The sequence below is a fragment of the Mesorhizobium sp. 113-3-9 genome, assembly GCF_016756515.1.
Lineage (GTDB): Bacteria > Pseudomonadota > Alphaproteobacteria > Rhizobiales > Rhizobiaceae > Mesorhizobium.
In genome coordinates, this window is sequence record NZ_AP023246.1 from 3,981,984 (window position 1) to 4,037,974 (window position 55,991).

Annotated in this window: 54 protein-coding genes (2 of these 54 cut by a window edge); 25 read left to right on the forward strand and 29 right to left on the reverse strand. The window is 63.2% G+C overall.

Features of this window, described 5'->3' with window-relative positions:
• On the reverse strand, positions 1-428 hold the beginning of the coding sequence (locus MesoLj_RS19275; RefSeq protein ID WP_202321818.1) for an alpha/beta hydrolase. The gene continues 526 nt to the left of window position 1, outside the view; only the first 428 of its 954 coding nucleotides appear in the window; the start codon lies at positions 426-428; its stop codon lies beyond the left edge, outside the window.
• Positions 429-660: 232 nt separating this feature from the next.
• Complete coding sequence (locus MesoLj_RS19280) at positions 661-846, reverse strand: hypothetical protein (RefSeq protein ID WP_056573465.1); 186 nt, start codon at positions 844-846, stop codon at positions 661-663.
• A gap of 296 nt (positions 847-1,142) precedes the next feature.
• Here MesoLj_RS19280 and MesoLj_RS19285 point away from each other — a divergent pair, with 296 nt between their 5' ends.
• Positions 1,143-2,168, forward strand: coding sequence for an acyltransferase family protein (locus MesoLj_RS19285; RefSeq protein WP_244735103.1), 1,026 nt, complete (start codon positions 1,143-1,145; stop codon positions 2,166-2,168).
• A gap of 29 nt (positions 2,169-2,197) precedes the next feature.
• Here MesoLj_RS19285 and MesoLj_RS19290 read toward each other — a convergent pair whose 3' ends face one another.
• Entirely contained in the window at positions 2,198-4,267 is a 2,070-nt protein-coding gene (locus MesoLj_RS19290; RefSeq protein WP_202321820.1) for an ASKHA domain-containing protein, read from the reverse strand.
• Positions 4,268-4,338: 71 nt separating this feature from the next.
• Between MesoLj_RS19290 and MesoLj_RS19295 the strand changes: the two genes are divergently transcribed.
• Positions 4,339-4,533, forward strand: a complete 195-nt coding sequence (locus MesoLj_RS19295) for a hypothetical protein (RefSeq protein ID WP_202321822.1) — start codon at positions 4,339-4,341, stop codon at positions 4,531-4,533.
• A gap of 79 nt (positions 4,534-4,612) precedes the next feature.
• Here MesoLj_RS19295 and MesoLj_RS19300 read toward each other — a convergent pair whose 3' ends face one another.
• The 6 genes from MesoLj_RS19300 to MesoLj_RS19325 form a co-directional block, all read right to left on the reverse strand.
• Positions 4,613-5,587 (reverse strand): methyltetrahydrofolate cobalamin methyltransferase, encoded by a 975-nt coding sequence (locus tag MesoLj_RS19300; RefSeq protein WP_056572581.1) that lies wholly within the window; start codon positions 5,585-5,587, stop codon positions 4,613-4,615.
• 82 nt (positions 5,588-5,669) lie between these two features.
• Positions 5,670-6,761 (reverse strand): methylenetetrahydrofolate reductase, encoded by a 1,092-nt coding sequence (locus MesoLj_RS19305; protein WP_140772967.1) that lies wholly within the window; start codon positions 6,759-6,761, stop codon positions 5,670-5,672.
• Positions 6,758-7,354: a methylenetetrahydrofolate reductase C-terminal domain-containing protein gene (locus tag MesoLj_RS19310; RefSeq protein ID WP_140772969.1), complete on the reverse strand. Its 597-nt coding sequence runs from the start codon at positions 7,352-7,354 to the stop codon at positions 6,758-6,760. The genes MesoLj_RS19305 and MesoLj_RS19310 overlap by 4 nt, the downstream gene beginning before the upstream one ends.
• The gene (locus MesoLj_RS19315) at positions 7,347-7,649 is read right to left on the reverse strand and encodes a virulence factor (protein ID WP_056572575.1); all 303 of its coding nucleotides are present in this window, start codon (positions 7,647-7,649) and stop codon (positions 7,347-7,349) included. Before MesoLj_RS19315 ends, MesoLj_RS19310 begins: the two co-directional genes overlap by 8 nt.
• Before the next feature lie 204 nt (positions 7,650-7,853).
• Positions 7,854-8,636, reverse strand: coding sequence for a formyl transferase (locus MesoLj_RS19320; protein ID WP_202321824.1), 783 nt, complete (start codon positions 8,634-8,636; stop codon positions 7,854-7,856).
• Between the two features lie 86 nt (positions 8,637-8,722).
• On the reverse strand, positions 8,723-9,298 hold the full coding sequence (locus MesoLj_RS19325) for a DUF4893 domain-containing protein (RefSeq protein ID WP_202321826.1): 576 nt from the start codon (positions 9,296-9,298) through the stop codon (positions 8,723-8,725).
• Between the two features lie 151 nt (positions 9,299-9,449).
• Here MesoLj_RS19325 and MesoLj_RS19330 point away from each other — a divergent pair, with 151 nt between their 5' ends.
• Positions 9,450-10,373 (forward strand): NAD-dependent epimerase/dehydratase family protein, encoded by a 924-nt coding sequence (locus MesoLj_RS19330; protein WP_202321828.1) that lies wholly within the window; start codon positions 9,450-9,452, stop codon positions 10,371-10,373.
• Here MesoLj_RS19330 and MesoLj_RS19335 read toward each other — a convergent pair.
• Positions 10,370-11,008: a DUF1638 domain-containing protein gene (locus MesoLj_RS19335; protein ID WP_202321830.1), complete on the reverse strand. Its 639-nt coding sequence runs from the start codon at positions 11,006-11,008 to the stop codon at positions 10,370-10,372. The genes MesoLj_RS19330 and MesoLj_RS19335 overlap by 4 nt on opposite strands.
• A 54-nt stretch (positions 11,009-11,062) precedes the next feature.
• On the opposite strand from MesoLj_RS19335, the gene MesoLj_RS19340 reads away from it, so the two are divergent.
• Complete coding sequence (locus tag MesoLj_RS19340) at positions 11,063-11,200, forward strand: entericidin A/B family lipoprotein (protein ID WP_019858698.1); 138 nt, start codon at positions 11,063-11,065, stop codon at positions 11,198-11,200.
• 85 nt (positions 11,201-11,285) lie between these two features.
• Here the strand turns inward: MesoLj_RS19340 and MesoLj_RS19345 are convergent, their stop codons facing one another.
• Positions 11,286-11,984: a corrinoid protein gene (locus MesoLj_RS19345; protein WP_027046950.1), complete on the reverse strand. Its 699-nt coding sequence runs from the start codon at positions 11,982-11,984 to the stop codon at positions 11,286-11,288.
• A 284-nt stretch (positions 11,985-12,268) separates the two neighbouring features.
• On the opposite strand from MesoLj_RS19345, the gene MesoLj_RS19350 reads away from it, so the two are divergent.
• From MesoLj_RS19350 to MesoLj_RS19370, 5 genes are all read left to right on the forward strand, one after another.
• On the forward strand, positions 12,269-13,843 hold the full coding sequence (locus tag MesoLj_RS19350) for a trimethylamine methyltransferase family protein (RefSeq protein ID WP_140772979.1): 1,575 nt from the start codon (positions 12,269-12,271) through the stop codon (positions 13,841-13,843).
• Between the two features lie 97 nt (positions 13,844-13,940).
• On the forward strand, positions 13,941-14,624 hold the full coding sequence (locus MesoLj_RS19355) for a 4Fe-4S dicluster domain-containing protein (protein WP_202321831.1): 684 nt from the start codon (positions 13,941-13,943) through the stop codon (positions 14,622-14,624).
• Between the two features lie 102 nt (positions 14,625-14,726).
• Entirely contained in the window at positions 14,727-15,404 is a 678-nt protein-coding gene (locus MesoLj_RS19360; RefSeq protein WP_202321832.1) for a FadR/GntR family transcriptional regulator, read from the forward strand.
• Positions 15,401-16,708 carry a CynX/NimT family MFS transporter gene (locus MesoLj_RS19365; protein WP_202321833.1) on the forward strand — a complete coding sequence of 436 codons (1,308 nt, stop codon included), beginning with the start codon at positions 15,401-15,403 and terminating at the stop codon, positions 16,706-16,708. The genes MesoLj_RS19360 and MesoLj_RS19365 overlap by 4 nt, the downstream gene beginning before the upstream one ends.
• Before the next feature lie 144 nt (positions 16,709-16,852).
• On the forward strand, positions 16,853-17,590 hold the full coding sequence (locus MesoLj_RS19370) for a dienelactone hydrolase family protein (RefSeq protein ID WP_202321834.1): 738 nt from the start codon (positions 16,853-16,855) through the stop codon (positions 17,588-17,590).
• Between the two features lie 17 nt (positions 17,591-17,607).
• Here the strand turns inward: MesoLj_RS19370 and MesoLj_RS19375 are convergent, their stop codons facing one another.
• Positions 17,608-18,159 carry a chromate transporter gene (locus MesoLj_RS19375; protein WP_202321835.1) on the reverse strand — a complete coding sequence of 184 codons (552 nt, stop codon included), beginning with the start codon at positions 18,157-18,159 and terminating at the stop codon, positions 17,608-17,610.
• Entirely contained in the window at positions 18,159-18,713 is a 555-nt protein-coding gene (locus MesoLj_RS19380; RefSeq protein ID WP_202321836.1) for a chromate transporter, read from the reverse strand. The genes MesoLj_RS19375 and MesoLj_RS19380 overlap by 1 nt, the downstream gene beginning before the upstream one ends.
• A 222-nt stretch (positions 18,714-18,935) precedes the next feature.
• On the opposite strand from MesoLj_RS19380, the gene MesoLj_RS19385 reads away from it, so the two are divergent.
• The 4 genes from MesoLj_RS19385 (at position 18,936) to MesoLj_RS19400 (ending at position 22,875) form a co-directional block, all read left to right on the forward strand.
• A complete protein-coding gene (locus MesoLj_RS19385) occupies positions 18,936-19,496 on the forward strand; it encodes an RNA polymerase sigma factor (protein ID WP_140772991.1) in 561 nt (186 codons plus the stop codon).
• A gap of 2 nt (positions 19,497-19,498) precedes the next feature.
• Positions 19,499-21,616 carry a vWA domain-containing protein gene (locus MesoLj_RS19390; protein ID WP_202321837.1) on the forward strand — a complete coding sequence of 706 codons (2,118 nt, stop codon included), beginning with the start codon at positions 19,499-19,501 and terminating at the stop codon, positions 21,614-21,616.
• Positions 21,617-21,776: 160 nt separating this feature from the next.
• Positions 21,777-22,472, forward strand: coding sequence for a glutamine amidotransferase-related protein (locus MesoLj_RS19395; protein ID WP_202321838.1), 696 nt, complete (start codon positions 21,777-21,779; stop codon positions 22,470-22,472).
• 133 nt (positions 22,473-22,605) lie between these two features.
• Positions 22,606-22,875: a hypothetical protein gene (locus MesoLj_RS19400; protein WP_202321840.1), complete on the forward strand. Its 270-nt coding sequence runs from the start codon at positions 22,606-22,608 to the stop codon at positions 22,873-22,875.
• A 15-nt stretch (positions 22,876-22,890) separates the two neighbouring features.
• Here MesoLj_RS19400 and bmt read toward each other — a convergent pair whose 3' ends face one another.
• Complete coding sequence (bmt, locus tag MesoLj_RS19405; protein ID WP_181179976.1) at positions 22,891-23,913, reverse strand: betaine--homocysteine S-methyltransferase; 1,023 nt, start codon at positions 23,911-23,913, stop codon at positions 22,891-22,893.
• Positions 23,914-24,021: 108 nt separating this feature from the next.
• Positions 24,022-24,879, reverse strand: a complete 858-nt coding sequence (locus MesoLj_RS19410) for a helix-turn-helix domain-containing protein (RefSeq protein ID WP_202321842.1) — start codon at positions 24,877-24,879, stop codon at positions 24,022-24,024.
• A gap of 229 nt (positions 24,880-25,108) precedes the next feature.
• Between MesoLj_RS19410 and MesoLj_RS19415 the strand changes: the two genes are divergently transcribed.
• Together MesoLj_RS19415 and MesoLj_RS19420 are read left to right on the forward strand one after the other, a co-directional pair.
• Positions 25,109-26,119: a fatty acid desaturase gene (locus MesoLj_RS19415; protein ID WP_202321844.1), complete on the forward strand. Its 1,011-nt coding sequence runs from the start codon at positions 25,109-25,111 to the stop codon at positions 26,117-26,119.
• A gap of 90 nt (positions 26,120-26,209) precedes the next feature.
• Positions 26,210-27,037 carry a phosphate/phosphite/phosphonate ABC transporter substrate-binding protein gene (locus MesoLj_RS19420; protein WP_140772999.1) on the forward strand — a complete coding sequence of 276 codons (828 nt, stop codon included), beginning with the start codon at positions 26,210-26,212 and terminating at the stop codon, positions 27,035-27,037.
• Here the strand turns inward: MesoLj_RS19420 and MesoLj_RS19425 are convergent.
• From MesoLj_RS19425 to MesoLj_RS19435, 3 genes are all read right to left on the reverse strand, one after another.
• Positions 27,002-28,357, reverse strand: a complete 1,356-nt coding sequence (locus tag MesoLj_RS19425; protein WP_202321846.1) for a M24 family metallopeptidase — start codon at positions 28,355-28,357, stop codon at positions 27,002-27,004. The two genes, MesoLj_RS19420 and MesoLj_RS19425, sit on opposite strands and share 36 nt — an antisense overlap.
• Positions 28,358-28,366: 9 nt before the next feature.
• On the reverse strand, positions 28,367-30,937 hold the full coding sequence (locus tag MesoLj_RS19430; RefSeq protein ID WP_140773003.1) for a GcvT family protein: 2,571 nt from the start codon (positions 30,935-30,937) through the stop codon (positions 28,367-28,369).
• Positions 30,938-31,011: 74 nt separating this feature from the next.
• Positions 31,012-32,589, reverse strand: coding sequence for a trimethylamine methyltransferase family protein (locus MesoLj_RS19435; RefSeq protein WP_140773005.1), 1,578 nt, complete (start codon positions 32,587-32,589; stop codon positions 31,012-31,014).
• Between the two features lie 263 nt (positions 32,590-32,852).
• Between MesoLj_RS19435 and MesoLj_RS19440 the strand changes: the two genes are divergently transcribed.
• From MesoLj_RS19440 to MesoLj_RS19470, 7 genes are all read left to right on the forward strand, one after another.
• Positions 32,853-34,784 carry a phospholipase D-like domain-containing protein gene (locus MesoLj_RS19440; protein ID WP_202321848.1) on the forward strand — a complete coding sequence of 644 codons (1,932 nt, stop codon included), beginning with the start codon at positions 32,853-32,855 and terminating at the stop codon, positions 34,782-34,784.
• 170 nt (positions 34,785-34,954) lie between these two features.
• Positions 34,955-36,136, forward strand: a complete 1,182-nt coding sequence (locus MesoLj_RS19445) for an MFS transporter (RefSeq protein ID WP_140773008.1) — start codon at positions 34,955-34,957, stop codon at positions 36,134-36,136.
• Positions 36,133-37,308, forward strand: a complete 1,176-nt coding sequence (locus tag MesoLj_RS19450; RefSeq protein ID WP_202321850.1) for an MFS transporter — start codon at positions 36,133-36,135, stop codon at positions 37,306-37,308. Before MesoLj_RS19445 ends, MesoLj_RS19450 begins: the two co-directional genes overlap by 4 nt.
• 73 nt (positions 37,309-37,381) lie before the next feature.
• Positions 37,382-39,439 carry a prolyl oligopeptidase family serine peptidase gene (locus tag MesoLj_RS19455; protein WP_202321851.1) on the forward strand — a complete coding sequence of 686 codons (2,058 nt, stop codon included), beginning with the start codon at positions 37,382-37,384 and terminating at the stop codon, positions 39,437-39,439.
• A 257-nt stretch (positions 39,440-39,696) separates the two neighbouring features.
• Positions 39,697-41,076 carry an aspartate aminotransferase family protein gene (locus tag MesoLj_RS19460; RefSeq protein WP_202321852.1) on the forward strand — a complete coding sequence of 460 codons (1,380 nt, stop codon included), beginning with the start codon at positions 39,697-39,699 and terminating at the stop codon, positions 41,074-41,076.
• Positions 41,077-41,214: 138 nt separating this feature from the next.
• Positions 41,215-41,580 (forward strand): hypothetical protein, encoded by a 366-nt coding sequence (locus MesoLj_RS19465; protein WP_202321853.1) that lies wholly within the window; start codon positions 41,215-41,217, stop codon positions 41,578-41,580.
• A gap of 150 nt (positions 41,581-41,730) precedes the next feature.
• Positions 41,731-42,375: a cytochrome c oxidase assembly factor Coa1 family protein gene (locus tag MesoLj_RS19470; RefSeq protein WP_202321854.1), complete on the forward strand. Its 645-nt coding sequence runs from the start codon at positions 41,731-41,733 to the stop codon at positions 42,373-42,375.
• Between the two features lie 281 nt (positions 42,376-42,656).
• Here the strand turns inward: MesoLj_RS19470 and mmsB are convergent, their stop codons facing one another.
• Both mmsB and MesoLj_RS19480 read right to left on the reverse strand, forming a co-directional pair.
• The gene (gene mmsB, locus MesoLj_RS19475; RefSeq protein ID WP_202321856.1) at positions 42,657-43,541 is read right to left on the reverse strand and encodes a 3-hydroxyisobutyrate dehydrogenase; all 885 of its coding nucleotides are present in this window, start codon (positions 43,539-43,541) and stop codon (positions 42,657-42,659) included.
• 26 nt (positions 43,542-43,567) lie between these two features.
• A complete protein-coding gene (locus MesoLj_RS19480; RefSeq protein ID WP_140773024.1) occupies positions 43,568-44,734 on the reverse strand; it encodes an isobutyryl-CoA dehydrogenase in 1,167 nt (388 codons plus the stop codon).
• Between the two features lie 144 nt (positions 44,735-44,878).
• On the opposite strand from MesoLj_RS19480, the gene MesoLj_RS19485 reads away from it, so the two are divergent.
• Both MesoLj_RS19485 and MesoLj_RS19490 read left to right on the forward strand, forming a co-directional pair.
• The gene (locus MesoLj_RS19485) at positions 44,879-45,493 is read left to right on the forward strand and encodes a dimethylsulfonioproprionate lyase family protein (protein WP_202321857.1); all 615 of its coding nucleotides are present in this window, start codon (positions 44,879-44,881) and stop codon (positions 45,491-45,493) included.
• On the forward strand, positions 45,493-46,968 hold the full coding sequence (locus MesoLj_RS19490; protein ID WP_202321858.1) for a cobyric acid synthase: 1,476 nt from the start codon (positions 45,493-45,495) through the stop codon (positions 46,966-46,968). The genes MesoLj_RS19485 and MesoLj_RS19490 overlap by 1 nt, the downstream gene beginning before the upstream one ends.
• A gap of 277 nt (positions 46,969-47,245) precedes the next feature.
• Here MesoLj_RS19490 and MesoLj_RS19495 read toward each other — a convergent pair whose 3' ends face one another.
• The 4 genes from MesoLj_RS19495 to MesoLj_RS19510 form a co-directional block, all read right to left on the reverse strand.
• A complete protein-coding gene (locus MesoLj_RS19495; RefSeq protein ID WP_202321859.1) occupies positions 47,246-47,665 on the reverse strand; it encodes a VOC family protein in 420 nt (139 codons plus the stop codon).
• Between the two features lie 71 nt (positions 47,666-47,736).
• Positions 47,737-48,564 (reverse strand): helix-turn-helix domain-containing protein, encoded by an 828-nt coding sequence (locus tag MesoLj_RS19500; RefSeq protein WP_202321860.1) that lies wholly within the window; start codon positions 48,562-48,564, stop codon positions 47,737-47,739.
• Positions 48,565-48,665: 101 nt separating this feature from the next.
• The gene (locus tag MesoLj_RS19505; RefSeq protein WP_080511798.1) at positions 48,666-48,836 is read right to left on the reverse strand and encodes a hypothetical protein; all 171 of its coding nucleotides are present in this window, start codon (positions 48,834-48,836) and stop codon (positions 48,666-48,668) included.
• Positions 48,837-48,888: 52 nt separating this feature from the next.
• Positions 48,889-49,674 carry a TSUP family transporter gene (locus MesoLj_RS19510; RefSeq protein WP_202327356.1) on the reverse strand — a complete coding sequence of 262 codons (786 nt, stop codon included), beginning with the start codon at positions 49,672-49,674 and terminating at the stop codon, positions 48,889-48,891.
• Between the two features lie 120 nt (positions 49,675-49,794).
• Here MesoLj_RS19510 and MesoLj_RS19515 point away from each other — a divergent pair, with 120 nt between their 5' ends.
• Positions 49,795-50,226: a TerB family tellurite resistance protein gene (locus MesoLj_RS19515; RefSeq protein WP_202321861.1), complete on the forward strand. Its 432-nt coding sequence runs from the start codon at positions 49,795-49,797 to the stop codon at positions 50,224-50,226.
• A gap of 15 nt (positions 50,227-50,241) precedes the next feature.
• Here the strand turns inward: MesoLj_RS19515 and MesoLj_RS19520 are convergent, their stop codons facing one another.
• From MesoLj_RS19520 to MesoLj_RS19540, 5 genes are all read right to left on the reverse strand, one after another.
• The gene (locus tag MesoLj_RS19520) at positions 50,242-51,864 is read right to left on the reverse strand and encodes an ABC transporter ATP-binding protein (protein WP_202321862.1); all 1,623 of its coding nucleotides are present in this window, start codon (positions 51,862-51,864) and stop codon (positions 50,242-50,244) included.
• Positions 51,861-52,730, reverse strand: coding sequence for an ABC transporter permease (locus MesoLj_RS19525; RefSeq protein ID WP_202321863.1), 870 nt, complete (start codon positions 52,728-52,730; stop codon positions 51,861-51,863). The genes MesoLj_RS19520 and MesoLj_RS19525 overlap by 4 nt, the downstream gene beginning before the upstream one ends.
• Positions 52,727-53,674, reverse strand: coding sequence for an ABC transporter permease (locus tag MesoLj_RS19530; RefSeq protein ID WP_140773038.1), 948 nt, complete (start codon positions 53,672-53,674; stop codon positions 52,727-52,729). Before MesoLj_RS19530 ends, MesoLj_RS19525 begins: the two co-directional genes overlap by 4 nt.
• Positions 53,675-53,934: 260 nt before the next feature.
• A complete protein-coding gene (locus MesoLj_RS19535) occupies positions 53,935-55,413 on the reverse strand; it encodes an ABC transporter substrate-binding protein (RefSeq protein WP_202321864.1) in 1,479 nt (492 codons plus the stop codon).
• A 227-nt stretch (positions 55,414-55,640) separates the two neighbouring features.
• Positions 55,641-55,991 carry the final stretch of an acetylornithine deacetylase/succinyl-diaminopimelate desuccinylase family protein gene (locus MesoLj_RS19540; RefSeq protein WP_202321865.1) on the reverse strand. 927 nt of this gene lie beyond the right edge of the window, so only the last 351 of its 1,278 coding nucleotides appear in the window; its start codon lies beyond the right edge, outside the window; the stop codon is at positions 55,641-55,643.

The following is a 55,991-nucleotide window of genomic DNA, read 5'->3' on the forward strand; positions in this document are numbered from 1 at the left end:
ATGATGTCCTCCGGTTCCGTCTCGTCGAGCATCTGGCGATAGACATCGCCGACCATGCCGAACATGGCGTGGAAATCGTGTTCCGGGGCGATGGGATAGATCGGCACGGTGATGCCGTAACCCAGCCGGTCGGCCATCTCGGCGATCAGATGCCAGTGGTAGGGTGTGATTTCAAAGACGTAAGCACCGCCATGCAGGTAGAGAATCCGCCTATGCTCTCCGGCCCTAGGGGCAATTTCGTAGACCGGAAAGCCGTCGACGGTGCGTGTCTCGATGTCGAAACGCTGGTGTAGCGAGGCCGGCGGATGGTGATCTTCGGTCTTGCGCGCGGCCGCGATCCAGCGCTGCAGGTTTTCAGGGCTGGAAAACGCCTTCTTGCGGCTGTGCCTGAGCACGAAGGAAACGACGTGGCTTTTCAAACTTGGCATGCGGATACACGAACTTCGGCTGCAGCCGACTAAGAGAATTCCCCATCTCTTGCGAAGATCGTGCGTTGGCCAAAAATGTCAAGATTTACGCCGTGTCCACACGTCGGTGTGATGCGCGCTCCGTGTCAGCGGCGCGGCAAAAGCGCCACGCGCAGTCGGTTGCTGGTTCGGGCCGGGGATCTGCGAGATCCCCGGCGCCTGCCGAGCAGTTTGCATTTGTCGGCGAAGGTCATCAGCGCGGCGTGCCCAGAAGCAGCGAGGTGAGCGCGGCCTGCGGATCGCTCGGCGGCGAGGCCGGCCAGCCGATGTCTTTCTGGACATGCGCCGGCAGGCTGTTCAGCGCGCGGATCGCCTTGTTCCTGGCATGGGTCTGCCTGATGGTCACACCGAACCGGCCAAGATTTTCGAACATCGACATTTTCATCTCCCTTGAAGGACGACGGCGGCCGAGGATCGTCCCTGGCCGCCGTTCGATGTCCGCTAAATGCGCTCGTTATGTATCGGATGGATTTCGTGAAAACAGCGTTTTGGTTTCCGGATCCGGCGATCCGGAAACATTTGCATGCAAATGAAATCAGTGCGCGTGCCCGGATAGGCAGGCATGCCGGCCCGGCCTCGACTCATGCATGCCCCCGAAATCGGAGAGTTGACACCGGTCGAGGAATGCCTGTTATTGTGCAGTGCAGCATGGGGATGCTAACAGGGGTATGGGGCGTGGGCGAGATTCACAGCATTCAGTATCTTCGCGCGTTCGCTGCCGTCGCGGTCGTCTGTTTCCACGTCAGCGAACAGTTCAACGGGCCGTTCGCTGTTGGAGCGGCAGGCGTCGACATCTTCTTCGTCATAAGCGGTTTCATCATGTGGGTGACGACGGCGCGCCGCCCCACCGACCCGCGGCAATTCATGTGGCGGCGCATAGTTCGCATCGTACCGCTTTACTGGATCGTCACATTGGTGACCGCGGCCGGTATATTCCTCAAGCCGCAGTTTTTTTACGGGCATGAGCTCAGCTGGGATAATCTTATCGGGTCTCTGTTTTTCCTGCCCGTCCTGCAGAATGGTTCGCTGCATCCGGTGGTCATCCAAGGCTGGACGCTCTGCTACGAGATGATGTTCTACATCATCTTCGCGCTGGCGCTGCTGCTTGATGAGAAGCGGCGTCTCGCTGCAACGGTCGGCGCATTGCTGGCTATTGTCGTTTTGCACCTGTTCTGGCTGAGGGGATACGCCAGCGCTTTCACGTCGCCCATCGTGCTTGAGTTCGGAGCCGGCGTCGTCATCGGAAGATTGTGGATGAAGGACATCAGGCTTCAGCTGATCCTGGCCCTGTCATTGATTGGTGGCGGGGTAATCCTGCTTGGGCTCGCCCAGGCGCTTGATCCGGAAATGCCGCGCGTGCTGCGCTGGGGCGTCCCGGCGACGTTGATTCTGGGCGGAGCGGTTTTTGCGGAGCGTGCCCGGCCTTCAAAGCCCTGGGCCTGGCTCCAGTTCGTCGGCGAAGCCTCGTATTCGATCTATTTGTGGCATGTGCTGGTGGCAATCATCATGACAGGCGTTTTGCTGCGGCTGGGCGTTCCGTCCGGCTGGCGACCTGTGTTGCTGGTCATGCTCAGCCTGGCTGCCTCCGCATTGCTCTACCTGGCAATCGAAAAACCCCTGATCCGGCTGTTCAATCGGGCACGCCGCAAAGAACCCGCGATCAGACATGCCGCGGTTCAGCTTGGCGCCGCGGTCGAGTAGCAATTTCGAATGACAGTCCCGCGCGAACGCTATTCGCGGCCGCGTCGTGCCGCGTGGCCTTCGCGCGAGCGCCGGCGCGGGGTGGCGTCGCCGGCGACACCATCCTCGCTGACCGTCTTGCGTGGCGGCAGTTTCACCGCCGCCGACAATTTCGGGAACGGATCGACCTTGTTGGGCAGCGCCATGGCGTAGACGAAATGCTCCTGGAATTTCGGCTCCAGGGCAGTCTCGATCTTCTCGATCTGGCTCACCGTCTCCTCGATCTCGCGGCGATAGCCGCGGTTCAAGAGCGCCATGCGCGCACCGGCGCCGGCGGCGTTGCCGACGGCCGAGACCTTGTCGAGGTCGCAATCGGGGATCAGACCCAGCACCATGGCGTATTTCGGATCGATGAAGGAGCCGAAAGCGCCGGCGAAGTGGATGCGGTCGACATGTTCGGTGTTCTGCTTTTCCATCAGCAGCTTGGTGCCGGCGTAAAGGGCGGCCTTGGCGAGCTGGATGGCGCGCACGTCGGTCTGGGTGATGGTGATCTTTGGTTCGCCTTCCTTCAGCACGTAGGAGAAGGTTCGGCCGTTGGCGACGACCCGGGGCGAGCGCAAGCTGAGCGATCCGTCGACGACGCCATCCTCGGAAATAATGCCGGCGAGATACATCTCCGCCACGATCTCGATGATGCCGGAACCGCAGATGCCGGTAACGCCCGTTGCCTGCACGCTGTCGAGGAAGCCTGGCTCGTCGGACCACAGTTCGGAGCCGATGACGCGGTATTTGGGCTCCAGCGTCTCGGGGTCGATGCGCACGCGCTCGATGGCGCCGGGCGCGGCACGCTGGCCGCCGGAGATTTCGGCGCCTTCGAAAGCGGGGCCGGTGGGAGATGAAGCAGCCACGACCCGCGCACGATTGCCAAGCACGATCTCGGCGTTGGTGCCGACGTCGACGATCAGCATCATCTCGTCCTGGCGATGCGGGCCTTCCGACAGCGTGACCGCCGCGGCATCGGCGCCGACATGGCCGGCGATGCAAGGCAGCATGTAGAGGCGAGCGCCCTGGTTGAGCTTGAGGCCGATATCGGAGGCCTTGATGCGCACCGCGCCCGAGACGGCGAGCGCGAAGGGGGCGCCGCCGAGTTCGGTCGGATCGATGCCGAGGAACAGATGGTGCATGATCGGATTGCCGACGAAGACGGAATCCAGGATGTCGTTGCGCTGGACATTGCCTTCCGCGCAGACCTTGTCGACGAGGCTGGAGATCGCCTCGCGCACAGCCACCGTCATGCCTTCGCGGCCATCCGGGTTCATCATCACATAGGAGACCCGGCTCATCAGATCCTCGCCGAAGCGGATCTGCGGGTTCGACGTGCCGGACGAAGCGGCGACACGGCCCGAGAGCAGCGACACCAGATGCATGGCGATGGTGGTCGAGCCGATGTCGCAGGCCAGGCCATAGGCCTCGTTCTTGAGGCCCGGCCACAGCGCGATGACGCGTGCGATGTCGCTGTCGGCATCCTTGTGGATGGCGGCGGTGGCGGTCCAGTTGCCCTTGCGCAATATGCCCTGCACCTGCGGCAGCAGGTAGAAATCGAATTCGAGGCTTTTAAAGCCCCAATCCTTCATCAACGCGATCTTCAGCCGGTCGAGGTCGCCGAGCGGCTTGTGCATGTCGGGCTCTTCGATCTCGACATAGCACATGCGGATCGCCGTATCGCGGGCGATCACCCTGGTATCGGCATCCTTGCGGATGGTCTGCGCATTGATGACGGTATCCTGCGGCACGTCGATGACGAGGTCGCCGAGGATCTGCGCCGAGCAGGACAGGCGGCGCCGTTCGGGCAAGCCGCGCACGCGCTCATAGCGCTCTTCCTTGGGTCCCTTGGCCGAAATGTGATCGTTGGAGGAGACGATCTTGTGCTTGGCGAAATTGCCTTCCTGTACCTCGATCTGGCAGCGCCCGCACGTGGCGCGGCCGCCGCAGACGCTCTCGACATAGACGCCAAGCTGGCGCGCGGCATCCAGCACCGGCGTGCCGACGGGAAACCGGCCGCGCTTGCCCGACGGCATGAACAGCACGAGCGGATCGGTGATGTTGGCGGGAGAATTCATGCTTGCACGTGTCTCGGTAAGAATTGTCGATACCGTTTAACGGATCGTCTCAGGATTGGGCGGAATGTCTGATGGTCCAGAGACCGATCATGTCCGATCTCCTGCTTTCCGGCATATTCACCGCCTTCACCATGGTGCGGCTGCTCAAAGGCCCATGGCTGCGCAATTCGCAACGCCTGGCCACCGGAATCGCAGGCGGCGCGACCGGTATATTCGGATCGTGGACGGGAGTGGCGTTGTTCGACGCCATACAAGGCATCGCCTGAACGCAAAGCAGACGCGTCCGACCGCATCAATGATGCGATCGGTTCAGCGTGGTTTGCGGTTCGGTTCACGATTGCGCGCTTATCCCCTGGCCATCCGGGCTTCACGGCCGCCGCGCCGGCGTCCGCCATTGCCGCCGCCTTCGCCGGGAGCATTGACCTGCGTCGGCGCCGCAACCGCCTGGCCGCCTTCGGCAGGCTTGTAGTCCTTGTAGGTCCTGATCCAGTTGGTGCAGTTCTCGTCGGTGCCGTTCAGCACATTGGCGCCGCGCACGGCTTCCATTTCCTGCGGCCGAACCGGGTTCATGATCGCCGAGGTCATGCCGGCGCCGATCACCATCGGGATGAAGGCGGCGTTGATGCCATGGCGATGCGGCAGGCCGAAGGAGATGTTGGACAGGCCGCAGGTGGTGTTGACCTTGAGTTCCTCGCGCAGGCGGCGCAGCAGCGCGAACACCTGGCGGCCGGCGTCGCCCAGCGCGCCGATCGGCATGACCAGCGGGTCGACGACGACGTCGTGCGCCGGAATGCCGAAATCGGCGCAGCGCTGCACGATCTTCTTGGCGACGGCGAAGCGCACGTCCGGATCCATCGAAATGCCGGTCTCGTCATTGGAGATGGCGACGACCGGGACGTTGTATTTCTTGATCAGCGGCAGGATGGCCTCGAGCTTTTCCTCCTCGCCGGTGACGGAGTTGACCAGCGGGCGGCCCTTGGCGACCTTGAGTGCCGCCTCGATCGCGGCGGTGACCGAGCTGTCGATCGACAGCGGCAGGTCGACGAGACCCTGCACGATCTCCAGCGTCTGTACCAGCAGCGCCGGCTCGGTCGCATTGGGGTCGACCGCGGTGACGCCGGCATTGACGTCGAGCATGGTGGCGCCGCAGGCTGCCTGTTCCAGCGCGTCCTTGATGACGGTCTCGAAATTGCCGGCCACCATCTCGGCGGCGAGCTTCTTGCGGCCGGTCGGGTTGATGCGCTCGCCAATCACGCAGAAGGGCTGGTCGAAGCCGATGATGATTTCTCGTGTCGCCGAGGCAACGATGGTCCGGGTCATGAAATCTCTCCGTCGTGATATAAAGAGTTCTTTATATCGTTATCTCTTTTCGATCAAGCAAATGCTGATGCTCCGTGCGGGATCAGTGCGCGGTCTTCACCATATCCACCTGGGTTTCGGTAATCTCGTCATGCAGGATGTGGTCCAGCCGATCGGCAACCATCTGGTCGTCGCGCCGGATTTCGCGCTTCCACGGCTGGCGGCCCTTGAGCACGCCCGATTCATCGACGATCTCGGCGACATATTCCTCCTGGCGGTAGGCCATCACATGGATGCCCGAAATGCCGGGGATTTCCTTCACCTCGTTGATGATGTCGATGCAGAGCTGCTTGCCTTCCTTCTTCTGGTCCTGGGCACCCTCCAGCCGCTTGATGACGGCGTCCGGGATATGGATACCCGGCACGTTGGAGCGGATCCACTTGGCGGTCTTGGCCGAGGCGAGGGGGCCGACGCCGCACAGGACGAACACTTTCTCGGTATGGCCGAGGTCGCGGGCCTTCTGCATGAAGGTCTTGAACATCGGCACGTCGAAACAATACTGCGTCTGCACGAACTGCGCGCCGGCGGCTATCTTCTTGCCAAGATGGATCGGGCGGAAATCGAAGGGCGGCGCGAACGGGTTGACGGCAGCACCCAGGAAGACCTGCGGCGGCGTCGTCAGCTTGCGGCCGGACAGGAACTTGCCGTTGTCGCGCATGATGCGGACGGTTTCGAGCAGCGACATGGAATCGAGGTCGAACACCGGCTTGGCGCCGGGCTGGTCGCCGGCCTGCACGCCGTCGCCGGTCAGGCACAGCATGTTGGCGACACCCATGGCGGCGCCGCCCAGCACATCGCCCTGGATGGCGATGCGGTTCTTGTCGCGGCAGGCGATCTGCATGATCGGGGCATAGCCCATGCGGGTCAGAAGCGCGCAGATGCCGACCGAGGACATGTGGCAGTTGGCGCCCGAGGCATCGACGGCATTGATGGCGTCGACCCAGCCATCGAAGATCTTCGCCCTGTTGTAGACGTCCTCGGGATCGGCGCTGTCTGGGGGATTGAGCTCGGTCGTCACCGCGAATTCACCGCGCCGCAGCACGCGCTCCAGCCGACCGCGGGAAGAGTGGCCGGGCAGGGGATCGAGCGGCAGGTGAATGCCGGCCGGGTTTTCGTCGCGCTGGCGAGCGGTCATGCGGCGGCTCCGGTCTTTGGCGCGGCAGCGGCTTCACGGGTCGCCGCCGCCTGCGCGGTGACCCGCAGCCAGGCTGACGTTTCGCGCAACGACTGGTCGACCGGCTTCTGCACGGCCAGGATCTTGTCGCTATTGACCATGTTCTGCGAACCTTCCCAGGCCTTGACCCAGACGCAGGGCATATCGGGCTCCACCTCGCAATTGCCGTTGGCGCGCACACCGCCGCAGGGACCGTTGCGCAACTGCTTGGGGCAATTCATCGGGCATGACATGCCGGTCGAGGACAGGATGCACTGGCCGCACATGCGGCAGTCGAACATGAAGCCCTTGACGCGCTTCTCGACGAATTTCACCGGGGCCTCGACGCGACCGTAGCCGATGCCCTTCCACAAGGGGTGCAGCAGCAGAAACATGTCGGCGAAGCGGGCGTAAAACCATTCGAGCAGGCGAGAATGCCGGATCGACCACAGCCTGACCGCGAAAGAACGCTGCACGCGCCGCTGCGGCGACACGTCGGCCGGCTTGTAGTCGGATTTCGGCGCTGCCTTCTTGACCAGGGTGGCCTGGGTAACCGCCGGGTTCGTCTCAGACATTTTCTTTCCCGCCCGCCTTGACCAGAGCGACCAGCCGCTCGCGGTCGTATTTCGCATCGAGCTCCTGAAAAGCCTTTTCGACCTCGGCTTCGAGGTCGTCGCCAACCGGGACCGGATCGGCCTTGCGCCATTCGGCCAGATAGTCGTCGGTGCCGCCGGCGCCGGTGCGCATGGCGCACATGTCGATGGCCTCGGTGAAGCGCAGCGGCAGCTCACGCTTGGCGTTCTGCCGGCCCTTCTTGACGATGACCTGGGCAGGGATGTCGCGCCAGTAGACGACGATAAGATCGGCCATGAATTCTCGCTCCTCGAACTATCGAGCATTGCCGCATGCGCAATGGGGCCGCTTGTTATGGGACGACGCGCGCGCATTCAAAAGCGACGCATTTCAATGTCGTAAAATGAAAGGTGTCTTTATTCGTTTGCGACGTGCATCTGCGGCAGGTTCGGCATGCCGAAAAAGCCATCCTGCCTTATGCGGTGCCGGGCTGAAAAGAGCCTACCAGATTCCGGTTCTGAGGCCGGTCCAGAGGTAGAACCAGATCGTCGGGTGATACCATTGTTTCGAAGCCAGGCCCGGGTCGATCGTCGTGAGTTTTCCGGCCAGTGCATCGCGCACGGCCTCGACGCAGATGTCGCGTGAGAACGCCGCCTGGCGCAGCGCGTGAGTTGAGATGGTGTCGCCTTTTTTCGGTCTGCCGCGGGCCTGCTTCAGCACGCCGCCAGTGTCGACGCCAGCGTCGACGAGATGGACAGTCGTGCCGAAATTCTGCGCGTCGCCTGATACCAGAGCCCAGTAGCCACCATTCATGCCGCGATATTTCGGCGTGATGCCCGCATGGTAGTTGAGCACCGGGCAAGGCATCTTGCTCAGCATCCCGGCCGAAATCAGCCGGCAACCGTTGAGCAGCACGACGCCTGGCTGGATCTTCTGGATCGCCTGCAGGCACTCAGGCCCATTGGCCGAGGCCACCTGGATGATCTCCTGGCCCGGTCGCGGCTCGACCTCAAGTTTCTCCTCCGCGATCAATCGCGCGCCATGGCTGGCCAGAAGCCGCTTGCCCAACCTGCTCAGCACCATCGTGCCAAGCTGGCCCATGGCCGAGACCCAGCCCTGGCGGCGAGCCCGGCCACGCAGCAATTGCTTTTTGGATTCAGGGATTTCGAGGATGACGCTGACAGGGCCAACGCGATCGGCGATTGCGTTGATCATGGCCCAGACATGCTGGCCGCCGCCGGTCACGACGACGATCGGCGCGCTGGTTGCTCCCGGTGAGGACATTGCCACTTCCCTGCCTTGCATGCGGCCGGCTGCCGCGTGCTGGCCGGATTTTGTGCCGGAAGGGGGTTAAATCTTGATGACCACGCTCAGCGCTTGAACTCGATGATGTCTAGCTTCGATTCGTAATAGGGCGCGGGAAGTTCGATGCGCCATTCCTTGACGCCGGTGCGGAAGGCATAGCCGACCTGGTCGGTCTGCGGGCCGCTGCCATAGGGCTTTGCCTTGTCATCGTTGACGGAGCCGGAGCCGAGATAGATGGCGCGCTTCTCGTTGTCGTCGAAGAAGCGGCCTTGGGTTCGCTGCGACCCGCTGATCTTTTCCAGCCGCCACCCGGAGCCGTCGTCGGTCACCTTGCACTTGAACCAGCCATAGATGACGAGTGGGCTCAACCCGCCCGCCTTGATGGTGCGACACTTCCAATTGCCGGTCAGGTCCTTGTCGGAGAACGACACCAGCGGCTTCGCCAGCAAGGCATCGAGCTGTTTGACATCGGCCGGATTGCCCGCCTTCGCCTCGGCAAGCGCTGCCTTGCGCGTCTCGCCATACTTGTCGAGACGGGCCTTGTCGGCAGGCGTGATCAGCTTCTGCACCTGGCCGTCGGCAAGCGTGGGCAAGGTGCAGCAGAGCAGGCCGATGGCCGCGAGCAGTGGGCGAAGGATCATCTGGAACTCCCCGAGTCTCTAAAATGGCAGTCGAAAATGGCAGTTAATGTCCGGAGCGGCGCTTCTGCCGGCTGATGGCTGACTTTACCGGGTCGCTCGCGCCTGTCATCCGTGCTTAACAGCGTCACCGTCAAAAATCATGGTGGGGCGCATGCGAATCTTGCTCACGGGATCGTCGGGTTGGCTGGGCAGCGCGCTGGCGCCGCGCTTGCGCGCGCTTGGCCACGAGGTGATTGGCCTCGACCCTGTTCCATCTGTTGAAACGCAGATGATCGGCTCGATCGCCGATCGTGACCTGGTTATGCGGGCGGTCGGGGATAATGGCATCGAAGCCGTCATCCACAGCGGCGCGCTACACAAGCCCAATATAGAGAGCCGCGCCAACAGTGATTTCGTCGCCACCAATGTGCAGGGCACGCTGAACCTGCTCGACGCGGCGGTGGCGACCGGCGTCGAACGCTTCGTCTTCACCTCGACAACCTCGCTGATGATCTCGCAAGCGATACGCCACGGGTTCAAGGGCGGTGCCCGCAAGGCCGCCTGGCTGACGGAGGCGATGTCGCCCGAGCCGCGCAACATCTATGGCGTGACCAAGCTCTCGGCCGAACATCTCTGCCGCCTCTATCATCTTCAGCACGGCCTGCCGGTGGTCGTCCTGCGCACGGCCCGCTTCTTTCCCGAAGCCGATGACATGGCGCATGCGATCGAACAATCGGATGCCAACACCAAGGCGAACGAATTGCTGTTCCGGCGGCTGACGGTGGAAGATGCGGCCGAGGCTCATGTCGCCGCGCTGGAGAAGGCGCCACTGCTTGGCTTCGACACGTTCATCATCTGTGCGCCGACGCCGTTCCAGCCTGACGACTGCGATGCGCTGATCAGGGATGCGCCGTCGGTTGTCGGGCGCTATTTCGCGGACTTCGCGGCGCTCTACGCGCGCAAGGGCTGGACGATGTTTTCCTCCATCGACCGGGTCTATGACGCGTCGCGGGCGAGGGACAGGCTGGGTTTTGTCTGCAGGACGAGCTTTGCCGATGTGCTGGCGGCGCTAAGCGCGGAGAACGGGCCGGGCTAGATCAATTCACCCGTTTTTGCCGCTTGCGCCATCCCCGCGGTCAGGTCGCCATAGCCGGTCGCGCGCCGCTCATAGGCGAGGCCGAGCAGGACGGCGGCCTTTTCCGCGACCTTGTCGAGTTCGGGATCGTCGGTCTGGGCGAGATAGATCAGCTTCTCGTAGTTGCCGAAATAGTCCTTGATCAGCTCCGGATGCTTGTCGAGGCCGAGCGGCTTCATGAAGAAGGCATCGAACTGGCGGCACAGGAAATCCGTCATGTAGAAGGACATCATGTCGTCGTCGGCAACCTTGGCGTAGGCTTCCATGCCTTGATAGAAGGCGAAGCAATGCGGGCCAGCCATGCGCTCGACGCCATGTTTCTCGATGACGCGGTCGAGCAGGCCACCGGTGCCGCAATCGGCATAGCCGACGAAGATGTGCTCGTAGCCCTCCGCCTTGGCCTTCCCGATCGCCTTGTCCATGGCGGGCGCGATGCGGTCGGGATAGAAGTGAAACTCGGCCGGCAGGCAGGTCAGGTCAAGGTGATCCAGCCCGAGCTGTTCCTTGACGGCCAATACCTCGCGCGCAATCATCCCGCAGGCGATGACGAGCAGCCTGTCTGTCTGATTCGGTTTCGTTTTTTGCGTCTTGACCAAGTCGAGCCGGCTTTCGCTGCGGGGCTAATCTATCTGTCGAGGGAGACACCGTCCATGAAACTGCTGCGCATCGCGCCAATTGCCATTCTTGCCTGTGCCTTGGCCCTTACAGCCTGCGCCAACACCATTCGGGGCGTCGGCAAGGATGTCAAATCGACGGCAAGGGCTGTCAAAGACACTGTCGCCAACTGATCGGCGGCCTCATCCATCATCTGGGAACAAAAAAGCCGCGCTGCAAGGCGCGGCTTTTTCTGTCTGTCCATCCTGATGCCTTGGATCAGGCGGAAGCGCGCACGTTATGCTTGCGCTTCATGAAGTCCTTGGCGGTCTCGACCGCCACCGCGGCATCGCGGCAATAAGCGTCGGCGCCGACGGCCTTGCCGAATTCCTCGTTGAGCGGGGCGCCGCCAACCAGCACGACATAGTCGTCGCGGATGCCCTTTTCCTTCATCGTGTCGATGACGACCTTCATGTAGGGCATGGTCGTGGTCAAAAGCGCCGACATCCCGATGATGTCGGGCTGATGCTGCTCGATCGCATCGAGATATTTCTCGACCGCGTTGTTGATGCCGAGATCGATGACGTCGAAGCCGGCGCCCTCCATCATCATGCCGACCAGGTTCTTGCCGATGTCGTGGATGTCGCCCTTGACGGTGCCGATCACCATCTTGCCCTGCTTCGGCGCGCCGGTGGCGGCAAGCAGCGGGCGCAGGATGAACATGCCGGCCTTCATCGCGTTGGCGGACAGCAGCACTTCGGGAACGAACAGGATGCCGTCGCGGAAATCCTCGCCGACGATGCGCATGCCTTCGACAAGCGCCTCGGTCAGCACCTTGTAGGGCACCCAGCCGCGCTCCAGCAGGATGCGCGTGCCTTCCTCGATCTCTTCCTTCAACCCGTCATAGAGGTCGTCGTGCATCTGCTGCACCAACTCGTCGTCGGAAAGTTCAGAAAGGATGATCTCGTCGTCGGACATTTTAATCCAGCTCCTCACGGCATCGCGACTGTGTCGCAAGGCACAAAATATTGGCGTTCATACCTAACCCGCAACGGGCGGGTATCCATAGCTGATTTGCGACTTCCCGCAAAAGGAAAGCGACTGGAAAATCTATTGGTTTTCTTGTCGATTTTGCGACAGGCGTTGGCGCGGACGGGCCGTTTCGAATAGGGTGCATGGCTACGATCCGGCGAAAGCCGCGCCATGCGGCCGCAACGGTTACGGACCGGCCCATATTAGGGCCCAGCCAGGGAAGAGCGATCATGAGCGAACACGCGGCAGTCGACCAGGAAGCGTCAAACGCGCGGCGTGGGCGCGGCGCGAGCGGCGGAGCCGCGGCTAGGCGCGCGGCGCGCTCCGGCGGCGGGCCCGGCACCCAGCTCACCTATATCAAGCGCAAGATCAACGTCTATGAGGTGCTCGACGAGGAAGGGCTGGCGCTGATCGAGAAGAACACCGACACGGTGCTCGAGGAAATCGGCATCATCTTCCGCGACGACGCCGAAGCGCTGCAGCTGTGGAAAGAGGCCGGCGCCGACGTCAAGGGCGAGCGCGTGCATTTCCCGAAGGGGCTTTGCCGTTCGCTGCTGAAGACCGCGCCGTCCGTCTATACACAGCATGCTCGCAATTCAGAACGCTCGGTGCAGATCGGCGGCAATGCCACGGTGTTCGCACCGGTCTACGGTCCGCCCTTCGTGCGCGACCTCGATGGTGTCAGGCGCTATGCGACGATCGAGGATTTCCGGAATTTCGTGAAGCTCGCCTATATGGCACCGTCGATCCATCATTCGGGCGGCACGGTGTGCGAGCCGGTCGACGTGCCGGTCAACAAGCGCCACCTCGACATGATCTATTCGCACATAAAGTACTCGGACAAGCCGTTCATGGGTTCGGTGACCGCGCCGGAGCGCGCCGAGGACACCGTCGCCATGGCCAAGCTCGTCTTCGGCGACGACTTCGTCGAGAACAACACGGTGCTGACCAGCCTGATCAACGCCAACTCGCCGATGGTGTTCGACGAGACGATGCTCGGCGCGCTGAAGGTCTATTCGCGGCACAACCAGGCCTGCATCGTCACGCCGTTCATCCTTGCCGGCGCGATGAGCCCGGTGACGGTCGCCGGCACGCTGACGCAGGTCCTGGCCGAAGTGCTGGCCGGCGCATCGTTCACCCAGCTGATCCGGCCGGGCGCGCCGGTGTTGTTCGGCACCTTCGCCTCGTCGATCTCGATGCAGTCGGGCGCTCCGACCTTCGGCACGCCGGAGCCGTCGCTGGTCTCCTACGGCGCGGCGCAGCTCGCACGCCGTCTCGGCCTGCCGTTCCGCACCGGCGGTTCGCTCTGCGCGTCCAAGGTTCCGGATGCGCAGGCCGCCTATGAAAGCGCCAACACGCTGAACTCGACCATCCTTGCCGGCACCAACTTTGTCCTTCACTCGGCCGGCTGGCTCGAGGGCGGGCTGGCGTCCTGCTACGAAAAATTCATGATGGACGTCGACCAGCTCGGCATGCAGCAGAAGTTCGCCGAGGGCGTCGATCTGTCGGAGAACGGCCAGGCGATGGATGCCATCCGCCAGGTCGGGCCGGGCAGCCATTATCTCGGCTGCGACCATACCCAGGCCAATTTCCAGACCGCCTTCTACCGCTCCAACATCGCCGACAACAATTCCTATGAGCAGTGGCTGGCCGAAGGCGAGAAGACCGCGCCGCAGCGCGCCAACGATCTTGCCCGCCGCTGGCTGGAGAGCTACGAGGCGCCGCATCTCGACCCGAGCATCGACGAAGCCCTGAAGGACTTCATCGCCAGGAAGAAGGGGTCGATGCCCGACGCCTTCACCTGAAAGGAGCCCGAGTCAGGCGGGGCTAAAGTCGCCAACATCATCCACAAGGAAGTCTGGCGGAGCGCCTTCTCCGATCCGGACAAGAAGGGATGACTTCGTGCGCGGCATGATCGAAGGGATCACGGCCGCGCTTGACGCCAACGGCCTCGTCCTGCGTGGCGGCTTTGCTTTTTCCGATAGCGATGCCCCTCATGGCGCTTCGGGTGCACCGGCAAGGTCCATTCTGCTGGTGGGGCAGGCGGGTGCCGCACCCTGGCGGCATTTCCTGCGCTGGCGAGAGCAACAACCCCAGGCAATCGCCAATCCGCTCGACGCATGGTCACGCGAAATAATCGGCGCGATCGCGGAAAAATTTGGCGCCCGCGCCGTTTCGCCCTCGGACAAGCCCTATCTGCCGTTCCAGCAATGGGCGATGCGTGCGGAGGGGCTAAAACCGTCGCCGCTCGGTATTCTCATGAATCCGCAATACGGGCTCTGGCATGCCTATCGCGGCGCGTTGCTGTTCGAAGACGAGATCGCGCTTCCGGAGCGGGCTGATGCAGTCCACCTTTGCGACAGCTGTATCGAGAAACCTTGCCTGAAATCCTGTCCGGTCGATGCCTATTCCAGGGAAGGCTTCGCCTACCAGGCCTGCCTGGCGCATGTGCGTGGCGGGAATGGCGAACCGTGCCGGAGCGGCGGCTGCCTCGACCGCAATGCCTGTCCCTATGGCACCGCCTATCGTTATCCGCCGGAAGTTCAGGCCTTCCATATGGCGAGCTTCGCACGGGCCGGGAGCTGATCGTCGCCATTGCGTGGCGCTTGGACTTGCTGATGTGAACCTTGACGGCAGGCAAAAGCAAGCCTATTCATCAAGTCATCTGATGACTTGATGAATAGGCCGATGCAACCTGCCATCCGAACGAATCTTACCGACAGCGCAACCGGGAGTCTGCGCGCCGAAATCGTCGGCGGCCGCTGGGGCGTGGGCGAGCGCATTCCCAATGAGGCGGCTCTCAGCGACCTTCTCTCGGTTAGCCGCGGCACGGTGCGCGAGGCGGTGAGGGTGCTGGTCTCGCAAGGATTGCTGGATACGCGCCAGGGCTCTGGCACCTATGTGCGTTCGACCGTCGATTCATCGGCCGCGCTCGACCGCGTCAAGCGAACCGGCTTGCGCGACCAATGGGAGGCGCGGGCGGCGCTGGACCTGGAGGCCGCGCGGCTTGCCGCCTTGCGCCGCACACCCGCCGATCTCGTCCGGATGCGCCTGCTGCTTGCCGAGCGCGGCTCCGCCGCCAATGGCGGGAGCGACGCCTTCATCCGGCGCGATCTCGCCTTCCACAAGTCGGTCGTCGCGGCGTCCGGCAACAAGGCGATGATGGAGCTCTACGACTTCTTCACCGCGGCCATCACCGAAACCATCCACGCCACCATCGACGGCGAACTGCCCGAGCCGGACCAGCAGGCGCACGCGGCGATCGTCGACGCCATAGCCGCGGGTGACCCCGACCGTGCGGTTTCCGCCGTCCGTGCTTTCATGGCGCCGGTGCTTGTCCAACTTGAAAGACTGCTTTCCCAATGAACCAGACGTTTCGTCAGCCCGCTCCGACGGTGCAATCCAAGGCCGTCGAGGGGCTGGATCTCATCGATGCCGAAGCCGATAGCTTGCCGAAGCCGCAGCCACCCGAACTGCGCAGCCGTGCCGCGCGCATCGTGCTTGGCGCAAGCCTTGTGCTGATCGCCTTCAACCTGCGGCCGCTATTTTCCAGCCTGTCGGTGCTGCTGCCCGAGGTGATGCAGGCGACCGGTCTTTCGACGACCGGCGCCAGCCTGCTGACCACGCTGCCGGTCTTGTGCCTCGGTCTGTTCGCCCCCTTTGCTCCCAGGCTTGCCCAGCGCTACGGGGCTGAACGCACCTTGCTTGGCGCGCTTGCGCTGCTGGCGCTGGGAACCGGGCTGCGCTGGTTCGGCTCGGTGCCGCTGCTGTTTGTCGCCACCTTCCTTGCCGGCGGCGCCATCGCCATCGGCAACGTGCTTTTGCCGGGGCTGGTCAAGCGCGATTTTGCCGGCAGTGCCGCCCTCATGACCGGGCTCTACACGATGGCCCTGTGCGCCGGTTCAGCCGCTGCCGCCGGCCTCACCCTGCCGATCGAGCATTTTGTCACGGGCTCATGGTCGGGCGCGCTCGCCGCATGGGCCGTGCCGACATTGGTCGTGCTGCTGATCTGGATCCCGCAGGCTCTGGGCAGCCGGCGACAGGTCAGCCATCGCGGCTTTCGCGTCGTCGGCCTGTGGCGCGATCGCCTGGCCTGGCAGGTGACACTGTTCATGGGACTGCAGTCGGCGCTTGCCTATTGCATCTTCGGATGGCTGGCGCCGATCCTGCGCGAGCGCGGCTTCGACGCGGCCACCGCCGGCGCCATCGCTTCGGTGTCTGTCATGGCGCAGGTCATCACCTGCCTTGCCGTGCCTTCCATCGCGGTACGGCTCAAGGACCAGCGCGGCATCAACGTGGTGCTTGTTGGCATAGCGGTGGTCGCGCTGCTCGGCATTCTCTTTGCGCCGACTTCGACCGTGCTTTTCTGGGCAATCCTGCAAGGCATCGGGCAAGGTGGCCTGATCGCTGCCGCCATGACCCTAATCGTTCTGCGTTCGCCGGATTCGCATGTCGCCGCGCATCTTTCGGGCATGGCGCAAGGCGTGGGCTATGTGCTTGCGGCAACGGGACCGCTGTTGGTCGGCCTGATCCGCGGCTGGACCGGCAGTTTCTCGGAATCCGCCTTCCTGTTCGTCGCGCTTGGACTGGGTGCCGCCATCATGGGGTTCGGCGCCGGACGTGCGCTGCATGTCGGCGCCACGACCATGCGCATCGAGGGGGAAGGCTGATACAAGCCTTCCTCGACGCGGCCTAAGGAACCCGCCAACGCGTCACGCGATCCTGCACGAAATGTTGACCAAGGGGCTCAGGGAACGCCTTGCCGTGGCGGTTTGCGCGGATATGTATCGCTGATCTGATCAACGGAGCAGGCAATGACGAAGCAGGACCTTCAGATCAAGACCCGTGACGGTGTGGCGAAGGCGGGCCTGTTCCGCTCGGCCGGGAACTCTCCAGCCAGGGCCGGCGTCATTGTCTACCAGGATGCGTTCGGTCCACGACCGGCGCTTGACGGCATGGCCGAGCGACTGGCGGGTGAGGGCTATGCGGTGCTGGTGCCCGATCTCTTCCACCGCAACGCGCCTTACGGGCCGTTCGATGCCAAGACAGCCTTCGTCGAGGAAAGGACCAAGGCGGCGCTGATGGCGCTGGTCACCGGCACGACACAGGAGATGACGATCAGCGACAGCGCGGCCTTTCTCGATGCGCTCGCCGGCGAAGGCGTCACCGGGCCTATCGGCACGGTCGGCTATTGCATGGGTGGTGCGCGGGCGCTGAACGCTGCCGCGTCCTATCCAGAAAAGATCAAGGCCGCCGCCAGTTTCCATGGCGGCAATCTCGCCAGCGACGCCGCCGACAGCCCGCACCGCAAGGCCGCGTCGATCAAGGCACGCGTCTATGTCGGCATGGCCGGCGTCGACAGGAGTTTCCCGCCGGAACAGTCGACCCGGCTGGAGGAGGCACTGCGGAACGCGGAGGTCGACCACACGATCGAGAACTATGTCGGCATGGCGCATGGCTGGTGCGTGCCGGATCACGGCGTCTACAACGAAGCCGGCGCCGAGCGGCACTGGCAAAGGCTGATTACGCTGTTTGCCGAAACACTGATCTGAGCCGTCGGGCGGATCGCCTAAACCAGGCCGATCGCATGAAGTCCGATGAAAATAGCCACGCCTGCGCCGATCAAAAGCAGCGGATTGACCTTGGTCAGGAGAAGCGCGGCGGTTGATGCCAATGCGATGGCGCGGGCGACCCAGCCGCCATCTATCGCCTGCAGCAACACGTAGGTCGCCGCGAGGATCATTCCGGCGGCGACTGGCCGGAGCCCTGTCTCCAGCGCTCGCTTCCAGCGCGCGCCGCCGTTGCGGGACCACAGATGAGCGACCGCATAGATCAGAAAGGTGGTTGGGCCGAAAATTGCCAGCGTTGAAACGACGGCGCCCCAAAAACCCGCGACTTGCCAGCCGATCAGCGTAACCAGCAGCGATCCCGGCCCCGGGGCCATGCGCGAGATGGCGAAGGCGTCGACGAATTGTGCCTGGCTCAGCCACTGATGGACGTCGACGACCTGACGGTTGATATCGGCGATGGCGCTCTGCCCGCCGCCGATGGTGACGAGGGAGAGCGGAGCAAAGACTGCCAGCAAGCTCAGCAACAACGATGTCTGTGGGGTCTCGCTCATCAACCTGCCCTGGCATAGGTGTAGGCGACGCTCACTGTCCCAGCCGCGAGAACGACCCAGAAAAGCGGCCAGTGCAGAAGTGCGACGGCAATGAATGTGCCGGCCATGATCGTCATGGGAACAACGTTTCGAGGCACCGCTCGCGCGGCCGTGATGCCCATCGAGAGCGACAGGCCGACGGCCGCTGCCGCGGCTCCGGTTAGCGCAACATGTGTCAGCGCATAGCGCGACAGTGAAGAGAATACCGTTCCCAGCAGGACTATGACGATCGCGGGCGGGACGATAATGCCGACAAAGCCAATAACGGCACCACGCCAGCCAAGCAGCCTGTAGCCGATCCAGACAGCCATGTTCTTGACGTTCACACCCGGGAGCGCCTGGGAAATCGACAGGCCGTTGAGAAATTCCTCCTGTGTCATCCACTTGCGGCTCTGAACAAATTCCCGCAGCAGCCAGCCGCTCAATCCACCGCCGAAACTGGTCAAGGCGATGCGTGTGAAAATCCAGAACAGCTGCGAGCAGCTGGGGGTGGACGGTGTTTCCGGTTCGGACATGTTCGACGTTCTGACCGTGGCCATCTACTTGCTGGACAAAAGAACCAGAGACCCGAGTCCATATGGAATTGCCAGCACCATGCTTGATGCCAGCGGGTCACTCTTTCTTGCGCCGGATGTGAAGCCGTCCCGGCGGGTGATTGAGCGCTAAAGCGCTGGGCGGAAAAAAATCTTTGCATCACCCCAAGGATCAGCCATTAGCCTTCGTCCAACAGGCAAATGATGGCGATGATGCTGGATGAGAGCGAAGCCTCCGACGCCGAACTGATCGGGCGGGCGAAGGGCGGAGACAGGGGGGCCTTCGGCAAATTGCTGGAGCGCCACTACGACTTCGTCTATCGCGCCGCCTATCGCTGGTGCGGCAAGAAGGCGGATGCCGAAGACATCGCCCAGGAAGTCTGCGTCCGGCTCGGCAAGGCTATCCGCGACTATCGCGGTGGCGGCGCCTTCACGACATGGCTCTACACCATGACGATGAACGCGGCGCGCGACATGATGCGCAAGACCGCCCGCGAGACGGTCAAGACCGAGGCTTATGGCGTCCATGCGCTGATTTCGGGCGAGGCCCCGGCCGAGAGCGAGGATCCGGCCGAGGCGCTGTGGGCAGCGGTGCGGCAGCTTCCGGACAAGCAGCGGGATGCGGTGCTGCTTGTCTATGGCGAGGGCCTGAGCCACGCGGCCGCCGCCGAGGCGATGGCGATCTCGGAGACGACGGTTTCCTGGCACATCCATGAAGCGAAGAAACGGCTGAAGACGCTGATGCGCTCGGCCGGGGAAGTGTGACCATGGTCGACGACAACGAACTCAAGAGACTGCGCGATATCGCAGCACCGGCGCCGGGCGAGAGCGCGAAGGCGCGCGCCTTCGAGGCCGCCATGCGCGCCTATGATCAGGAAAATATTTCTGCCGTCACCCAAGGATCGGTCGGCGGTCTTCGTCTCACAGAGCGAGCACAGAAGCTCTGGAGCGAGATCATGCAAAAGAAACTCATCGCCACGCCGGCCCTTGCCGGGCTCGTCGCCCTGCCGATCGCCGGATACGCCACTTTCCACCTGCTGAGGGAACAGCCGCCTAAATTCGGCGGCGACGAAAAGATCACCGAGACGCTGGCTAACAAGCCGGCGACCGTGAAGCCGATCGCGGCAGAGCCGAAGCAGGCTCCGGCCGAACTGGCGAAGGACAAGAAGGCCGATGCCGATGTGGAAAGCCGCGACGCTGCCGATGCGCTTGTCGCGCCGACCGCTCCGCCGAAGCCCGAATCCGCCCTGGCCGGTGGCTCAGCTCAGCAGACTGCCGCGGAGCGCGGGGTGGTGGCCGAGCCGGCACCGCCGGTGCCGACGGGTGAGTTCGCATTGAACGGAACTGTAAGCGCGCCCAGCACATCGCGGGTCGCCCGCATGCCCGCGGCCGAGTCCAAGCTGATGGCGCCGCAGCCGGCCATGGCGCCAGCCGATCAGATCGCGCCGCAGGAGGAGAACCGCAATCGCGTCCAGGATTTCAAGACCAATCCGGTGCATGCCGCACTGGAAGACCCGGTCTCGACCTTCTCGATCGATGTCGACACCGCTTCCTATTCCTTCGTGCGCCGTTCGCTGAAGGAAGGCTCCGTGCCGCAGGCCGACACGGTGCGTGTCGAGGAGATGATCAACTACTTCCCCTATGACTGGAAGGGGCCGGACTCGGCGTCGACGCCGTTCAACTCGACCGTCAGCGTCATGCCGACGCCGTGGAACGGGCACACCAAGCTGATGCATGTCGCCATCAAGGGCTTCGACATCAAGCCGACCGAGCAGCCGAAGGCCAATCTGGTGTTCCTGATCGATGTGTCGGGTTCGATGGACGAACCCGACAAGCTGCCGCTGCTCAAGTCGGCATTCCGGCTGCTGGTCAGCAAGCTGAAGGCCGACGACATGATCTCCATCGTCACCTATGCCGGCGAGGCCGGCACCGTGCTGATGCCGACCAAGGCTGCCGAGAAGGACAAGATCCTCAATGCCATCGATAATCTGCAGCCGGGTGGCTCGACCGCCGGCGAGGCCGGCATCAAGGAGGCCTACAAGCTTGCCCAGCAATCCTTCGTCAAGGACGGCGTCAACCGGGTGATGCTGGCCACCGATGGCGACTTCAATGTCGGCCAGAGCGACGATGATGATCTCAAGCGCCTGATCGAGCAGGAGCGCAAGAGCGGTGTCTTCCTGTCGGTGTTCGGCTTTGGCCACGACAATCTGAACGACCAGATGATGCAGACCATCGCCCAGAATGGTAATGGCACCGCCGCCTATATCGATACCCTGGCCGAGGCGGAAAAGGTGCTGGTCGAGGATGCCTCCTCGACGCTTTTCCCCATCGCCAAGGACGTGAAGATCCAGGTCGAGTTCAACCCGAACAAGGTCTCCGAATACCGCCTGATCGGCTATGAGACCCGGGCGCTGAACCGCGAGGATTTCAACAACGACCGCGTCGATGCCGGCGATATCGGCTCGGGCCATTCGGTCACCGCGATCTACGAGATCACGCCGAAGGGCAGCGGCGGCGAGCAGATCGACCCGCTGCGCTATGGCCAGGCCACGGTCAACAATGGCGGTGTCGCCAACGCGGATGAATATGCCTTCGTCAAGATCCGCTACAAGCTGCCCAACGAGGACGTCTCGAAGCTGATCACCACGCCGGTGACGTCGGCCAACGAGCTGGCGTCCTTCGACCAGGCCAGCACCGACCAGCGTTTCTCCGTCGCGGTCGCGGCTTTTGGCCAGAAGCTGCGCGACGAGGATGCGACCGCGAAGTTCGGTTACGACAAGATCATGGAGATCGCCACCGCCGCTCGAGGAGCCGACCCGTTTGGGTACAGGTCCGAGTTCCTCTCGCTTGTGCGCCTTGCCTCGGCGCTGGGCGGCAACCGGTAGTGGTGATACGGCCGGTTTCTTTCAGATGGGGTCGTTCTGATACGGGAAACCGGCCTACGGGCGGGTGAGGCAGGCCGGCGAGGGGTCATTCCCTTGCCGGCCTTTTTTTGTTGCGCTGCTGTCTTTCGCCACCCATGCTCGCAAGATGAAAGGCGAAGCCATGAAGAAACGCATTGTCCTTGTGCGGCACAGCGACGAGCCCGCAGACGACCGTGTGTTCGCCTATCTCCAACGGAACGGCTACGAGCCTGTGTTGCGTCGAGCCTATGCAGGAGAGACGTTGGATGCCGATGATGGTGTCGCAGGCGGCGTCATCTACGGCGGCATGTACAATGTCTATGATACATCACTGCATCCGTTCTTGCTGGATGAATACCGATTTATCGACTTCTGCATGAATGCCGGCATCCCGTTGCTCGGTATTTGCCAGGGCGCCCAGCAAATTGCCTGGCTTCACGGCGCTCATGTCGGTCCGCCGGCGAGCGGTGTGCATGAGTTTGGCTATTATCCCCTATATCCGACCGAGGGAGCGGAAGATTTCCTTTCCTCGCCGATCCATGTGACGCAGTCACACTGGCATGGCTTCGAACTGCCGGAAGGCGCCCAGCACCTTGCCTCGAGCGCCCTGTTTCCCAATCAGGCTTTTCGCATCGGCGACAAGGTCTACGGCCTGCAGTTCCATGCGGAAGTAACGCCAACAGGCTTTCAGCGTGTGCAGAACCGCCCGACAGCGAATTATGACAAGCCGGGCGCACAGACGCGCGAGGAGCAGGATCGCCTCATGCTTCTGCACGATGCGGCGCAAGCCGCCTGGTTCAATGGGTTCCTGCGGAAGCTTTTTCCGCCGTTGATTTAGCTGGCCCGACGACAGCGACATTGCAGGTTTGTGGCGATCTGCGGGGATCGTTAAATTGCGCGGCATTTCCAGTACCGGATCGCAACTCCCTCTTGTTACACCGCACAGGTCTACAGGCTTGAGGGAGCCGGAATTGCAGATCAGGACTATCGCCAACTCGCCGCCGCCGGTGCGAGACGCTTCGCCGGTTTCATCAGCCCCGTCAGCCGAAACCAGACGCATCAGCGACGATGTCGCGCAGGCGCGTGACACCGCAATGTCGGCGCTGACCAACGACCGCTTCCGCTTGATGCTGGAACAGATCACCGACCCGGGTTCATCCGGTGCTCTGATGACGATGCGCGGCGACAACGTGGTCGATTTCAAGTCGGCGCAGTCAAGCTACGCCGACAATAGCGATTAACCCAAAGATATTGCTTCAGGCCCGGCTGCGGCGGCGCTCGCGGCGTGCTTCGCTGGTCTCGGCGGTGTTTTCCGTCGCTACCTTGTTGCGCATCGGACCGATGCGCTCGACGATCGTTTCGACCGTCGGGCGGCTGGCTTTGGTATGGGCGTCGAGCGCCTTGCGCATGGCGGCAAGGTGCTGGAACGAGGTGCCGCAGCAGCCGCCGACGATTTTCGCGCCGGCATCGACAGCGAGACGGACATAGTCAGCCATCAATTCAGGCGTGCCGGAATAATGGATCTCGGTGCCGCGGAATTCGGGAATGCCGCAGTTGCCCTTGACGATCACCGTCGCCTGCGGCTTCGCCTCGGTCATGTCGAGCAGCGAGGCCAGGATATCGGAGGCACCGACACCGCAATTGGCGCCAACGCCGAGCGGGGCCTGCGACAGCCCGTCGGCCACGCCATGGATGTCTTTCGGCAACAGGCCCATCATGGTGCGGCCGGCTGTGTCGAAGGAGCCGGTATAGGTGTAGGGCAGGCCGACGCGGATGGCGGCTTGCGCCGCGGCGCGGATTTCGTCGGGCGCCGACATGGTCTCGATCCAGGCCACTTCGGCGCCGCCTTCCTTGAGACCTTCGATCTGCTCGGCAAAGGCGTCGACCGCCTCGTCATAGGTCATGGCGCCGAGCGGCACCAGCAATTCACCGGTCGGGCCGACGGAGCCGGCAACGATCACCTTGCGGCCGGCCTTGTCGGCAACGGCCCGCGCAATCTCGGCGGCGCGCTTGTTCAGCGCATGCACGCGGTCCTGCGCATGGTGGAGCTTCAACCGATGGCGGGTGCCGCCGAAGGAGTTGGTCAGGATGATGTCGGCGCCGGCATCGACGAAATTCTGGTGCAGGCTGGTGATGGTGTCGGGCGCGGTCTCGTTGAGCAGTTCCGGCGCCTCGCCGGCCTCCAGACCCATGGCGAACAAATTGGTGCCCGTGGCGCCATCGGCCAGCAGCACGCCCTTTTCAGCCAGCAGGGCATCGATCGGATTGGTCGTCGTCATCGGATTGGCTTTCATATTTCGAATTCGAATAAGGATATAAAGAAGTCTTTATGTCTAGTCAATGATTTTGCAGGCGACGGGCTGCTCGATTACCGCGATGGCCGTCGATCAGGCAGAGCCTGATGGGAACGTCATTCCGGCCAGATTGCGCGCGAAGGCGGCGGCCTCGTGCGGGTTGACGTCGGCGGCCCGGATCAGGTTGTCGAAGTGCTGGGTCAGTGCCTGAACCGGCTGGGTGGCGTTCAGCACGACATACATGTCACCGACATAGATGGCGGCGCGATAGGGCCCGAAGATGGTGAGCGGGATCGAATAGCGCATGCGGCCGTCATAGAGGAACAGCCGGAAGGTCGGGTAGAGATCGTCAAGCAGCGTCGCCATATGGGCGAGCTGCTGCTGGCGATCGGCCTCCGGAAAACGGTCCCAGACGCCGAGGCCGCGGGCAAAAATCTCCAGCGTGTGGCGCGGCATGCAGACTTCCATGTCGGTTTCCGGGCGCCGGTTGTATTCGATGCGGTATTGAGTCTCGCTGGCCTGCGCCAGGCGGCTCCTGTTGGTGATGTTGGCCTCATAGTCAACCAGCGCGCGGGTCCGCAGCAGATCGGGGATGCCGGCCGGCACGTAGCGGATCTTGGTGCCCGCGGCCTCGGCGAACCATTTGGCGAGCAGCGTGCGGTCGAAACCGTCGGGCGCTTCCTCGATCTCCAGGCTTTCACGGATTTCGCCGGTGACGCCTTCGTCCTGACTGAGGCCGAGCAGCCAGTCGAGCGATACCTTGAATTCAGCGGCGATGTTGAGCAGCGTTTCGGCCCTCGGCAGGCGCGTCGAAGCGCCCGACATCAGCTGCGACAGTGCCGACCGGTCGATGCCGACCGCTGAAGCGAAGGCAGACTGGTTGAGATCCGATCGTGTCACGAGCAGCCTCAGACGCTCCCGGAAGATTGCTGACAGGTCGCGTTTGTCCATCGTCCGGTTCTCCGAATCTTGAGGAAAAATTTGCGCCGAAGCGGCCCGGGGTCCGTCTCAGGCGTAAATGAATCCCTAAGGTTGTTTACAATGTGTAACATGTGCGGTCAAAAATGCGCAATCGCAACATTTTGTATACTTTGTCGCGTTGAGTGGAATCGTTTCTCCTGACACTATGCTGTCAGGAGCCATTGGGGGTTCCGGCGACTGAGGGGCAGTGGTCGATAGCATGACAGGCAAGAGCATCAAGCGACGCAACGCACCGGCCATCGAGTGGCCAACCACGGTTCTCGCTTTCTTCTGTTACGGAACGTGGCTTGCCATCGGTTTCCTGCTCTGGCCTTCCTACCCCATCTTGGCGCTCTTTCTCCTCGGCTTTGTCCTGGCACTGCAGTCGTCGATCATGCACGAAGTGCTGCATGGCCATCCGACGCGCAACGCGTTGATCAACGAAGCCTTCGTCTTCCTGCCGATCGGTCTTGTCTGGCCGTTCCGGCGCTTCAAGACGCTGCACTTGCGCCACCATGCCGACGAGCGGCTGACCGATCCACTGGACGATCCGGAAAGCTACTATCAGGCGCTGTGGCAGCACGACGAATTGCCGCCGACGATGAAATTCCTGCTCAAGGTCAACAACACCATGGCCGGACGGTTCTTCCTCGGCCCCTGGCTGTCCTGCATCGGCTTCTTCATCGACGACGCCAAACAGATCATGGCCGGCGACAAGGCGATCCGCAAAGCATGGCTGTTGCATGCGATTGGCCTCGCCATCGTGGCGCCTATCGTGCAGTTCGGCTTCGACATTCCGCTTTGGCTCTACATTCTGGCACCGGTCTGGCTCGGTCAGTCGCTGATCGCGATCCGCACCTTTGCCGAGCATCAATGGTCCGAGCATCCGGAGGGCCGCACGGTGATCATCGAGCGCTCGCCGCTGTCGTTCCTGTTCCTGAACAACAATCTGCACTTCGTCCACCACAAGACCCCGACAGTCGCCTGGTACAAGCTGCCCAAGCTGTTTCGCGAGCGCCGCGACGAGTGGCTGCGGATGAACAATGGCTATGCCTATCCGAACTATTTCGCGCTGATCAAAGCCTATGCCTTCAAGGCAAAGGAGCCGATCGTGCACCCGGTGCTGCGTCGTGCGCCTGAGCACGGCCGGGCGTTCAAGCCACGCATCCGGGCCCGCAACATCAATGGGCTCGGCAGCGCGCCGGTGCCCGCCGAGCCGCCAAAGGAATAGTCCGGGCATCCCGGGATACGTGTCGGCCAATTCTGATTGGACGCCGCGTTTTTGCGATCCTTTCTCCAAACATGATGATTTGATATCGGCATGAGTGAATCGATTGCGGCCCTGCCAATGTATGACTGGCCCGAGGCGCGCGGCGAGGTAGACGCGCAATGGGCGCTGTTGCGGGACGCCTTCCGTCAAAAGGGCATCGATGCGCCGCAAACCATCGTGCGCCGCAATGGCGACCTGCCGCCCGTGCCGGGCGGCATCCGCGATGCCCAGGGAGCCTTGATCGCTCCGGATCCGGTGACATTGCCGCCGGATGAACTCGATTTTCACAAGCTCTGGCTGCACCCGGCGCTGCTGTTCGCGCAGACCTGCTGGGGACCGATGGAACTCGGCCTGTCGAACCATGTGCAGGTGGTTGGCCAGCCAAACTATGACGCTTATGAAGGCGGGCAGGGCGAGCTCTATTCGAGCGCGCTGGTGATGCGGACCGGCGAGGGGCCGGAAGTCCGCTCGCCCGCGGACGGCAAGGCCTCGCTGCCGCTCGACCTGATCCGTGGCAAGCGCTTCACCTTCAACAGCCTCGATTCGATGTCGGGCATTATTGGGCTGACGCGCGACCTGCAGGCGGCCGGCGAAAGCCTCGATATCTTTTCCTCGCGCAGCGAAAGCGGTGGCCATCGCGGCTCGATCGTCACCGTTGCCGAGGGCAAGGCTGACATAGCCGCGATTGACTGCGAGAGCTGGGCGCTGGCGCAACGTTTCGAGCCGGAGGCGCGCAAGGTCGTGATCGTCGGCTGGACGGCACGGCGCAAGGGCCTGCCGTTCATTACCGCCCGGACGACGCCGGAAAAGACAATCAAGGCAATGCGCGAAGCCCTTGCAGGGTTAGCCGAGCAGCCTCGCATCCAACGGGTAGGTTGAAAGCTGCTCGTTGCCGGTCTCGGTGATCAGGATCTGCTCCTCGATCTTGACGCCCTCGCGCCCGCCCAGCCGGCCGATATAGCTTTCCACGCACAACACCATGCCCGGTTCGAGTACGCCGTCGGGCGTGTCCGGCGTCCAGTCGCTGGCATGCGGCAGCGTGGGGTATTCGTCGGCCAGCCCGACGCCGTGGTAGAGGACGCCGTAGCGCGTCGGGAAGCAGTCTCCCGGTGGCACCGCCGAGCGCTCGACAAGATCGCGGAACGAAATGCCGGGCTGCATCAATTGCGTGTTGTGTTCGATCTGGTCGGCGGCGATGCGGAACAGGTCGCGCTGCTCGTTGGTCGGGTTTGCGTCGCCGCAAAGCCAGGTGCGCGACAGGTCGGCGCAGAAGCCGTAGGGGCCGATCAGGTCTGTGTCGAAGGCCACGAGGTCGCCCGCTTCGATCACGCGCGACGAGCATTCCTGGAACCAGGGATTGGTGCGCGGGCCCGACGCCAGCAGACGCGTTTCGATCCATTCGCCGCCGCGCGCAATGTTGCCGCGGTGCAGTTCGGCCCAGAGTTCGTTCTCGGAAATGCCGGGCTTCAATGCCTGTTCCATCTCACCCATTGCCGCCTCGCAGGCGATGATGGCACGGCGCATGGCGAGGATTTCATCAGGCGATTTGATCAGCCTGGCGTTTTCCATCACCGCTTCGCCATTGCCGATGGAGACACCTAGGCGCGCCAACTCCTCGACGCCTTCCGGATTGAGGTGGTCGACCGCGATACGGCTGTTGCCGCCGCCATGTTCCTTCACCAGATCCGCGATGCCGGCGGCCCAGCGGCGGACCTTTTGGTCTGTCAGTTCGCCGCCATAGAGATACATCCACGATACGGCCGGACGCACCTCGTCGACGACGCCGGAATGATCGGACAGATGTTCGCAGGAGAAATAGTCGAACAGCACCACCGGGCCCTCGGTGGCGACGAAACAATGCCGCGTCGGGTTGTGCGCCACCCATAGCTGCATGTTGGTGCTGTCGGTCACATAGCGGATATTGACGGGGTCGTAGAGCAGGGCACCGGCATAGCCGCGCCGCTTCAGCTCGGCGCGGATGCGCTCCAGCCGGTATTTGCGCATCGCCGGAAGATCGGGGGCGGCAATGCCCGCCGCCGCCCATTCCGCTTCAGCCTGCGCGCCATAGCCCAGCACATGCTGGTTGAGCGAAGCCGCCTTCTGGCGGGAGCCTTCGCGCAATTCCTCGATCGAGCCAGGCTCGAACGGCATGATCTTGCGATGGCGGCCGAAGCTGCCCTTTGGCGCCGCGCTGTCCATGGTCGAACCTCAGGTTCGCATCTTCTCGCCGCTCGGATCGAACGGCGCCTCGACATTGATGCGGGCCGGACGCCGATGTCCGAGGATCTCGATCTCGAACAGCCCGGCGCTTTCATCCTCGGCCAGTGCTGCCGGAACGTAACCCTGCGCCATCGACTTCTGGACATAATGGGCATAGCCGCCCGACGTCACCCAGCCGACCACGCGCCAGTCGCCGTCGATGATGCCGCGCACGGCGGACGCGCCCTCGGCGGCCTTGGAGCCACGCACTTCCTTGCCCTTGTCGTCGAATCGCGGCGCGCCATAGCCATGCGGCTTTTCCACCGTGCCAAAATCCTTGCTCACCTTGGCCCAGATCGGTTCGTCTCCCATGACGTCGGCATCTGCAGCGTCGACGATGAAGGAGACACGGCGCAGTTTTGGTCCTTCCGCCTGTTCCTTGGCGGCGGCTTCGCGGCCGATGAAATCGTTCTTCTCGAGCTTGATGAAGCGGTCCATCGAACCTTCAAACGGGCCGTAGATCGGCCGCAACTCGCGGAACCAGGTCGGGAAGTTCTTTTCCAGGCGCATCGACAGCAGCGCGCGCATGCCGAAATCGACCAGGCCGAATTCTTCACCGGCATCCTTGATCGCCTTGTAGACCAGGCGCTGATAGGCCGGCGCCATCCAGATTTCGTAGCCGAGATCGCCGGTGTAGGTGATGCGGTTGACTAGGCAGGGCGCGCCGCCGACCGCCATCTCGCGGAAATCCATGAAGCGGAAGGCTTTGGTCGAGATGTCGACGTCGACCAGCTTCTGCAAGAGGTCACGTGACTTCGGCCCAGCAATCGAGAGGCCGACCAGCGTCTGGTCGAAGCGATGGATGCGCACCGAACCATCCTTCGGCAGGTGTTTTTCGAACCAGCGCATGTGGTATTTCTGCGCGGCCGACGAGCCCCAGATCATGAAGCGGTCTTCGCCGGCTTTAGCGATGGTGAAGTCGCCGATCAGCTTGCCGAATTCGTTGATCATCGGGGTGAGCACGATGCGGCCGGTCTTCGGCATGCGGTTGGTCATCAGCCGGTTGAGGAACTCTTCCGCGCCCGGTCCCGACACCTCGTATTTGGCGAAATTGGCGATCTCGGTCACGCCGACGCGTTCGCGCGTGGCGCGCACTTCCTCGCCGATCGGGCCGAAATCGTTGGAGCGGTGGAAGGAGACGATGTCCTTCGGCTCCTTGCCCTTCGGCGCGAACCACAGCGGGGTCTCCAGGCCCCAGCTATCGCCCATGACGGCGTTGTTGGCGAGCATTGTGTCGTAGAGCGGTGTCGTCTGCGCCGGACGCGCTGCCGGCAGCTCTTCATTGGGGAAGCGGATGGAGAAACGGCGCGAATAGTTTTCGCGCACCTTGGCGTTGGTGTAGCGCAGGCCGGCCCATTCGCCGAAGCGGGCGACATCCATGCCCCAGACGTCGAAGCCGGGATCGCCATGCACCATCCAGTTGGACAGAGCGAGGCCGACGCCGCCGCCCTGGCTGAAGCCGGCCATGACGGCGCAGGCACACCAGAAATTGGTCAGGCCCTGCACCGGGCCGACCAGCGGGTTGCCGTCGAGCGCGAAGGTGAAGGGGCCGTTGATGATCTGCTTGATGCCGGCCTTTTCGATGCCGGGGAAATGCTTGAAGCCGATTTCCAGCGACGGCGCGATGCGGTCGAGGTCCGGCGGCAGCAATTCATGGCCGAAATCCCACGGCGTGTTGACCGGCGACCACGGCTTGCAGGCCTTTTCATAGGTGCCGAGCAGGATGCCGTTGCGCTCCTGGCGGGTGTAGATCTCGCCCTTGAAGTCAAGCACGCCGATCATCTCGCGGCCGGTCGACTTGTTGAATTCCTCGACCTCAGGCATCGGCTCGGTGAGGAGGTACATGTGCTCCATCGCCAGAACCGGCAGCTCGACGCCGACCATGCGGCCGATCTCGCGCGCCCACAGGCCGCCGCAGTTGACGACATGCTCGGCATGGACAGTGCCCTGTTCGGTGACGACGTTCCAGGTGCCGTCCGGCTGCTGAGTCAGGTCGACGACGCGGTTGCGCAGCACGATCTCGGCGCCGAGCTTCTTGGCCGCCTTGGAGTAGGCGATCGTCGTGCCCGAAGGATCGAGATGGCCTTCAACCGGATCCCACATGGCGCCGACGAAGTTCGTCTCGTCCATCAGCGGGAACATCGCCTTGGCTTCCGAAGGCGTAATCAGTTCAGTGTCCATGCCGAGATAGCGGCCCTTGGCGTGGGCGAGCCGCAGGAAGTCCATGCGCTCGGGCGTATCGGCCATCATCACGCCGCCGGTCAGGTGCAGCGAGCAGGACTGGCCTGAGATTTCCTCGATCTCCTTGTAGAGCTGCACGGTGTAGGCCTGCAGCTTGGCGACGTTGGGGTCGCCGTTCAGCGTGTGGAAGCCGCCCGCCGCGTGCCAGGAGGAGCCGGAGGTGAGCTCCGAGCGCTCGATCAGCATGATGTCGGTCCACCCGGCCTTGGCCAGGTGATAGAGCACCGAGCAGCCGACGACGCCGCCGCCGATGACAACCGCTTTTACATGGGATTTCATGAAGATAGGTCCGTTTTTGCGTAAATTGAATCAGGGGTTTCGGTCGCTCGCGTGACGACGCACGCCAAGCGCGATCAAAAATCGGTCGGCGCGCCGCCTTCGGCCGTGCGCTTCTGGACGAAGTCGTTGAGTTCCTCGCGGATGGCCGGGTCCATGTAGGGCTCGTCATAGGACGCCAGCCGCTCTTTCCAGACCTTGTTGGCTTTTTCCAGCGCCGTCGGCGAGCCGGCTTCCGCCCAGGTCTCGAAGTTGCGCCAGTCGGAAAGGATCGGCGAGTAGAAGGCGGTCTTGTAGCGGTCCTGCGTGTGCTGGGTGCCGAAGAAATGGCCGCCTGGGCCAACCGACTGGATGGCGTCGAAGCCTAGCGCTTCTTCCGACAAATCGAGCGGGGTCAGGAATTCCGCCACCATTTGCAAGAGGTCGATGTCGAGAATGGTCTTTTCGTAGGAGCAGCGCAGGCCGCCCTCCAGCCAGCCGGCCGCGTGCATCATCAGGTTGCCGCCGCCCTGGATAGCGCCCCACAGCGAGAACACGCTCTCATAGGCCGCCTGCGCGTCGACCGTATTGGCGGCGCAGGTGTTGGAGGTGCGATAGGGAATGTTGTAGCGGCGGGCAAGCTGGCCGCCGACAAGCTGCGCCTTCATGTATTCGGGCGTGCCGAAGGCCGGCGAACCGGACTTCATGTCGACATTGGAGGTGAAGCCGCCATAGCCGACAGGCGCGCCCTTCTTCACCATCTGGGCAAAGGCAATGCCCGACAGTGCCTCGGCATTCTGCTGCACCAGCGCACCGGCGATGGTCACCGGCGCCATCGCGCCCGACAGGGTGAAAGGCGTGACGATGACGACCTGGCCCTTGCTCGACATCTGGATGATGCCTTCCATCATCGGCACGTCGAGCTTGAGCGGCGAATTGGTGTTGATGATGGTGAAGACGGACGGCTCCTCGAGCAGCTGCTCGTGGCTGATGCCGCGCGCGATGCGGGTGATTTCAATGCCGTCGACATTGCGTTCCTTGCCGAGCGAATAGATGTGGAACACCTTGTCGGTCAGCATTGCGAGGTCGCGAACGCATTCGAGGTGGCGGACGGACGGATGGATATCGGTCGGTTCGACGGGATAGCCGCCGGTGCAGTTCAGGATGTTGTGCATCTGCGCAAGGCGCAGGAAATTGCGGTAGTCCGCCTGGTTGCCGGGCCGGCGGCCACGGTCGATGTCGGAGCAATTGGGTGCCGACGCCATCATCGAGATGATGAGATTATTGCCGCCGAAGCGGACATTGTGCGCGGGATTGCGGGCATGGATGGTGAATTCGGACGGACAATGCGAGACGAGTTCGAGGATCATGTCGCTGTCGAAGCGAACGCGTTCCGAGCCTTCGCGCACGTCGGCGCCATGCGCCTTCATGATACGCCGGGCCTCGTCGTGCAGGACGTCGACGCCGATTTCCCTGAGCACGCGCAAGGAGGCGAGGTGGATTGACTCCAGTTCGTCGTCCGAAACCAGCTTCGTGGGCTGCAGCGGGATCTTCAGCTGCCGAAACGGCGGCTGCTCGAACGCGGCCGAGCCTCCGGCTCGCTTTCCGGCGCGGCCGCCACGGCGGGCACGGTCGGGTGCCAGGGCCGGTTCTGCAGGGTTTAGGGCGGCGGTCATGATGGTCCTCGTAGGATGCGAATAGCGGGCGGCATAATGGACCGGCGGCTCGCCGGCCATTGCGGAGGCGGCGACCACTAGGGCGAGGGAAGCGACATGCCGGAACGGCAGTTGTGCGGCTACGACATTCGCCTTGGCCAGACCGGCTCGCCGGGAAATGCCAGCGGGCGGCAGGCGGGACAGAGGCCGACGTGGGGTGCGTTACACTTCCGTCTTTTACTTCTGATATACTTTGGCGCTTAACGTCTTTGGAGGGGGCAGCCATGCCTGACGTCGTCAAAGTGCGTGCCGCGACAAACAACGAAGTCGCGTTCCTTTCCTGGGATATTGATGGGATGATCCCGGGTTGCCTCGGTTTCGAGATCGTGCGCCTCTATCCCGACACCGGCGAAGAGCGCTGCCTGGCGTCCTGGGTGCCGTTCAAGGGGCAGCGCAATCCGAGATGGATTCCGCAGGACACCGGCGTCTGGCCGGTGCAGAAGACATTTTGGCGCGATTTGACCGTACGGCGACGGCGCGACAGCATCGACGTCAGGCCGGATGGCGAGATGATCGCCTACCGGGTGCGTCCCGTTGGCGACATGAAGCCGGGCCTTGATCCGGTGCCGGTGCGCCCTGATCAGGTCGTCGACGGCAAACCCGCCTATACGGGGCCGGCGCGGCCGCTTGGCTATCTCGGCCAGGGCGCCGTCAGCCCGCCGATCTTCCTTGGCCAGATGTTCGGCAAGGCACGCGTTGCCTTCACCAATGGTGTGCTGTCGACGCAATGGATGTCGCACGCGTTGCAGGAGGCGGGAATCAAGGTGGGGCAGCGCGAGAAGATCGCCGCGATCCTTCAGGACCCGACCAGCAAGATACGCGCCTATCTGCATGGCGATGTACCCGATGTGCTGACCAGTCTCCTGAAACGGGCCAGGACCGAGGGCGGCACGGTCAGGCTTGCCCTCTATGAGCTTGGTGATGACGAATTGTGCGACGCTATCATCGCCGCGAAGGATGTCGTCGAGGTCATCCTTTCCAATTCCGGCAAGGGCAAGCTTCCAGACGCGGCCGAAGACGACAAGACCGAGGTTTGGGATGCCGGCAATTTTCGGTACAGGCAGCGCCTGCGCGATGCGGGCGTGGTGGTGACGGATCGCCTGTTCAACAACAACCATATCGGCCACAACAAATTCGCTGTCTACCGTGATGGGCGGGGCAAGCCGCTGGCGGTGATGACCGGCAGCACCAACTGGACCTCGACGGGCATTTGCGGACAGTCCAACAATGCCTTCGTCCGTGACGATCCCGCGATGGCCGAGGTCTTCAACGACTATTGGCAACGCATGAAGGCGGATGTGTTTCCTCCGCCAGCCAGCGAAACCGCTGCCGGGCACGTCGTGCAGATGCAAGGTGTGCCATTCCGCGGGGATAACCATTTGCCCAATCCGCTGAACGGCGCGACCTCGGCGCTGGACGGCATGACCGTCTGGTTCTCCCCGAACGACCCGAAGCGCAGCAAGAAGGATATCTCGGTGCGCCCGGTGGACCTCGAGGATGTCTTCGCACGTATCAAGGCGGCGAAGCGGGCGGTGCTGTTCCTGGTGTTCAATCCTTCGCGGCTTGGCGAAAACTCGATTGTCGACCAAGCCGTCGCGGCCGCGAAGGCAGATCCGAATTTGATCGTGCAGGGCGCGATCAGCGATGAAACCGCCATGCCCAACTATGTCGCTCCGACCAAGGATCCGGTCACCCACAAGTCGAACAAGGACGGCAAGGCGCCCTTCGTCTATCCGGAGAAGGTCTGGGAAGCGCCGAATGTCTCCATCGTGCGGGCGGCGAACCTTACCGGCGCCACCATCGCGCGTGACTTCCAGGCGGAGGTACTGACCGTCGGTCATGCGATCGTGCACGACAAGATCGTCATCATCGATCCGATGGAGGACAACGCCACCGTCATCACCGGCAGCCATAATCTCGGTTACAAGGCGTCCTACGAAAACGACGAGAACCTGGTGATCGTGGAAGGCGACAAAACGTTTGCCGCGGCCTATGCCGTGCACATGCTCGACGTCTTCGACCACTACAAGTTCCGCGCCTGGCGAAGGACGATCGGCAAAGGGCCTTCCTCCGATGACGGGATTTCCATCGACGACAAGTGGCTGAAACCTTACGCCGAAGGCAAGAAAGGCGCGATTGCCCGGTATTTTCCGTAGCGTCGCCAAGTCGCGCCTTTCAACCCGGACCGATCGGTGACCGCCAATCGCTCGGGTTGATTGGCGCAAGCGGATTTCCCCTGCCGGCCCTTTCTTTCCCCTGATCGAACCAGTAGCTAGTGACGCTTGCCGGCCGGGAGGTCAGCCGGCACCTCACATGGAATGACGGAATGGTCGCAACCGGCTCGAGCGAAGGCGAAGCGGGGACGCAGTGGGCGGCGCTTGCCGGCGTGACCGCGGCGCTTGCCATGTTCGGCGCCGCGCAAGGGCTGAGTTCGCCCCTGTTCACGCTCCTGATGCAGAAGCAAGGCATGTCGCCCGGGTTGATCGGCCTGTCGGCGGCAATGATGCCGCTCGGGCTGATCCTGTCGGCGTCGTTCGTGCCGGCGGCGGTACGGCTGGTCGGTGCGCGAAACCTGGCGGTCGGCTGCTCGCTGGTTGGAGCGCTGTGCTTCCTGGGCATCGGCTACCTGCAAAACTGGGTGGCCTGGTACGTCATCCGCTTCATCATCGGCGTCGTCATCAACCCGCTCTATATCCTCGGCGAGGTCTGGGCACTGTCGCTGGCTCCGCCCTCACGGCGCGGTCGTGTGATGGGTGTGTTCAACACGCTGATGGGCGCCGGCTATGCGGCCGGCCCGTTCACCTTGACCCTGGTCGGCACTTCGGGCTGGGGGCCTTTCAGCGTCGGTGTCGGCGGCTTCGTGCTTTGCGCGATCATCCTGCGCCTTGTCTCCTCGAAGCTCACCGGTTTCGAGGATGACGGCCAGCCCGCCGGCAGCTTTATCGGCTTTGCACGGCTGGCGCCGGCGCTGCTGCTGGCCGTGCTGGTCTCGGCCGCCGTCCAGCAAAGCACCTACGCGCTGGTCCCGGTCTTCGGCGCCGGCTATGGCTTGCCGGAAGCCGTGCTCGCCGCGCTGGTGATGGCGCTTTCCCTTGGCAACATCCTGCTGCAGATCCCGCTTGGCCTGCTCGCGGAGCGGTTCGGTGGCCGCGCGATGATCCTGGCTTGCGCGATGGCAACGGCCGCCTGCGCGATTCTGCTGCCGCTGCTGATCCTGACGCCGCTGATATGGGGCGTGCTGCTGGTGATGGGCGCCGTCGGCTACGGCGTCTATACGATGGCATTGGTCGAGCTCGGCAGCCGGTTCAAGGGCTCACTGCTTGTCACCGGCAACGCCGCCTTCGCCTTGCTGTGGGGCGTTGGCGGTATCGTCGGGCCGCCCGGCGCCGGCCTGCTGATGCAGGGCATCGGCCCGCTGGGCCTGCCCGTGGTGATCATCGGCCTCGACGCCTTGCTGGTGATCTTCGCGCTCTATCGCGCATCGGTTCGCCGGAGCGGCCAGGCATGATGGCGGCCGGTCCGGACAACAGCCAGGCCGGGATGCAATGGGCAGCGATCACCGGCGTGATCGCGACCGTGTCGGTGTTCGCGATCGCGCAAGGGCTGTCCTATCCGCTGTTGAGCTTCATCCTGCAGCGCCAGGGCGTCTCGCCGGCAATGATCGGCTTGTCGGCGGCGATGACGCCGATCGGTTTCATCGTCTCGTCGCCGCTCATCCCGGGGCTGGCGCGGCGGTTCGGGGCAGGGCGGACGGCGCTTACCTGTGCGGCGCTTTCGGCTGTCGTGCTGGCGCTGATCGGCTGGACGCAGAATGTCTATCTGTGGTTTCCGCTGCGCTTCCTGATCGGCGCGGTGACCAATCCGCTCTACGTGCTGAGTGAAATCTGGGTGATCGCACTGGCGCCGCCGGCGCGGCGAGGGCGCATCATGGGCGTCTATTCGACGATCATCTCGGCCGGCTTCGCGGCCGGCCCGCTTTGCCTGCTTGCCGTCGGCACCGAAGGCTGGCCCCCCTTCCTCGTCGGTATTTCCGCCTTCGTCCTATGCGGCATCTGCCTGGCTTCGGTGCTGCCGCGCCTGCCCAAGGTTGACGAGGCCGGTCACCAGGTTTCGGTCCTGGGCTTCGTACCGATGGCGTGGCTGCTTTTGTTCGCGGTCATCGTTGCCGCGGGTTTCGAACAGGGGGCGCTCGCCCTGCTGCCGGTCTATGGCACCCATCACGGCATCGCGGAGGTCCGCATGTCGGCGCTGCTGTCGATGATGATTGCCGGCAACATCGCCATGCAGGTGCCGCTCGGCCTGCTGGCGGAGCGGATTTCCGCGCGTCTGGTGCGGCTTGCCTGTGTTTGCTTGACCGTGCTCGGATGCGTGCTGCTGCCTCTTCTCATCGAAACGCCGCTGATCTGGCCGATGATCTTTGTCTGGGGCGCGGTTTCTTACGGCATCTACACGATGTCGATCATTGAGCTTGGCGAGCGCTTCACCGGCTCGACACTGGTTGCCGGCAACGCCGCCTTCTCGCTGATGTGGGGCGTCGGCGGCATCGCCGTGCCGCCGCTGGCGGGAAGCGCGATGGATTTGCTGGGCGCCGGCGGCCTTCCGATCACGCTGGGCCTGATGTGCCTGGTGCTGGCGGTTGCCAGTGTCGCTGGTCGCGGTAAGGCCCGAATCCTTTGTTGAGATGCCGCAGCTATTGAATATCGGACAAGGCATGTCGATGTTGCATGCCGAAGCACTGCCTATCGGAGATTACATGACCAAGCCCATCGCCAAGCCAGAAGCCGCAGATCCCTTCCTCTGGCTGGAAGACAGGACCAGCAAACAGTCGCTGGACTGGGTGCACCGCCAGAACGAGATCACGGTTGGCGAATTGCAGGGCGATCCGTCCTACCAGGCGTCGTTCGAGACGGCGCTCGACCTGATGACGGCCGAGGACAATATCGCGGTCGGCGCGGCAATCGCCGGCCATGTCTATAATTTCTGGCAGGACAAGACCAATGCGCTCGGCCTGTGGCGGCGCACGACGGTCGCTTCCTACAAGACCGAGAAGCCGGTCTGGGAAACAATCATCGACTTCGACCAGCTTGCGGCGAAGGAGGGGATAAAATGGGTGTTCAGCGGCGCCAGCCGGCTCTATCCGGATTTCAGCCGCTGCCTGCTGTCGATGTCGCCCGATGGCGGCGACGCCAGCGAGATGCGCGAGTTCGACATCGAAACCAAGTCGTTTATCGAGGGTGGATTCCGGGCGCCGGCCTCGAAGTCGAGCTTCGGCTGGCTGGACAAGGACACGGTCATTGTCTCGGCGGCCTTCGAGGAGGCCGACAAGACCGAGTCCGGCTACCCGCGCGTGATCAAGCTCTGGAAGCGTGGCACGACGCTGGAGGAGGCGACGCCGATCTTCGAGGCAAAGACCGAGGATCTCGCCGCCGGCGCCGGCGTCGAGTTCGACGGCGACAAGCGTCACGTGTTTCTGGCGCGGGCGATCAATTTCTTCGCGTCGCACAGTTTCCTGCATCTGCCGTCCGGTGAAAACAGGCGCATTCCGCTGCCCGACGACGCCACCGATACATCGCTTTTCAAGGATCAACTGGTGTTCGGCGTGCGCACGCCGTGGACGGCGCCTGACGGCACGGTGTGCCAGCCGGACGGGCTCTATTCGCTCGATTTCGCCCACTGGATCGAAACCGGCGGTTTTGGGGCCATCGAAACCCTGTTGGCGCCGGCGCATCGCGTGTCCATCGCCGGGCTCGCCAGGACCCAGGACCGGCTGTTCATCAGCCTGATGGACAATGTCCGCGGCAAGGTTCTTGTCTGCGAACGCAAGGAGGGCGCCTGGTCCACGAGACCGGTGGCTTTGCCTGAAAACGGCACTGTCGGCATCAGCCATGCCGAGCATTTCGGGTCGAGCGTATCGTTCTCCTTCACGGATTTCCTGACGCCGAGCTCGATCATCTGGTCGGATGACGATGGCGAGACGCTGGCCACGGTGAAGTCGCAGCCGGCGCGGTTCGATGCCGCGCCGCTGATCTCGGAGCAGTTCGAGGCGCGCTCGAAGGACGGCACGATGATCCCGTATTTCGTCGTCAGGCGACGCGACCAGAAGGGTCCGGTGCCGACGCTGCTCTATGGCTATGGCGGCTTCGAAGTGCCGCTCTTGCCCGGCTATGCCGGCGTACGCGGCAGGCTGTGGCTGGAGAAGGGCAACGCCTATGTGCAGGCCTGCATCCGCGGCGGCGGCGAGTTCGGGCCGGCCTGGCATCAGGCGGCGCTGAAAGGCAATCGCCAGAACGGTTTTGACGATTTCGCCGCTGTGGCTGAGGACGTCGTGAAGCGCGGCATCGCGACAGCAAGCTCGCTCGGCATCCAGGGCGGCTCGAATGGCGGTCTACTGACCGGCGTTTCGCTGACGCAGCACCCGGAATTGTTCGGCGCCGCCATCATCGAGGTGCCGCTGCTCGACATGCTGCGTTACACCGAACTGCCGCCCGGCGCCTCATGGATGGCCGAATATGGCGACCCGTCGAAGCCAGAAGACGCCAAGTGGCTGTCTGCCTATTCGCCCTACCAGCACGTCAGGGCCAATCCCGCCTATCCGCCGGTGCTGCTGACGACCTCGACCGCCGATGACCGCGTCCATCCCGGCCATGCGCGCAAGATGGCGGCTCGCCTGCAGGAGGCCGGCCACGCCAGGACGCTTTTTTTCGAGGAAACCGAAGGCGGACATGGCGGGCGTGGCGACCGCCGGCCGCAGGCGGCGCAGACGGCGATGAAGTATGTCTTCCTGCAGCGGGCGCTGACCGCCAAGGCCTAGAATCATTCGTTCATGGCCAAGCAAAGGGTGGTTCACCTCGACCAGCCTTTGCTCTAAGGTGCCGGCATGGCTCTCGTCAGGACCTTGGTTAGCGCATTTGAGGCTCGCGCATCGCGGGTCGCGGTGACACCGTCACCGCGCACGCTGCGCGCCGAGCTTTTGCGGCTGTGCGCCCGCATCGGTTATTCACCGCCCGCAGCCCTCTGATGCATTCGCCCCGGCGCCAGCCGGACTGAATCCAGAGGAAAGATCCAGACATGACCTATCAGAATTATTCGCTGAAGCAGCTTCAGCAGATCGACGCCGCGCATCATCTTCACCCCTTCACCGACCACAAGGAACTGCGCGAAGCCGGTTCGCGCATCATCACCCACGCCAACGGCCCGTTCATCTACGATTCCGAAGGGGCCGAAATCCTCGACGGCATGGCCGGGCTGTGGTGCGTCAACATCGGCTATGGCCGTGACGAACTGGCCGAGGCCGCTTACGCCCAGATGAAGGAACTGCCCTACTACAATTCCTTCTTCAAATGCTCGACGCCGACGCCGGTGCTGTTGTCCAAGAAGCTGGCCGAGATCGCGCCGAAGCACGTCAACCAGGTGTTTTATGGTTCCTCCGGTTCGGAGGCCAACGACACGGCGCTGCGCCTGGTGCGCCACTACTGGGTACTGGAAGGCAAGCCGGAAAAGAACCGCGTCATCTCGCGCAAGATGGCCTATCATGGCTCGACCATCGCCGGCACCTCGCTCGGCGGCATGGATGCCATGCACAAGCAGCTCGGCGGCGCCGTGCCCAACATCGTCCATGTGATGATGCCCTATGCCTATGAACTGGCACTGCCTGGCGAAAGCGACCATGATTTCGGCCTGCGCGCGGCAAAGTCGGTCGAGGACGCCATCCTCGAGGCCGGCGCCGACAAGGTAGCAGCCTTCATCGGCGAGCCGGTGATGGGGGCGGGCGGTGTCAAGATTCCGCCGGCGAGCTACTGGCCGGAAGTGCAGCGCATCTGCCGCAAATATGATGTTCTGCTGATGCTGGACGAGGTCATCACCGGCTATGGCCGCACGGGTGAATGGTTCGCGGCGCAGACGCTTGGCATCGAACCGGACACCATCACCACGGCCAAGGCGCTGACGTCAGGTTACCAGCCGTTGTCGGCCTTGCTGGTCGGCGACCGCATTGCATCGACGCTGGTCGAGAAGGGCGGCGAGTTCAATCACGGCTACACCTATTCCGGTCATCCGGTGGCTTGCGCCGTAGCCTTGAAGAATCTTGAAATCATCGAGCAGGAAGGCCTTGTCGACCGCGTCAGGAACGACACCGGGCCTTATTTCGCCATGGCCCTGCAGGAGCGCATTGCCGGACATGATCTCGTCGGCGAGGTGCGTTCGATCGGCCTGATGGGCGCGATCGAGATCGTCAAGGACAAGGCGACCAAGGAACGGTTCCTGCCGTCGGGAAGTGCCGCGGTGACGGTGCGCGACCATGCGATCGCCAACGGCATGATGCTGCGCGCCACCGGTGACACGATGATCCTGTCGCCGCCGCTGATCTGGACCCGCGACACGATCGACATGGCCTGCGAGCGTATCGGCAAGGCGCTGGATCTGGCTCAGGCAGATCTGCGCAAACGATAAGAGCGAACCTCGACCGGGCGTTTCTTCAAGGGAATGCCCGGTTTCGGGATACCTTCCGATGGTAGGGAACGAATCTCGTCCTTGGCGCGTAGTGTGTGAGGCGGCAGCCGATCGGACCGCGATGAGGGATTTGTTCTCATGAGAAAAACCGGCAAGGGCCGACGCGTGCAAGACGCGGCCAGCATCGGCGCGGATCTGATGCTGGCGCCGCTGGTGGCGATGATGCGGCTGCCCTTGATGGCCAGGGACGCCGGGAGCGGCGAGCCTTGGAGCACGGAGACGGCAAGGGCGGTCAGCGAGAAGACCGTTGCCATGGCCGAAGGCACGCTTGCGGCGCAGATGTCCTTGCTGCAATCGGCTTCGCGGTTCTGGCCGGAGGTTCTTTCCGGCCGCACACCGTCGCTGTTCAACGGCGTCGCCGCTGAACGGTCGGTCAGCGCGGCGCTGAAGCCGGCCAGCCGCACGGTAAAGGCGAATTTTCGCCGCCTTTCGTCGAAAACTTGACCCCGAAGCCACGGATTGTCGCCCGAAGGGGACCGGTTACGGTTTTCGGGATGGTGATGTAGAACCCACTGAGGCAGATTTGCCTGCAGCGCGTTATGCGTGCCGTTATTCCAGAGCCGATCTGGGCCGGCTTGCATCAGGGGGACTTCCATGGCCGGACAGCCGCTTAACCAACCCGCCGAAATCCCGGCCGAACTCGACCGGTGGAATTGGGGCGCCTTCTTCCTCAACTGGATCTGGGGTATCGGCAACAGCACTTTCATCGCGCTGCTGGCGCTGATCCCGGTCGTCAACCTCATCGTGATCATCGTGCTTGGCGCACGCGGCAGCCGCTGGGCGTGGCAGAACCGGGCCTGGCGCGACGCGGAACAGTTTCGCAAAACGCAGCGCAACTGGGCGATCGCCGGCCTTGCCGTCTGGGTGGTCAGTATCGGCGGTTGTGCGACCATGGTCGGCAGCATCCCCTTCATGCTCAAGGGCAATGACGCCTACCACATGACCATGGATGCCATTCGCGCCGACACTCGTGTGAAGGCTGCCATTGGCGACGACGTGACCGACAAGTTCTGGGTCGGCGGCCATCTCAACGTCAACGCGAATGGGACCGGCGACGCGCAGTTCAGTATTCCCGTCCACGGCGCCAAGGGCAAAGGCACCGTGTTTTCCCATCTGGTTCGCAATGCCGGCACTTGGAGCATGCGCCTGCTCGTGGTCAGGGTTGATGGAGTGGATGCGCCGATCGTGCTGACCAACGAAGACCATGTGCCAATCCCGAACGCGGCGATCGGAATATAGACGTCTGCCCGGCTTGAGCGGTGCAGAAATGCAAAAACCGCGCTCCATCGGGAACGCGGCTTTGCCAGATACGCATGGCGCTTCGCTACTCGAACACTTGGCGAAACTTACGGGCTCCGGTACGCGAGACCTGATCCGGAGCGCCGGGCGGATGCGATATGTCCGCCTCACGATCAGTTTTATAGCGACATCGTTACCGCGGAGTTATCGAGAGCTTAAGCAAATCTAAATTTGCGGTTTTTCTGCCGGAGGAATCCGGAAAAGTCCATCAAATCCGTTGCTTACGCTGGGTTACCCCTGAGAAAATTAATTATGCCGGAGAAATCGGCGCCGCCATGGCCCTGGGCGCTGAACAGGGCGTAGAGTTGCGCCGCTTCGGCGCCAAGCGGGGTCACCGCTCCAGCGCCAAGTGCTGCCTCCTGGGACAATTTCAGGTCTTTCAGCATGAGGGCGGCGGCAAAGCCCGGTTTGTAATCCCTGTTGGCGGGTGAGGTGGGCACGGGGCCGGGCACCGGACAATAGGTCGTCAGCGACCAGCATTGGCCTGATGATGTCGAGGCGACGTCGAACAGCGCCTGATGCGACAGGCCGAGTTTTTCAGCCAGCACGAAGGCTTCGGCGACGCCGATCATCGAAATGCCGAGGATCATGTTGTTGCAGATCTTCGCCGCCTGGCCGGCACCGTCGCCGCCGCAATGGACAATACGGCCGGCCATCGGCTTCAGGATCGGCTCGGCGGCGGCGAAGGCATCGTTGGAGCCGCCGGCCATGAATGTCAGCGTGCCGGCCGTGGCACCTCCGGTGCCGCCCGAGACGGGCGCATCGATCGAGAGCAGGCCGTGTTTCGCAGCGAGCGCATGCGCCTTGCGCGCCGATTCGACATCGATGGTCGAGGAATCGATGAACAGCGCGCCCTTTTTTGCCTTGGGCGCGATGTCCTCGTAGACCGAGAGCACGTGCTTGCCGGCGGGCAGCATGGTGATCACAACGTCGGCATCCTTCACCGCCTCCGGCGCGTTGGCCATGACGACGATGCCATGCTCGCGCGCGATCGTCAGATTCTCGGGCATGAGGTCGAAGCCGTGCACTTGATGCCCCGCCTTGACCAGATTCGCGGCCATTGGATTGCCCATGTTACCGAGGCCGATGAAGGCGATCGTCGTCATTGTCTCTCTCCCGGAGTTTGCTGGCTTCAGCGGCCGATCAGCGCCCGCGCGATGATCACGCGCATGATCTCGTTGGTGCCTTCGAGGATCTGGTGAACACGCAGGTCGCGCACCAGCTTCTCGATGCCGTAGTCGTGCAGATAGCCGTAGCCGCCGAGCAGCTGCAGCGCATTGTTGGCGACGTTGAAGCCGGTGTCGGTGACGAAGCGCTTGGCCATGGCGGACCATTTGCCGGCATCGGGCGTCTTGCGGTCGAGCTTGGAGGCGGCGGCATAGAGGAAGATGCGCGACGCCTGCAACTCGGTCTCCATGTCGGCCAGCCTGAATTGCAGGGCCTGGAACTGGTTGATTTTCGAGCCGAAGGCCTTGCGCTCGGCGGTATAGGACAGCGCCTTGTCGAGCGCCGACTGCGCGCCGCCCAGCGAACAGGCGGCGATGTTCAGCCTGCCGCCATCGAGCCCGGCCATGGCGATGCCGAAGCCTGCGCCTTCGCCCGACAACAGGTTCTCCGCCGGCACCTTGCAGTCCTCGAAGATGACCTGGCGGGTCGACTGCATATGCCAGCCCATCTTGTGTTCATTCGCGCCGAAGGAGAGCCCGGGCGCATCTTTCGGTACGATGATCGTGGAAATGCCTTTCGGCCCGTCGGCGCCGGTGCGCACCATCACGGCATAGACATCGCTGTCGCCGGCGCCCGAGATGAACTGCTTAGCGCCGTTGAGGACATAGTCGCCGCCACTCTTGACCGCGCGCGTCTTCAACGCCGCGGCATCCGAGCCGGAGCCCGGCTCGGTCAGGCAGTAGCTCGCCAGCCATTCCATCGAGGTCAGCTTCGGCAGGAAGCGCTGGCGCTGCTCGTCATTACCGAACCGGTCGATCATCCAGGCCACCATGTTGTGGATCGAGATGAAGGACGAAAAGCCTGGGTCGGCATGCGACAGAGCCTCGAAGATCAGCACGGCGTCGAGGCGGCCGAGGGCCGAACCGCCGACATCGTCCCTGACATAGATGCCGCCGAGGCCGAGCGGCCCGGTCTCGCGGATCACGTCGGCGGGGAAGTATTTCCTGCGGTCCCAGTCGAGCGCATTCGGCGCGACGCGATCGGCGGCGAAGGCCTGCGCCATCTCCTGGATGGCACGCTGTTCCTCGTTGAGTTCGAACTGGCTGGTGCTCGCATCGACCGCGGCGTCCATGGCGTGCTCCCTATGTGCTGGCCAGCTAGCCCGCTGGCCTGTCGTTTTTGGCTTTGCGCGCGCACCAATCTAGACCAATGATGCCGCCGCGCAACCCGATCCCCTGCGGAGCGGCTGTGCGCCAATGCATGTCCGGAGCAAGATGTGACGACAAAATTCGATGAGCTGCTGGGACGGTTCCACGCCTATCTCGCTTCCGTGGATGACGCGCTGGTGCGTGACGCCGTCGTGCGCATCGGCTGGGATATGCCGGCGCGCGCGCTGGAGTCGCATGCGCTCGGTTGCCTGCGCCATCTCGACCGCGCGGCTGACCTCGCACCGATGTCTGCGCAACCGCTGGTCCAATTGCTGGCGCAGCGACGCAACGAATTGCATTGGGGGCAGACCTACACCGGGGCCGATTTCGGCAAGACCTTCATCGACAATTATGGCTGGCTGGAATTGTTCGGCACGCGCGGTCATTTCGCCAATGATGAGGTGGCGGCCGGCCTGCTGATCCTTGGACCCGAAATCGTCTACCCAGACCATCATCACGTCGCCGAGGAGATCTATATCCCGCTGACCGGCGGCACGGAATGGCGCATGGGCGAGGGCGGTTTTCGCAAGCGCGAAGCCGGCGAGGTCGTCCATCACGCTTCCAATGTCAACCATGCCATGCGAACCGGCAACGAGCCGCTTCTGGCGCTCTACATCTGGCGCGGCGGACCGCTGGCGCAGAAATCCACGATCACCGGAACCGCGGCGCAGGGCCGAAGCTGATGGCTAAAGCGATCATGCTGCAAGGGACGGGTTCGGATGTCGGCAAGACGGTGCTGGTCGCCGGCCTGTGCCGCGCCGCGAAAAAGCGTGGCCTGAAGGTGCGGCCGTTCAAGCCGCAAAACATGTCGAACAATGCCGCCGTTGCCGATATTCCCGGCGACAACAGCCATGGCGGCGGCGAGATCGGCCGCGCGCAATGGCTGCAGGCAATCGCTTGCGGCGTCGCGCCGTCGGTCCACATGAACCCGGTGCTGCTCAAGCCGCAGACCGATGTCGGCGCGCAGGTCATCGTGCAAGGCAAGGTGTTCGGCGAGGCGCGGGCGCGCGACTACCAGGCGCTGAAGGGCCGGCTGATGGATGCGGTGCTGGACTCCTGGGCCAAGGTTGGCGAGGGCGCTGATCTCATCATCGTCGAGGGAGCCGGCTCGCCGGCCGAGATCAACCTCAGAAGCCGCGACATCGCCAATATGGGCTTTGCCACGCGTGCCGATGTGCCTGTGGTGCTGGTCGGCGATATCGATCGTGGCGGTGTCATCGCCTCGGTCGCCGGCACGCATCTTATCCTGCCGGAAGAGGACCGGCGCATGATCGTCGGCTACCTCATCAACAAGTTCCGTGGCGACGTCTCGCTGTTCGATGACGGCATCAAGGCAATCGACAGTTTCACCGGCTGGCGCTGCTTTGGCGTCGTGCCGTGGCTGAAGGCGGCGGCGCGGCTGCCTTCGGAGGATTCGGTGGTGCTGGAACGGCTGGCGTCCGGCGAGGGGCGTGCGTTGAAAGTGGCGGTGCCGATGCTTGGCCGCATCGCCAATTTCGACGACCTCGATCCGCTCAAGGCCGAACCGCAGGTCGAAGTGGTGTTCGTGCCGCCGGGGAAGCCGTTGCCGGAGGACGCCGGGCTGGTGGTCATTCCCGGCTCCAAGTCGACGATCGGCGATCTCCTGAAGTTTCGCGAGAACGGCTGGGACCGGGATCTTGCCGCGCACCGCAAGCGCGGCGGCCATGTTGTCGGCATTTGCGGCGGCTTCCAGATGCTTGGGCGTATGGTGCGCGATCCCGACGGAATCGAAGGCAGCGTCACCGAGGCCGAGGGGCTTGGCCTGCTCGACATTGAAACGGTGATGGAGCCGGAGAAGACGGTGCGCAATGTCAGCGCCCGCTCGGTCCAGTTCGACCTGCCGCTCGATGGCTACGAAATCCATCTCGGGCGTACCACCGGCCCGGATACGCTGCGGCCGTCGGCTGTCATCAATGGCGTCGACGATGGCGCGATCTCGGCCGATGGCAAGGTGATCGGCACCTATATGCATGGCCTGTTCGGCGCCGACGCCTTTCGCGGGAAATTCCTGGAAAGCCTCGGCATCAGGGGCGGTGGCATCGACTACCGCGCCGAAGTCGAACGGGCGCTGGACGAGGTCGCGGCCGAATTGGAGACCCATCTCGACTGTAACGCGATTTTCGGCCTGGCTCGGTAGGGGTCGGTTGGCGAACCACATGCTTCTGTTGTTGGCGAAGACGCCCTTCGCATCGTCATCCTATGGCGAAGCAAGGAGCGAAGCGACGCGGCGCAGACCATAGGATCCATGCCGGGACATCAAGGTGTTGCAACGGTGCAGAATTCTGCTCCGCTGCGTCCTTCGATAGAGGTCACGGAATGGATCCTCGGGTCTCCGCGACGGAGCTTCGCTCCTGCTTCGCCCGTGGATGACGAAGTTGGTGTGCTTTCGCCAACCTTGAGCGTCCGCGGAGGACTCAGCCCTTCTCCCCCGCCTTCGGCCAGTAAGTGCCGAACGACCAGACGCCGCCTTCCGGATCGCGGCAGATGAATTCGCGGCTGCCATAGTCGCGATCGACCATTTCCTGGATGATCGTTGCGCCGGCCTTCTTCGCCCTCGCATAGGCGGCGTCGGCATCGTCGACGGCGATATAGATCGATTTGCCGCCGCCTGTGCCGGGCTCGCCGACCATCTTGCCATAGTCGTCGTCGCGCGCGCTGCCCAGCATGATCATCGAGGCGCCGAAAACCAGTTCGGCATGGTGCACGACATCGCCTTCGCCGTAGCGGGCACGAACGCTGAAGCCGAAGGCTTCGCAGAGCCAATCGATCATTTTCGCCGCGTTCTTGTAGCGCAGGGCAGGGTACAGGCGCGGGGCTTCGTTGCTGGTGGCCATGTCGATCTCCTTCAGTGGGTTGGTCGATAACCCACTCTGTTCGAAGGCCGTTCCAGCGTCTTGAAGAAATGTTACCTGCCGATAAGCGCCGTCGGCGTCTCGCCGGCGAGCACTCGGAATTCGCGCACCAGATGCGCCTGGTCGGCATAGCCGCAATCGGCGGCAATATCGGCCCAATCGGCCGTCGGCTCCCGCGACAGGCCGAGCGCCCGGTTGAAGCGGACGATGCGCGACAGTGTCTTGGGGCCGATGCCGGTCGCGTCCATGAATTTTTCGGCGAGATGCTTGCGGCTCCAGCCCAGCCTTTCGGCGATCGATGCAATGCGGGTGCGGCCATCTGAGGTGATGATGCGGTCATAGGCCCAGGCTATTTCCAGCGGCGTTTCGACGGCGTTTGCAAGACGGGCGGCGACAAAGGCTTCGGCAAGGTCGAAACGCGCCGTCCAGTCCGACGCGTTGCCCAATTGTTCGCGCAGCGCCATGCCCTCGGCGCCCAGCACGTCGTCGAGGACGACCATGCTGTCGGTCAATTCGCTCATCGGCAGGCGGAAGAAACGGCGTGCGCCAAGCGGCGTGAAGTTGACCTGCACGCAGCAGGCGGCACCGAAGGATTCGATCATCACCGGTCCGGCAAAGAGGCCGGCGGCGAAACTGGCGAAGCGGTCATTGTCGCCGGGCGCCTTGCCGAGGCCGATGGCGAAGGGTTCGGCGAAGCTGATCACCAAAGGCACTGTGAGCGAAGCGTATTCGACATTACGGACATGGCCGGGCGCCGTTTCGCGATAGCCGCAAATGTCTGACACGATGCCATCAAGCACAGGATCGGGAAGGCGCCGGCGCATCTCGAAGCGCCCTATGGAGCGGTCCTGTTCCTTCCGGCGCTGCATCTCCATTGGCATCGGCCATCCTTCTGCTCGGGAAATCTAGCAGACCGAAGGTCAGAATCAAAAGCGCCCGGCTTTTGGCCGGGCGCTCTGCGTCCCCACTTCAAGGGAACTTGTCAGGCGCCGCGCATCAGGCAGCCGGCGGCGAGCACTATGTAGGCAATCAGAACGATCCACACCGATGCGAGCGGGATAAAGGCGAGAACGCCAAGGGCGGCGAGAATGCCGATGATGGCAATGACAAGAGAAATGATGAAAACAATCTGGGTAGGCGCGCTGAGATTCATGTCCGGGCTCCTCCAACATGATTCGAACACCGGCATAGTAACAGGCGCGTGATCACACACCAATCAGGACACGCAGCGGGTTGGCCGGGTCGGCCAGCAGTTTCACCGCCAGCGCCAGGCAGACGATCACCAGCAGCGGCTTGATCAGTCTGGCGCCGATGCGCATGGCGAGGCTCGCACCGACGCGGGCACCGAGGAACTGGGCAACGCCCATCATCAGCCCGATCTTCCAGGAGATGACGCCGACAGCGGCGAAGACGATGAAGCCGCCGATATTGGAAGCGAAGTTGAGCAGCTTGGTATGTGCCGTCGCCTTGAGCACGCCGTAGCCGGCAAGGGCGACGAAGGCCAGCATGTAGAAGGAACCGGCGCCGGGGCCGAACAGGCCGTCATAGAAGCCGATTGCCGGTACCAGGGTCAGTCCGAACAGGAAGGGCGACAGGCGCTCGGCCCGGTCGACATCGTTCATGTTGGGCTTGAGCGCGAAATAGAGTGCGATGGCGATCAGCACCAGCGGCAACAGGGCGCGCAACAGGTCGCCCGGAACGATGGTGGCCAGCAAGGCGCCAACGACACCTCCAGCGGCCGCCAGCAGGGCCGACGGCAATTGTCGGCGCAGGTCGACATGACCCTTGGAGGCATAGTGGATCGTCGCCGATCCGGAGCCGAACATGCCTTGCAGCTTGTTGGTCCCAAGCGCTTCGACCGGCGAGAACCCGGCAAGCAGCAGTGCGGGGATGGTTATCAGTCCGCCGCCACCGGCAATCGAGTCCACAAAGCCCGCCGCAAAGGCGGCCAGGGCGAGCATGGCGACAGTCTGGGTGGTGAGGTCGATCATCTGATATGTGGAGATGTCCGGTAGACTGGAGATAGCGGGGCGTTCGACCACGACAGCCCCGTTTGCGCAAGGCCGATTCCGCGCTAACTCTATTGAAGAGGAATCGGAAAGGGGCCGCCCATGGCATTCGCATTGCTGGACCAGATACGCTCGATCTTCGACGGCGACCCCGGCGTGCGCAAGGTCGCGGACGATCCGGTGCTGTCGGCCGAACTTCTGATGCTTTTCCGCATGATCCTGGCCGACGGGACGGTGAGCGAGAGCGAGATGGTTGCCTTCCGGCGCATCTGCAAGGATGCCTTCGGCATCCAGGAAACCAGCATCGACGCCGTCATCGAATATCTCAACGAGTTCGGCTACGAGACCAACGGCTCGCAGGCGATCGCGCTGTTTCGCGATCTCGACGTCGAACGGCGCAAGCAATTGGCTCGGCACATGGCGGAAATCGCCAAGGCGGATTCGCAGCTGGCCGAGAGCGAGGTGCGCCTCTTGCGCCGCACGCTCGACCTGCTCGACATCAGCCCGGTCGATGTGGTGAAGCCGGAAGAATAGGGGCTGTCATCCCGCTCACCCTTGCTCTTGCATCTTCCGGGCGATCGCTCGGTGCAGGTCTGGCGCGGCGGTGACCAGCGCCCGTGCGGCTTCTGATTGGGGATGGTCCAGCACCTCGTTCGTCTTGCCACGCTCGACGATCCTGCCTTCATGCATCACCAGAACCTCGTCGGTGATGGCGCGGGCGACGGTCAGGTCATGGGTGATGAAGAGGTAGGCGATGCCGAGCTTCTGGTTGAGCTCGGCGAACAGATCGAGGATCTGGGCGCGGATCGAGACGTCGAGCGCCGAGACCGGCTCGTCGGCGACGACCAGCTTGGGGCGGGTGATGATGGCGCGGGCAATCGACAGACGCTGGCGCTGGCCGCCGGAGAACTCGTGCGGGTACTTCTCCATGTCGCGCTGGTCGAGGCCGACCTCGTGCAGCGCATGCGCCACCATCTCGCGGCGCTCGGCGCGCGTTGGTTTTTTCTCCAGCACATGCAAGGGTTCCGAGACCAGTTTTTCGACCTTCTGGCGCGGGTCGAAGGAACCGTAAGGATCCTGGAAGACAACCTGCATGTCACGCCGGGCCGGCTTCAGTTCGGCTTCGCTCTTGCCGGTGATCGCTTCGCCGCGAAACCGGATCATGCCTGAACTCGGCCGGTCCAGCGCCAGGATCATGCGCGCGAGCGTCGACTTGCCACAGCCGGAGCGGCCCACCAACGCCACCGACTGGCCCGGCGTCATCGACAGCGAGACGTCGTCGACGGCGCGGATATCAGGCGCGCGGCGGAACAGCGAGGCGCGGCGACCACGATAGTCACGGGTTACACCTTCGACCTGGAGCAGGGGCTTGCCCTGGCTGGCGTCATGTCGTCTGGCGCGTGCCGGCACATGCATCGAGGCTTGCGCCAGCTGGCGCGTATAGGGGTGAAGTTGTTCGGACAGCGTGCGCGCGGTGTCTCCGGCCTCCATCACCTCGCCGCGGCGCAGGATGGTGATGCGGTCGGCCATCTCGGTCACCACGGCGAGGTCATGCGAGATCAGCAGCAGGCCCATGCGGCTCTCCGCGACGAGGTCACGCAGAAGGTCCAGGATCTGCGCCTGCAGCACGACGTCGAGCGCCGTCGTCGGCTCGTCGGCGATCAGCAGTTTCGGTGTCAAGGCGCAAGCGATGGCGATGACGACGCGCTGGCGCTGGCCGCCCGACAGTTCATGCGGATAGCGCGACATCGGGAATTTTGCCGAGGGCAGGCCGACCCGGTCGAGCATTTTTCGCGCCCGCTCCTCGGCTTGCGCGCGCGTCGCCTTGGTGTGCCAGCGTATGCCCTCGGCTACCTGTTCGCCGATGGTCTTGACCGGGTTCAGCGCCGTCATCGGCTCCTGGAAAACCATGCCGATGTCGTCGCCGCGCAGCGCGCACATCTGGTCCTCGCTTGCCGCCAGGATATCGATGCCGTCGAACGAGACGCGCCCGGTGGCGCGCGCTGCATGGGGAAGAAGCCGCATCATCGTCAGCGCGGTCATCGATTTGCCGGAGCCGGATTCGCCAACCAGCCCCATGACCTCGCCGGGCGCGACGGAAAGCTCCATGTCTTTCAGGATCTGCGTGTCGCCGATGGACAACGACAGGTTCTCGATCTCCAGCAGGCTCATCGCTGCCGCCGCGATTTCGGGTCGAGAATATCGGCGATGCCGTCGCCAAGAAGATTGAGCCCAAGCACGGTGATGACGATCGCCATGCCGGGGAAGATCGCCATCCAGGGGGCCACCACCATGCGGGTCTGGGCGTCGAACAGCATGCGGCCCCAACTCGGCATTGGCGGCTGCGCGCCGAGGCCGAGATAGGAAAGCCCGGCCTCGGCCAGGATACCTAGCGCGAACTGAATGGTGCCCTGGACCAGCAGCAGCGTGGCGATGTTGGGCAGCACATGTTCGACGGTGATCTGCGTGCTGCTCTTGCCCGCTGCGCGCGCGGCAAGAATGAATTCGCGCGGCCAGATCGCCAGCGCGCCGGCTCGGGCGACGCGGGCAAAGACCGGGATGTTGAAGATGCCGATGGCGATGATGGCGTTGACCGCGCCCGGCCCGAAGATGGCGGTGATCATGATGGCCGACAGCAGCGCGGGGAAGGCGAAGACCAGGTCGTTGACGCGCATCAGCGCCTCGTCGACCAAGCCGCCGCGTGCCGCGGCAAAGGCACCGAGCGGCACGCCGATACCCATGCCGATGCCGACCGCGACCAGCGCCACGGCGATGGAATTGCGGGCACCAACCATGATCATCGGCAGGATATCGCGGCCGAAATGGTCGGTGCCGAACCAATGGGCCGGCGAGGGACCTTGCGTCTTGTCCGCTATGACCAGCTTCGTCACATCGTAAGGCGTCCAGACATAAGAGATGACAGCCATCGCCAGGATCAGCAAGGTGATGACGAAGCCGGTGACGAAAGCCGTGTTTCGGAACGCCTTGGCCAGAATGGAGCTGAATGTCTCCTCGGGGATATCGAGGCGCAAGGTCATTGCAGGCCTCTCAGGCGCGGATCGACGACCGCATAGGAAAGGTCGACAACGAGATTGACGGCAATGACCGCAGCGACCAGCAGCATGACGACGCTTTCGACGACGATCAAATCGCGCTGCGTGATCGCCTGGAACACCAGCCGGCCAAGGCCGGGCAAATAGAAGACGTTCTCGATGATGATGGTGCCGGCAAGCAGGAAGGCGAATTGCAAGCCGAGGATGGTCAGCACCGGGATCATGGCGTTTCGCAGCGCATGCCGCCACAGCACGGCGCGATAGGGCAGGCCCTTGGCGCGGGCGGTGCGGATGTAGTCCTCGTTCAGCACCTCGATCAGGGCCGAGCGGGTGACACGCGCCAGGATCGCTGCTTGCGGCAGCGCAAGGGCGACCGCCGGCAGAAGCAGAGATTTCAAGGCTTGCCATGCGCCGGCTCCCCAGCCGGGAAACCCGCCTGCCGGCACCAGCCGCAACCAGACGGCGAAGACATAGATCAGCATCAGCGCGAACCAGAAATTGGGCACGGCGACGCCAAGCTGTGCCGCGCCCATGGAAATCGTGTCACCGGCGCGGCCGCGCCGACTGGCGGAAAACAGGCCGACCGGAATGGCGATGAGGGTGGAGAGTGCGAGCGCGATCAGCGCCAGAGGCAGGGAAACGGCCAGGCGTTCGCGCACGAGGTCGATGACCGGCACCGAATAGGTGTAGGAGCGGCCGAAATCGAGGCTGAGCAGGCCGCCGGCCCAGTGAAGGTAACGCCAGGCCAGCGGCGCGTTGAGACCCATCTGGTTGCGCAGAAGCTCCACCTGGTCGGCGCTCGCGTTCATGCCCAGCATCAGCCGCGCCGGATCGCCCGGCAGGATTTCGAGCACGGCGAACACCACGATGGAGGCCAGCACCAGCGTGGCGAGGGAGATGGCCAGGCGCTTGAGGAGGTAGGCAGTCATGGGAGGCGCCGGACGACAGTAGCGTCGTCATCCTGGGGCGAAGCAGGAGCGAAGCGACGTCGCGAAGACCCCAGGATCCATGCCGTGACAGAGATCAAAGAGCGCGACGGTCCAAAACCAGCGCCTCCTTCTGTCTCCACTGCTGCGTCTCCCAGATTCTGCGCCCCGGGGGGGCGCTCGTAAGTCACGGAATGGATCCTAGGGTCTACGCAGCCGCTGCGCGCCTGCTTCGCCCTAGGATGACGAAACCGAGAAGAGCCTCACTCGCTCCACTTCACCTTGGTCAGGTCGTTGGCGGGGATCGGCGCGTTTTCCCACAGCCCTTGCAGCTTGGCGTCCCAGACCCCGACCTTGGGCAGTTCGTAGAGGAAGCCCACCACGGCGTCGTCGGCCAGGATCTTTTGCGCTTGCGCATACAATTCCTTGCGCTTGGCTTCGTCGGAGGTCAGTTCCAGATCGGCAATGACCTTGTTGAAGGCGGGGTTGTCGTAATTGAAGTAGTAGTCCTTGCGCGCGTAGATATCGATGTCGTTCGGCTCGGTATGGGAGACGATGGTCAGGTCGTAGTCCTTCTTGGTGAACACCTGGTCCAGCCACTGCGCCCACTCGACGGGGATAATTTCCAGGTTGATGCCGACATCGCGCAGCTGCGAGGCGATGATCTCGCCGCCGAGCCGCGCATAGGTCGTCGGCGGCAGCTTCAACGTGGCCTTGAAGCCGTTCTCCAGTCCCGCCTCCTTGAGGAGTTCCTTGGCCTTGGCCACGTCGTGCGGATAGCGGCCGGTCAGGTCGACATAATATTTGTTAGCCGGCGACATATGCGAGCCGATTGGCAGGCCGAGCCCGGCCGAGGCGCCGTCGATGATTGCCTTGCGATCGAGCGCGTAGGAGATCGCCTGCCTGACCTGCAGCTTGTCGAAGGGTGGCTTCTTGTTGTTGATGGATAGGATGGTCTCGCCTTCGGTCGCGCCGACAACAACCTTGAAGCGTGGATCATCCTTGACCTGCGCGACGCTGTCGGGATCGAAGAAGGGGAAAGCCTGTATGTCGCCGGAAAGCAGAGCCGGCACCGCGGCCGCGGCATCGGGAACGATGCGGAATTCGACCTTTTCGAGGAAAGCAGGAGTGCCCCAGTAATGATCCGATTTCACCAGGGTGATCGATGAGCCCTTGGCCCAGCTCTGGAATTTGAAGGGGCCGGTGCCAACGGGCTTTTCCTTGTTGGTGTCGGCGGATTTCGACGACACGATCACCGCGTCGCCCCAGCCCATATTGTAGAGGAACGAGCCTTGCGGGTGGGTGAGCGTCACCTTCACGGTGGCGGGGTCGACCACGTCGACCTTGTCGATGGCGGCAAAGAGCTGCTTTTGTGCGTTGATGGAGTTTTCCGCGCGGGCACGGTCGAGCGAGAATTTCACGTCGTCGGCGCTGAAATCGGCGCCGTCGTGGAATTTCACGCCGGTGTGCAGCTTGAAGGTGTAGACCTTGCCGTCATCGGAAATGGTCCAGCTTTCGGCGAGATCCGGCAGAACCTCGCCATTGGGGCCGATCCGGGTCAGGCCCTCGAACACGTTGGCGTAGGTGACCTCCCTGATAGCCGCGGCCGCTCCCGCCGTCGGGTCGAGATGCGGGGGTTCAAGCGGAATGCCGATGACAAGATCGGTCCGGGCGGCAAACGCCGAAGTGGCGGTTGCGACCGCCAGCACGGCAGCGGCCAGAAGGGTCTTCCACAGTTTCATCGCTGAACTCCCCATGTGCTCAAATGCTCAAGCCTAAAGCGCGTCGCGTTGAAACGGATCCATGCGACGCGCTTTAGGTCCTTGTTTTTATGCATGTCGTTCTCTCAAAACCGAGGTCACTTTTGGGCGACATGCATTAGGGATAGAAGCGTGATTTCGCGCGGGAGTAAATTGCGTTTCGTGCTGTCGCGCCGCGGCAGGAGAAATGTCTTTGCGCCGCAGGCCGATCATCCGATTGTGCCGCGCAGCAGCACGTTGAGCCCGATCGCCATCACCTTGGCCGATTCCACCATGTCCTCTATGCCGACCCACTCGTCCGGCCGGTGGGCGAGATCGAGAATGCCCGGTCCATAGGCGATGCAGTCGTAGATATGGCCGATGCGGGCAATGTGCTTCTGGTCGTACGTGCCGGGCGAGATGACGTAGTCGGGTTCGCGGTCGAAGATCGCATGAATGCCTTGCGCCACGGCCTTGACCACCGGCGCGTCGCGCTCGGTCATCAACGGCAGTACTTCCATCAGGTCGCGGATCTCGTAATCGAATTTCTTGCGCTCGCGCTTCAGCCGCTCGAGAATGCC

Coding starts and splice junctions, on each gene's coding strand:
- MesoLj_RS19280 (WP_056573465.1), bottom strand. CDS start 846: ATGTCGATGTTCGAAAATCTTGGCCGGTTCGGTGTGACCATCAGGCAG.
- MesoLj_RS19290 (WP_202321820.1), bottom strand. CDS start 4,267: ATGAATTCTCCCGCCAACATCACCGATCCGCTCGTGCTGTTCATGCCG.
- MesoLj_RS19295 (WP_202321822.1), top strand. CDS start 4,339: ATGGTCCAGAGACCGATCATGTCCGATCTCCTGCTTTCCGGCATATTC.
- MesoLj_RS19300 (WP_056572581.1), bottom strand. CDS start 5,587: ATGACCCGGACCATCGTTGCCTCGGCGACACGAGAAATCATCATCGGC.
- MesoLj_RS19305 (WP_140772967.1), bottom strand. CDS start 6,761: ATGACCGCTCGCCAGCGCGACGAAAACCCGGCCGGCATTCACCTGCCG.
- MesoLj_RS19310 (WP_140772969.1), bottom strand. CDS start 7,354: ATGTCTGAGACGAACCCGGCGGTTACCCAGGCCACCCTGGTCAAGAAG.
- MesoLj_RS19315 (WP_056572575.1), bottom strand. CDS start 7,649: ATGGCCGATCTTATCGTCGTCTACTGGCGCGACATCCCTGCCCAGGTC.
- MesoLj_RS19320 (WP_202321824.1), bottom strand. CDS start 8,636: ATGTCCTCACCGGGAGCAACCAGCGCGCCGATCGTCGTCGTGACCGGC.
- MesoLj_RS19325 (WP_202321826.1), bottom strand. CDS start 9,298: ATGATCCTTCGCCCACTGCTCGCGGCCATCGGCCTGCTCTGCTGCACC.
- MesoLj_RS19330 (WP_202321828.1), top strand. CDS start 9,450: ATGCGAATCTTGCTCACGGGATCGTCGGGTTGGCTGGGCAGCGCGCTG.
- MesoLj_RS19340 (WP_019858698.1), top strand. CDS start 11,063: ATGAAACTGCTGCGCATCGCGCCAATTGCCATTCTTGCCTGTGCCTTG.
- MesoLj_RS19345 (WP_027046950.1), bottom strand. CDS start 11,984: ATGTCCGACGACGAGATCATCCTTTCTGAACTTTCCGACGACGAGTTG.
- MesoLj_RS19350 (WP_140772979.1), top strand. CDS start 12,269: ATGAGCGAACACGCGGCAGTCGACCAGGAAGCGTCAAACGCGCGGCGT.
- MesoLj_RS19360 (WP_202321832.1), top strand. CDS start 14,727: ATGCAACCTGCCATCCGAACGAATCTTACCGACAGCGCAACCGGGAGT.
- MesoLj_RS19365 (WP_202321833.1), top strand. CDS start 15,401: ATGAACCAGACGTTTCGTCAGCCCGCTCCGACGGTGCAATCCAAGGCC.
- MesoLj_RS19370 (WP_202321834.1), top strand. CDS start 16,853: ATGACGAAGCAGGACCTTCAGATCAAGACCCGTGACGGTGTGGCGAAG.
- MesoLj_RS19375 (WP_202321835.1), bottom strand. CDS start 18,159: ATGAGCGAGACCCCACAGACATCGTTGTTGCTGAGCTTGCTGGCAGTC.
- MesoLj_RS19380 (WP_202321836.1), bottom strand. CDS start 18,713: ATGTCCGAACCGGAAACACCGTCCACCCCCAGCTGCTCGCAGCTGTTC.
- MesoLj_RS19385 (WP_140772991.1), top strand. CDS start 18,936: ATGGCGATGATGCTGGATGAGAGCGAAGCCTCCGACGCCGAACTGATC.
- MesoLj_RS19390 (WP_202321837.1), top strand. CDS start 19,499: ATGGTCGACGACAACGAACTCAAGAGACTGCGCGATATCGCAGCACCG.
- MesoLj_RS19395 (WP_202321838.1), top strand. CDS start 21,777: ATGAAGAAACGCATTGTCCTTGTGCGGCACAGCGACGAGCCCGCAGAC.
- bmt (WP_181179976.1), bottom strand. CDS start 23,913: ATGACGACGACCAATCCGATCGATGCCCTGCTGGCTGAAAAGGGCGTG.
- MesoLj_RS19410 (WP_202321842.1), bottom strand. CDS start 24,879: ATGGACAAACGCGACCTGTCAGCAATCTTCCGGGAGCGTCTGAGGCTG.
- MesoLj_RS19415 (WP_202321844.1), top strand. CDS start 25,109: ATGACAGGCAAGAGCATCAAGCGACGCAACGCACCGGCCATCGAGTGG.
- MesoLj_RS19420 (WP_140772999.1), top strand. CDS start 26,210: ATGAGTGAATCGATTGCGGCCCTGCCAATGTATGACTGGCCCGAGGCG.
- MesoLj_RS19425 (WP_202321846.1), bottom strand. CDS start 28,357: ATGGACAGCGCGGCGCCAAAGGGCAGCTTCGGCCGCCATCGCAAGATC.
- MesoLj_RS19430 (WP_140773003.1), bottom strand. CDS start 30,937: ATGAAATCCCATGTAAAAGCGGTTGTCATCGGCGGCGGCGTCGTCGGC.
- MesoLj_RS19435 (WP_140773005.1), bottom strand. CDS start 32,589: ATGACCGCCGCCCTAAACCCTGCAGAACCGGCCCTGGCACCCGACCGT.
- MesoLj_RS19440 (WP_202321848.1), top strand. CDS start 32,853: ATGCCTGACGTCGTCAAAGTGCGTGCCGCGACAAACAACGAAGTCGCG.
- MesoLj_RS19445 (WP_140773008.1), top strand. CDS start 34,955: ATGGTCGCAACCGGCTCGAGCGAAGGCGAAGCGGGGACGCAGTGGGCG.
- MesoLj_RS19450 (WP_202321850.1), top strand. CDS start 36,133: ATGATGGCGGCCGGTCCGGACAACAGCCAGGCCGGGATGCAATGGGCA.
- MesoLj_RS19455 (WP_202321851.1), top strand. CDS start 37,382: ATGACCAAGCCCATCGCCAAGCCAGAAGCCGCAGATCCCTTCCTCTGG.
- MesoLj_RS19460 (WP_202321852.1), top strand. CDS start 39,697: ATGACCTATCAGAATTATTCGCTGAAGCAGCTTCAGCAGATCGACGCC.
- MesoLj_RS19465 (WP_202321853.1), top strand. CDS start 41,215: ATGAGAAAAACCGGCAAGGGCCGACGCGTGCAAGACGCGGCCAGCATC.
- MesoLj_RS19470 (WP_202321854.1), top strand. CDS start 41,731: ATGGCCGGACAGCCGCTTAACCAACCCGCCGAAATCCCGGCCGAACTC.
- mmsB (WP_202321856.1), bottom strand. CDS start 43,541: ATGACGACGATCGCCTTCATCGGCCTCGGTAACATGGGCAATCCAATG.
- MesoLj_RS19480 (WP_140773024.1), bottom strand. CDS start 44,734: ATGGACGCCGCGGTCGATGCGAGCACCAGCCAGTTCGAACTCAACGAG.
- MesoLj_RS19490 (WP_202321858.1), top strand. CDS start 45,493: ATGGCTAAAGCGATCATGCTGCAAGGGACGGGTTCGGATGTCGGCAAG.
- MesoLj_RS19495 (WP_202321859.1), bottom strand. CDS start 47,665: ATGGCCACCAGCAACGAAGCCCCGCGCCTGTACCCTGCCCTGCGCTAC.
- MesoLj_RS19500 (WP_202321860.1), bottom strand. CDS start 48,564: ATGCCAATGGAGATGCAGCGCCGGAAGGAACAGGACCGCTCCATAGGG.
- MesoLj_RS19505 (WP_080511798.1), bottom strand. CDS start 48,836: ATGAATCTCAGCGCGCCTACCCAGATTGTTTTCATCATTTCTCTTGTC.
- MesoLj_RS19510 (WP_202327356.1), bottom strand. CDS start 49,674: ATGATCGACCTCACCACCCAGACTGTCGCCATGCTCGCCCTGGCCGCC.
- MesoLj_RS19515 (WP_202321861.1), top strand. CDS start 49,795: ATGGCATTCGCATTGCTGGACCAGATACGCTCGATCTTCGACGGCGAC.
- MesoLj_RS19520 (WP_202321862.1), bottom strand. CDS start 51,864: ATGAGCCTGCTGGAGATCGAGAACCTGTCGTTGTCCATCGGCGACACG.
- MesoLj_RS19525 (WP_202321863.1), bottom strand. CDS start 52,730: ATGACCTTGCGCCTCGATATCCCCGAGGAGACATTCAGCTCCATTCTG.
- MesoLj_RS19530 (WP_140773038.1), bottom strand. CDS start 53,674: ATGACTGCCTACCTCCTCAAGCGCCTGGCCATCTCCCTCGCCACGCTG.
- MesoLj_RS19535 (WP_202321864.1), bottom strand. CDS start 55,413: ATGAAACTGTGGAAGACCCTTCTGGCCGCTGCCGTGCTGGCGGTCGCA.